This window comes from Streptomyces sp. 3N207, assembly GCF_052246355.1.
Taxonomy (GTDB): Bacteria; Actinomycetota; Actinomycetes; order Streptomycetales; family Streptomycetaceae; genus Streptomyces.
This window is the reverse complement of sequence record NZ_JBQQBV010000005.1, coordinates 115,344-171,694: the sequence shown is the minus strand read 5'-3', so window position 1 is coordinate 171,694 and position 56,351 is coordinate 115,344. Positions and strand designations below refer to the sequence as shown.

The following is a 56,351-nucleotide window of genomic DNA, read 5'->3' as shown; positions in this document are numbered from 1 at the left end:
GGCTGCGCAGCCTCTTCGTCGGGTTCGAGACGGTCAACGACGCCAATCTCGCCGAGCGCCGCAAGAACCAGAACATCGGCCGCGACTACTCCGCCGCCGTCCGCCGCCTCCACGACGCAGGAGTCATGGTCAACGCCAGCTTCGTCTTCGGGCTGGACCAGGACGGCCCAGACGTCTTCGACCGCACCGTCGAGTGGGCCGTGGAGCAGGGCATCGAGACAGCCACGTTCCACATCATGACCCCGTACCCCTCCACCGGTCTGTGGCGGCAACTGGCCGCCGAGGACCGGATACTCCACCAGGACTGGGACCTGTACGACACCCGCCATGTCGTCTTCCGGCCACGCGGCATGACGGCCCGTCAGCTGGAGGACGGCTACTGGCGTGCGTACCGCGACTTCTACCGCTGGCGGAACATCTGGCGGGGTGCCGCGGTCCAGCCCGGCGGGCACGAACGGCTGCGGCACCTGGCGTACGCGGGCGGCTGGAAGAAGTTCGAACCCGCCTGGGACGCGCTGATCCGCAGCCGCCGGGTGGTACGCGCACTCCCCTTGCTGGAGCGCACCCTCGGCGCGTTCGGCGGCCGGTCGGCGACCGGCTGACGCTGCCCGCTACACCCCGCTGGGCCAGGTGACTTGCTCGCCCTCGCCGACGGGTGCGGACGGCAGAGGGGTGAGGGCCTCGGAGTGGTCGAGGTGGAGCAGAGCGTCGTAGCGCTCCCCCAGCACGGTGGGCACGTAGTTGCCCCACCTTTCGCGCCGTGGGTCGTAGACCACGCCGACGGCCCGGTGCTCCAGGCGCCGCCACAGCCACTCGGAGCCGCCATTGATGGGCACCCCGCTGCGGTGACCGCGCGGGATGAGGAAGAGCGCCCGCCCGTCCTCCAGAGAACGCTCCGTGAGCGGGCGGTCCGCCAGAGCGAGGTGCAGAACGTGCTCGAGGCTGCCTTCGTTGGCCGGCGGTACGCGCATCACCCGCGGCGTGTCCGCCCAGCGAGGGGCCGCGACGACCGAGCCCTGGTACGAGCTGAAGCCCACCAGGGTGACGCCCTCCGCGTCGTGGCGCTCACGGACGAGCTGGCCGAGGTTGACCATGCCGACATCGGCCATGTCCGTCGCCCGTGCGTCGCCGACATGGGTGTTGTGCGCCCAGACCACCGCCTTCGCGTCGGGTCCGTGGTGCTCCATCAGCCGGTCGAGGGTGTCGGCCATGTGGTGGTCGCGGATGTTCCACGCCTCCGGGCCGCCGCCGATCACGGCGCGGTAGTACCGCTCGGCTCCGGCCAGCACCTCGGCGTTCTGCCGGGCGGCGAAGTCGGCCAGGCTCCCGTCCGCCGTCCGTGCCGCCCCGGCCCGGCCACGCAGCCGGGTCAGCAGACCGAGGACCTCCCGCTCGCAGCCGGCCGGCACCAGGCGGGTGGCCATGGCGTAGGTCTCGGGGTCCGCCGCGTACGGCTCGAAGCAGCGGTACGCCTCCAGCGCGGCCTCCACCTGGTCCGGCACGTGCTCCCGCAGATGATCGAGGACAGCTCGCAGCGACTCCCACAGCGAGTACACGTCCAGTCCGAAGAAGCCCACCGGCCGGGAGGGTGCCACCGTCGTGTTGTAGTCGCGCAGCCAGCGGCTGAACGTCGCCACCTCGGAGTTGGCCCACATCCACGTCGGCCACCGGTCGAAGTTCTCCAGGACCTCGACCGGATCCGCGGGGGCTCCCGGCGCAGCCGTGACGGCGCAGTGCAGCGCCTGGCAGTCGGGCCAGTCCCCCTCGACCGCCACGAACGAGAAGCCCTTCTCCTCGATCAGCCGGCGGGTGAGCAGCGCGCGCCACCGGTAGAAGCCCGTGGTGCCGTGGGATGCCTCGCCCACCAGCACGTAGCGGGAGTCACCGATGTGCTCCAGCAGCGGATCGAGCGAATCAGTACCCGTCAGAGGCAGCGCGTCGGCCCGGATCCGGTCGAGCGTCCTCGGAGCGTCGCCGTCAGATGTCGCTGCCATCAGGGAGCCTCCTCACGTGGAGCGGAGCGGAGGGCCGCTGCGCCGGCCGGGCGGACGGAGACTCCCAGCATGCGCCTGTGCGCGGCCCCGCGCACGGTCAGCGCCCGTCACCCCCGCGGAGCGCTCCCTCCCGCCTTGTCGCCCTCCACGTCGGCGGGCGCCCGGCATCACGTCCGTCCCTCCCGCTCCTGGACCGCTTCCAGGACCGCCGGCGCCGTCATCCAGTCGGCCCGCAACACCCGGAAACCCGCGCTCTCATACGCGGCGTTGACCTGCTCGTCATCGTCGACCACCAGCGTCACAGGGCGCTCCCGGGCCAGCTGCTGCAGCAGCTCCAGCTTGGTGACGCGCGCGGGACGGCGGTCGCCGTCCGCCCGCATCAGGAGCCGTCCGATGGGCAGGCCGTGGGTTTTCAGCCATTCCACGCTGTCGGCCCGGCAGCGTTCCGGGCGCCCGGTGACGTACCCGAGTTCGCACCGTCGGGCGGTCTCCATCGCCAGAGCGATGCCCTTCGCCAGCGGCGGGTCGTCCACCGCGGCCTGGAAGAAGGAGTCCCAGTCCCGGGGCCGCTGCTGGAGGAAGAGCAGCCGGTGCCGGACATCGGCCAGCGTCCCGTCCAGATCGAAAACCGCCCAGGGCGCCCGCACAGCCATCGCCACCTCGCTCTCCTTCCTCGCGGAGCTTGCGTATCCGGCGCCCCGAAGGGGCGCGGGGAACTACGCGCCCGGCCACGATCCACCCGCATCCCGCGTGCGTCGGGCAGGGGCATCCCCTACCGGAACACCGGAACAACAGAGGGGCGGGGCAAGATCCGCCGCCCACGGCCCCACAAAAAGGGCGGCGGTCGTTGTGCGCGGGGCCGGCGCGTCGGGCCGCCGGGCTACTCCTTGCCCTGTCGGGCCTTCTTGAGCATGCGGCGCCGCTGTCGAGCAGTCGGCTCTTTGCGCCCGGTCTGTCGAAGGTACGCTTCCTCGCGCTGCTGGTTCGTCATGGCTCGACCCTCCGGAGCGACTTACCCGCGTCCCGTTCCGCTCTGCCGTGCCTCAGTATGACCGCAGACCCGGCCTGCCGCACTCCGCGTGAGCGCCTGCTGTCCGCTTTTCGGGTGTCCCGTTCGCAGTCGGCGGAGTACCGGGGTACCGACCAATCATCCGAGTTGTCCGAACCTGCCGTCACCATGAGGGGCGGGGGGTGCCCCGTTCCCGTGGTGTGCAGCGGCCGGACCGACCGGGCGCCGGGGGCCAGGAGGGAGTGGGAGCCGTTGACGGTGGGAGCAGCCACGGCCTGGCTTCTGTCCGCCGGAGTGCCCCTGGTCCTCCTGGCGCTGAGCCTGCCGCTGTGGCACTGGCGCTGGCCCCGCGTTCCGGTGCTGCTGCGGGAGGCCGCGATCATCTCCTCGGTCTTCCTCGTCTGGCAGATCCCGGCCCGGATGGCTGCCGGGAACCTGGACGCCGCCGTCGACCGAGCAGTGTGGCTCTACCGCTGGGAGCAGCTCCTTCGGCTCCCCGACGAGGTGGACTGGCAGCAGGCCGTACTCCCCCACTCGTGGCTGGTGCAAGCCGCCAACCTCTACTACGCGGTGATGCACTTCGGTGCGATGGCGGCCTTGCTCGTCTGGCTCTTCTGGCGGCACCGCTCCGCCTACGGGCGGGTACGCACCTATGTCGTCGTGGTCACGGTCGTGTCGCTGTTGTTGCAGCTCATCCCGGTGGCGCCGCCGCGCCTTGTGACGTGGCTCGGGTTCTCCGACACGGCTGAACGCTACGGGCAGTCCGTCTACCAAACCGGCCCGGGACATGTGGTCGCCGACGAGTTGTCCGCCGTCCCCTCCGTCCATGTCGCCTGGGCGGTGATCGTCGCCGTGGTCGTGATCCGGGTGAGCCGGCGCCGAGTGCGCTGGCTGGTGACCCTGCACCCGCTGCTGACGCTGGTGGTGATCGTCGTGACGGCCAACCACTTCTGGCTGGACGCCGCCGCAGCGATCGCCGTCCTCCTGCTGTGTGCCGTCATCCAATGGTTCGGCCGGGTCTGCACCCGCAGCATCGTCCGGGCCTACCGCCGGGTCTTTGCGTCGCCCGACCGTCCCTCGGCCGCGGCGTCCGATCCACCTGCCGGACCCTCCGGTTCCGAGGGGCCGGGGACCCCCACACGTCGGCCACCGGTCTCCCGGCGTCCCCGCCCACGGCCATGACCGCACGTCCAGCGCGGAAGACCCGGATGCAGGCGGCCTACCGGTGCGCCCCTTTTGCGTACGGCTGTGCGGTCTCTAGGCTGCGCGGGCCGACAGTCCCGGTGCTGCCCAGCCTGCCGGGGCTGTCGGTCCACGGCAGGAAGCGGGCTCGCCGGCATGGCACGGGAGCATGAGCCCTGCGGACGGCGGTCCTCCCGTCAGTGCAGTTCGCTGAAGCGTTCGGTTGCCCGGGTGCGACCGGCCACGATGACGGTGTCGTCCGCTTGCACGACGGTGTCCGGAGTGGCATACGTGAAGCCTTCGCCGGGGCGTTTGATGGCGACGACCGTGATGCCGTAGCGCGAGCGGACGGCGCTGCGGGACAGCGGAAGGCCGAGGATCTCGGCGGGCGGGCCGGTCTTGACCATGGCGAAGTCGTCCTCGAACTCGATGTAGTCGAGCATCCGGCCGCGTACGAGGTGGGCGACCCGCTTGCCCATGTCGTGCTCGGGATAGACGACGTGCTGGACGCCGAGCTGGGTGAGGATGCGGCCGTGCGCCTCGCTGATGGCCTTGGCCCACACGTTCTGGATGCCGAAGGAGATCAGCAGCGAGGCGGTGAGGATGCTGGCTTCCAGGTCGGTGCCGATGGCGACGACGGCGCGGTCGAACTCATGGACCCCGAGCTGGCGCAGGGCGTCCTCCTTGGTGGAGTCGGCCCGCACGGCGTGGGTGAGGGAGCCGGAGAGGGCCTGCACGGTTTCGGGATCGCCGTCGATGCCCAGGACCTCGGTCTCCTCGTCCACGAGTTCGAGGGCCAGGGAGCGGCCGAAGCGACCGAGTCCGATGACCACCACGGCGTCCCGGCGAGAGCCGCGGCGGTTCTTGGGGGTGCGTTTCCTAACCAATGACGGGTCGCTCCTCGGGAAGGTCGTACATGCGGACACGCAGCCGCAGGGCGAGTGCGGAGGCGATGGTGACGGGACCGAGGCGGCCGATGAACATCAGCGCGGTCAGCAACAGTTGTTCCCTGCCGGGCAGCTCGGGGGTGATGCCGGTGGACAGCCCGACCGTGGCGAAAGCGGAGGTGACCTCCAACAGGGACTGGTCGAGGCTGTGCCGGGTGAAGACCACGAAGGCCAGCGTCGAGACGGCGACGGCGGCCACCGACAGCAGGACCACGGTCAGGGCCTGCCGCTGGAGGTCGCCGTGCAGTCGGCGGCTGAAGATGGTGACCGCGCTTTCGCCACGGATCTCGGCGTAGATGACGAAGAACAGCACGGCGAAGGTGGTGACCTTGATGCCGCCCGCGGTGCCGGCACTGGCGCCGCCGATGAACATCAGTACGTCCATCCCGAGCCAGGTGGCCGGGTTCAGCTGTGCGACGTCGACGCTGTTGAAGCCCGCGGTGCGCGGCATGACGCCCTGGAAGAATCCGGCCAGGAGTTTCCCGGGTACGTCCAGCGGGCCCAGGGTCGCCGGGTTGCGCCATTCGAGCGCGGTGACGTAGGCGCTGCCACCCACCAGGAAGATCGCCGACGCGCCGAGCACGATCTTGGTGTGCAGCGACCAGGTGCGCGGTCTGCGGAATCTGCGGCGCAGTTCGAACAGCACCGGGAAGCCGAGCCCTCCGGCGATGACCGCACCCGCGACGGGCAGACAGATCCAGGGGTCGGTGACGAAGCCGATCAGGCTGTCGGAGTACAGCGAGAACCCGGCGTTGTTGAACGCCGAGACCGCGTGGAAGACGCCCAGCCACACCGCTCGCGGCCAGGGCTCGTCGTAGGTGACACCCAGCCGTACGGTCAGGATCGCGGCGGTGACGACCTCCAGCAGCAGGCTGACCTTGACCACCCGCGCGACGACCAAGCGGACGTCGCCCAGGCCCAGCGTCCTGGTCTCGGTGGCGGCGGTGAGGCGGGCCTTCAGTCCCATACGACGGTGGGAGACCAGCAGCACCAGCCAGGAGGCGAAGGTCATGATCCCGAGACCGCCGACCTGGATGAGCGCCAGGATCACCGTCTGCCCGAAACCGCTCCAGTAGTCGGCGGTGTCGACCACGACCAGCCCGGTCACGCACACCGCTGAGGTGGAGGTGAACAGCGCCTCCAGGAGGGACGCCGAGTCGGTCCCGGCCTTGGCGGCGGGCAGCAACAGCAGTCCGGTCCCGAACCCGATCGCCATGGCGAAGCCGGCCACGACCATCTGCGCCGGGTGCCGCACGCGTGGCCGCCACCGGGTCACCACAGCACGTCCTCCGCCCCGCAGCCGGCTCTCCCGCTCGTTGCTCGGTAACGGGAGACGATCAGCGATACCTCTGCTGTTCGGTCCTGGTTCTGTCCTGGGCACCGGTACCCCGCCGGGTCCGTGTCGGAGCCGTCCACGGCCCCGGAACCACCCGGACGTCGCCACAGCCCGCCGAACTGCAGCCCCGGCACCCTGTGGGCGGCTACCGAGCGCTACTCCTTGCTGCACGGAGTTGCCGGACGTGTCTGCCGGTCGTGACCGTGCTGTTCGCCTGGTCAGGGGCCGGCCACGTGTCATACGGGCACACCTGGGAACCCCCGCACCAGTAGCCACTCGTCACAGCACAGCGTGGCCCGGCTCGGTCGGGTCAGCGGGACGGATCCTCTATGACCAGCGGATACATGGGTCCCGGGGACTTCGGTCGGGACCCGTTCGAGGAGTTCATCGCGCGCTTCCTCGGCGGCGCCCGGTCCGGCAGCGGCGGGCGGTACAGCGACCCCCGCTACAACGACTTCCTCCGGCTGATGAGCGAGCCGGCGCGGCAGCTCGTCTCCGATGCGGCGTCGTACGCGGCCGAGCACGGCAGCAACGATCTGGACACCGAGCATCTGCTGCGCGCGGCGCTCACCGCCGAGCCGACCCGCAGCATGGTGGCCCGGGCCGGTGCCGACCCCGACGCGCTCGCCGCCGAGATCGACCGCGAGGTGGGCGAAGGACAACCCCGCAACTCGCTGTCCGTCAGCCCCGCGGTGAAGCGGGCGCTCATGGACGCGCACGAGATCGCCCGCTCGCGCGGCGCCTCCTACATCGGTGCCGAACATGTGCTGGTCGCGCTCGCCGCAAACCGGGACTCCACGGCGGGCCAGATCCTCAACTCGGCGCACTTCGATCCCCGCTCCGCCGGTCCGCGTGGCGGACCGAGCGCCGGACAGGGCGGCGGCACGGAGGCGCCCGCGCGCGGCCAGGAGCCGCGTCCCAGCAACACCCCGAACCTCGACAAGTACGGCCGTGACCTGACCGAGCTGGCCCGCGAGGGCCGGATCGACCCGGTCATCGGCCGGGACGAGCAGATCGAGCAGACGGTCGAGGTGCTGGCCCGGCGCGGGAAGAACAACCCGGTACTGATCGGCGAGGCGGGCGTCGGCAAGACCGCCATCGTGGAGGGGCTGGCCCAGCGCATCTCCGACGGGGACGTGCCCGACAACCTGCTGGGCCGGCGCGTCGTCCAGCTCGACTTCGGCAGCGTCGTGGCCGGCACCCGCTACCGCGGCGACTTCGAGGAGCGGCTCACCGGCATCATCGACGAGATCCGCGCCCACACCGAGGAGCTGATCGTCTTCATCGACGAGCTGCACACCGTGGTCGGCGCGGGCGGCGGCGGGGAGAGCGGCTCGATGGACGCGAGCAATATGCTCAAGCCGCCGCTCTCCCGGGGTGAGCTGCATGTCATCGGGGCCACGACGCTGGAGGAGCACCGCCGGTACATCGAAAAGGACGCGGCACTGGCCCGCCGCTTCCAGCCCGTGCTCGTCCCGGAGCCCACCGTGGCAGACGCCATCGAGATCCTGCGCGGGCTGCGGGACCGCTACGAGGCCCACCACCAGGTGCGCTACACCGACGAGGCGCTGATCGCGGCGGTGGAGATGTCCGACCGCTATCTGACGGGGCGCTATCTCCCGGACAAGGCCATCGATCTGCTGGACCAGGCGGGCGCCCGGGTACGGCTGCGCACCGCGACCCGCGGCACCGACGTACGGGCGCTGGAGCGCGAGGCCGAGCAGGTGCGCCGCGACAAGGACCAGGCGGTGGCCGCCGAGGACTACGAGCGGGCCAAGCAGTTGCGCGACCGGCTCACCGAGCTGGAGGAGGCCATCGACCGGGACAGCCACAAGCAGGAGCCACGGGCCGGCCACCACCGGATCGCCGAGGTGACCGTCGAGGACATCGCCGACATCATCTCCCACCAGACCGGCATCCCCGTCAGCAACCTCACCCAGGAGGAGAAGGACCGGCTGCTGGGCCTGGAGGAGCGGTTGCAGCAGCGGGTAATCGGGCAGGACGAGGCGGTCACGGCGGTCGCCGACGCGGTGCTGCGTTCCCGCTCCGGACTCTCCAGCCCGGACCGACCCATCGGCAGCTTCCTCTTCCTGGGGCCCACCGGGGTCGGCAAGACGGAGCTGGCCCGGGCGCTGGCCGAGGCGCTGTTCGGCACCGACGAGAAGATGGTGCGGCTGGACATGAGCGAGTACCAGGAACGGCACACCGTCAGCCGGCTGGTGGGTGCCCCGCCCGGATACGTCGGCCACGAGGAGGCGGGTCAGCTCACGGAGACGGTGCGGCGCAACCCGTACTCGCTGTTGCTGCTGGACGAGGTGGAGAAGGCGCACCCCGACGTCTTCAACATGCTGCTCCAGGTCCTCGACGACGGCCGGCTCACCGACTCGCAGGGCCGTACGGTCGACTTCACCAACACCGTCATCGTCATGACCAGCAACCTCGGCTCGGAAGCCATCACCGGGCGCGGCGCCGTCCTCGGCTTCGGCGGTGGCGGGGAGGGGGACGAGGACGCCCGGCGCGAGAGGGTGCTGCGACCGCTGCGCGAACACTTCCGGCCGGAGTTCCTCAACCGTATCGACGAGATCGTGGTCTTCCGGCAGCTCGACGACGAACAGCTGCGGCGGATCACCGACATGCTGCTGGAGGAGACCCGGCGCCGGGTGCACGCCCAGGACCTGGAGATCGAGTTCTCCCCCGCAGCCGTCGACTGGCTCGCCCACCGGGGCTACCAGCCGGAGTACGGTGCCCGCCCGCTGCGCCGGACGATCCAGCGCGAGGTCGACAACCGGCTCTCCCGCATGCTGCTGAGCGGCGACCTCGAACCGCGCACCCGGCTGCTGGTCGATGTTGCGGAGGGGCACCTGGAGTTCCGCACGGAGGGGCGCACCGCCGACGCCGTCGGCAACCGCCGAGGCTGAGCGGACCGCCACCCGGTGACGCCGTGGATCACGAACTGCCTGTCGTGGCCGAGGACTCGGGCAGGCTTGTAGTGGCCGAGGACTCGGGCAGCAGCAGTGCCGAGGGCGCGTGGAAGGTGATCCGCACCGGTGCGAGGTCGGTGGCTTCGAGTGCGGGCTCCCCGGTGCCCGGGTTGCGGGCGAAGCGGGGATGGGCGCCTCCGCTGAGCTGCCACCGTATGCGGTGCCCTGCGGCGAACCGGTGGGCGGTGGAGCTCATCGCGACGGTGACCTCCGCAGGCTCCTCCCCTCCCGTGCGGATCCGGGCCAGCCCGTCGCAGACATTGGTCGAACGGCCCTGTGCGTCCACGTCGCACAGGCGGGCGAAGACGTCGGCGTGTCCGGTGTCGGTGGCGACACTCAGCCGGGCGGAGACAGGGCCGACGATGTCGACGGGTTCCGCCAGCGGCGGGCCGGTGAACGTCAGCACGTCCTCCCTGGACTCCAGGGCCGCGTTGTCGCGGGGTCCGGCCGTACGGGAGAGCAAGGGGCCGCCGAGGGACGGGGTCGGGTCGGCCGGGTCGTAGGAGAAGGAGGCCACGGGCGCGGAGTCGGTGGGGGGCTGCAAGGTGAGGTGGCGGTCCGCGGTGGGGAACCAGCACGTGGTGGCCGGGGACTGCGGCCAGGCGTCGAGGTCCTGCCAGGCGTCCTCGCCTCCCATGTGGACGCGTACCGGGGAGGGGCGCAGCCCGGAGCGGTCGTCGTACAGGTGGGCACGCAGCCAGGCAAGGCTCTCCGCGAACACTTGGGGCCAGCCCTGCTGGAGCGCGGACGTGTGCGTCCAAGGGCCCACGAGCAGGGCACTCTCGCACCCGGCCCGGCGCAGTCGGCCGTACTGTTCGAAGGTCTGGTCGACCAGGGCGTCGTGCCATCCGGTGATCAGGCTGATGGGCACCGCCGGCCGCTCGGCGGCCTCGGCCGTGGACGCACCGCGCCAGTACGGGTCGTCGGCGTCCGGGTGTGTCAGCACTTCGTCCAGCCAGGGCACGTCCTCCGCGAGGGCGGAGACGTACCCGCTGCGCAGGGGCCGCGCGGTGGCGAGGTCCCGCAGCCGGCGCTGGAGGCGCAGCGTCGCCCGGGCGAAGGCGGCCACGCCTTGGTGCTGGTACGTCATGCCGACGCCGACGAGGAGGGCGTTCTCCAGGCGGGGTACCCCGTCCGCATGGAAGAGGGCGTAGGGGTCGTGGAGTCCCACCTGGACCGCCATCGCCTTCAGTTCGGGCGGCGGGTCGAGGGCGAGCGCCCACTGGGTGTAGCCCAGATAGCTGGGTCCGACCGTGCCCAGCCTTCCGTCGAACCAGGGCTGGTCCCGCAGCCAGGCCACCGTCGCATGGCCGTCCGCCGCCTCGTTGCGCCACAGATCGAACCGGCCGCCGGAACCGCCGGTACCCCGGCAGCTCTGCAGCACCACATGGAAGCCCTGTTCGGCGAAGAGCATCCCGTACATGGGCGACCAGGGCACTCCCCTGCCGTAGGGCGAACGCACCAGGAGGGTGGGGAAGTCGCCCGGCGTGCGGGGGAAGTAGTGGTCCGTGATCAGCGGGCTGCCGTCGGCGGCCGGCACCACCAGGCCAGGCTCCCGGCCGACCTCGTGCTGCTTGGCGGGGAGGCGGCGCCAGGTCGCGCGCAGCATCCGTGCGGACAGCGGCGGCTTCCCCTTCGGCGGCGTCCAGGCCGGCCGGGATGCGGCCTCGTGCGTGGCTGACGTCATCGCTTCCTCCACTATTCTCGTACGACGTACGAGAATAGTAGATGCTTGGATGTCTTCCGCAAGTTGGATGTCTTCCGCAGGACGCATCGGCGCGGAGAAGGGAGCCCGGGGACGTGACGCGTGGTGGCGACTCCGGCGGTACGGGCGTCGACCCGCAACAGCTCTGGCTGACCCCGGACCGGCCGCGGCGGGGCCGTCGACCCGCCTTCAGCCGCGAGGCGATCACCTCGGCAGCCGTCGCTCTGGCGGATACGGAAGGGCTGGACGCGGTCACCATGCGGCGGGTCGCCGCCGAGGTCGGAGCCGGCGTGATGTCGCTCTACAGCTACGCGCCCGACAAGGACACGCTGCTGGAGCTCATGATCGACCACGTCAGCGGTGAACTCCCGGCGGAAGCCGCCCCCACCGGCGACTGGCGGGCCGACCTCAAGGCCGTCGCCCACGACCAGCGCGCCCTGATGCTCCGGCACCCCTGGCTGCCCGCCACCCTGACCACCCGCCGCACCCTGGGCCCGAACGCGCTGGCCTTCCTGGAACGCGCGCTCGCGGCCCTGCGGCCCACCGGGTTGGACGGCGCCGCGAAGCTGGAGGTCTTCGCGCAGCTCACCGCGTTCGTGGCCGGGTACGTCGGTTACGAGCTCACTCAGGCCGGGTCCGCGCGACCGCCGGAACGGGCCGCGGCCGAAGCCCGCTACCTCGCCACCGTCGCCGCGGACGGCCACCATCCGGAACTCGCCGAGGTCCTCGCGGCGCCGGGCCGCCCGCTCACCCCTGAAGCGATGTTCACCCGGTTCCTCAACCGGCTGATCGACGGTCTCGACACCGGCTGAGCACGTCTCAGCGGGACGTCCGGGGTTGCTGCGACGAGGCTGCCCAGTGTGTGCCCCTTCCGGCGCACGAGTGTTGGTGGCGCTGTGTTCGCGTTGACCGCTAGCATCGGGGTCGGCTTGGTGCAGCCGGCTGCTCGCGCCCGTCAGGGTTGGGTGAATGCACTGGTTGGGTCGTCTCTCCTCGGCTCACCGATCGCGGCGCCGGCCGACAATGCGAGCATCGGCAGGACGGGCCGCGCGGAAGGCCGACGCAATGGCACCCACAAGTACCGATCACGCCAAGAAGCTTGCCAAGCTCCTGCGCGACGATCTCGCTGCGGCAGGGTTCAGCATCCCCCACAGCCTCGCGCTCGAGGTGATCGCACACCAAATGGGCACCAAGGACTGGAACGTCCTTGCTGCCTTGGTGCGCCCGTCGGGACGCCCTGCCCCGTCGGCCATCAGCCCGGGCGTTCCGGTTCTGCGGGTGATGTCCGTTGCGGAGGCCCTGCCGTTCTACGTCGATTACCTGGGCTTCACGGTGGACTGGGAGCACCGCTTCGAGCCCGGACTGCCGCTTTACGTGCAGGTGTCCCGGTCAGCGGCCGTCTTGCACTTGTCAGAGCATCACGGCGATGGCAGCCCGCACAGTGTGGTGTGGCTCCCGGTCGCCGACGTGTCCGCGTTGCGCGAGGAACTGCTCGCCCGGCCCGACGCACGGATTCGTCCCGGCATCGACCCGGACGCACCCGGCGGACCGACGTTGGAGGTCATCGATCCGTACGGCAATGTGCTGCGCTTCGCGCAGCCGCCGACGCACTGACTGCCCGGCGGGCCGTGAGCGGATCCAGAAGCGAATGGCAGCAACAGCCACGGTGCCGTGGAAGGCGTATGCCCTCTTGTCGAAGCGGGTGACGACGGCACGGAAGCCCTGGATGCATTGACTCGCAGGGTCGCCTTCCTGGTGGAGCGAATCGAGCCGAAGTCCAGCCGCGGCAGCGACCGCAAGGCCAAGGCGCCACTCCCAGCGGCCGGAGGCGGGCCGGAGAGTGGCGCCTTGCGGTTCGCAGGTCAGCGGTTGGCGGCGAGGACGGCGTCGGCCATCGCCTTCTCACCGGTGGCGTTGGGGTGGAACGGCGCCGCCGCGTCGGTGATGAGCGGTTCGATCCAGCGGGTTCCGACCGGCTTGCAGACGTCGTGCCCCACGGACTTGGAGTAGGTGTCGACGTACACGGCGCCGTGCTCGGCCGCCTGCTTGGCGATCATGGTGTTGAGATGCTTGTGGGTGTCGCGCAGCCAGGGGGCGTCGCCCTTGGCGATGGAGACCACGGAGGGGCAGTTGCTGCCGTCGTCGGGCATGATCGCCGGGTAGCCGGTGATGAGGATCTTGGCGTGCGGGGCGCGTCCCCGGATGTCGTCGAGAGCCTTGGAGATCTTGGGCGCGGTGTTCTGGATGGTGGCGGCGAGTTCGTCGTGCCCGGTCCAGGTGTAGCTCTTCTTGCACGGCGAGCCGAGCGGATTGAGCAGTCCGAGGGAGACGCAGCGGACGATGATGTCGGCGAAGCCGATGTCGTTGCCGCCGATGGTGAGGGTGACCACATCGGTGTCGGCGCTCAGCGCGTCCAACTGCGGGGCGACGGACGGGAACTGGGCGGAGTTGAGGTCTTCGGTGGTGGCTCCTCCGCAGGTGACGTCCTTGTGCGCGCCGGGGGTGAGCGCGCTGTTGACCACGGAGGGGTAGTTCCGGTCGGAGCGCGAACAGGTCTCGTCGACCGTGTTCGGTACGCCGGCCCCGGACGCATAGGAGTCGCCCAGGGCGACGTAGCGGTGCACGGTGACGTCGTCCGCCAGCGCGGGGCTCGCACCGAGCCCGGCGCCGGTGGTCACGGCGGCTGTGGCGGTGGCGAGGGCAACGGCCGTTCTGGCGCGGCAGCTGGGCATGCGTGAGCGCATGACGGTACCTCTCGTGAGTGGGGAAAGGCGTGACACTGCCCGGCAGTTACTGGTCAGTTGCACTGAGAGGTAAATATGTGGTCGGCTTCACGGGGCGTCAAGAGGTGGGACAGCACCAGCTTCCGGTGCCGCGCACAACTCCTCACCGGCGACGACGATCGGCTCCGCCGGGCGCCGAAACGCGCGGCACTACAGTGGGCGTGCGCCCACCCCCGGCAGGGGGAACGGGCCTACGAGGCGAGGAGGAGCCGCACGGTGCCGACAGGGGTGGCCATCCGCGACGTGCGCGAGCAGCTCTTCGCCGCCGCCGAGCGCGTCCTGCTCAGAGACGGGCCGAACGCGCTGACCAGCCGGGCGGTGACCACCGAGGCAGGCTGCGCCAAGGGCGTACTGCACCGGCACTTCGCCGACTTCGATGCCTTCCTCACCGAGCTCGTGCAGGACCGCGTAGGCCGGCTCGACAGCCAGGCTGCGGCCCTGCGCGACTCCGCCGGGAGCAGCACCGTCGCCGACAACCTCACCGGCGCGCTGACGGAGCTCTTCAACTCGGTCGCGGTGGCGATCGTCAGCCTCGTCACCTCCCGGGACGAGCTGCGCGCACGGCTGCGGCGTACCAGGCCGACGGGCATCCCGTTGCTGGCGGAGGCCACGGCCATGATCGCTTCCTACCTCACCGCCGAACGCCAACTCGGCCGTATCGCAGCGGACTCCGATGTGGACACCCTCGCCCCCACCCTGATCGGGGCCGGGCACCTGCTGTTCGCCGACCGGAAAAGCGCACCACCGCAGGCCGAAGCCGTCCGCAGAACCGTGACCACGGTCCTCTCCGGTGTGGCACGCGAGTCCCGGGCCTGACGTGGCGCGCGAGTCCCGGGTCTGAACAGCGCGACACTGCGCTCCCGTCCTGCGCCGGGGGTTCCGCGCCGCATTGGCGGGGAAAGCAGCTCACGCCTGCCATCACAGAACAGGCCATCACAGAACGGACTGTCCCAGGACAGCCCGTCGCACGACAGACCGCCGCAGACCAGACCGCCGCAGCACAGGTGAGGAGCAGCCCGTTGGGTTACGTCACGTCACAGGAGTGGGACCGGCACTACGCCGACGGCCGTGGCTTCCGGCCGCTCGGCGATGCCGAACGGGCGCTGCTCACCGAGCATCTGCCGGCGCCCGATGATGGCACCGCCCTGGACGTCGGCTGCGGCACCGGTGAACTGGCCCACTTTCTGGCCGGACTCGGCTATCGGGTGGACGCCGTCGACCAGGCGGAAAGCGCGCTGACCCGCGCCCGCGCGGAGCACGCCGCGGGCGACAAGGTGCGGTGGCTACGGCTGGACGTCGAGCACGACGACTTCGCCGAGTTGCGCGAGAGCGGCTACCACCTGATCACTCTGCGGCTCGCCTACCCCTTTCTGCGGGACCGCGCTCGTGTCCTGCGCGGGCTCGGTGAACGGCTGCGGCCCGGCGGTGCGTTGGTGGTGATCACTCCGCTCGCGGAGCGCGTGTCCCCGGAGCGGCGGGACATCGCCCTGGACGAGGACGAGATCGGCCTGCTGGCGGAGGGCTGGGGGCACGTGGAGCGGTTCGACGCGGGCGGTCTCGCGATGCTGGTGCTGCGGGGTGCGCCGCACTCCTTCGCAGCGGCGGAGAAGGGCCGGCCGGTTCCGTGTGCGGTGGCCGGGGCGTGTGCGGTCGTCACCGACGGCAGCGGCCGGGTGCTGCTGGGGCGGTCCGTCGAAGGCATGTGGGAGCTGCCCGGCGGCCGTACCGAGCCCGGCGAGTCCTTCGAGGCCACAGCGGTCCGCGCGTTGGCGGAGGAGACCGGACTGCGCGCCGGCGTCGAGGATGCGCAGCTGCGGACGATCCTGCTGGACGACAACGACGGAGTGCCGCGGGTGTCCGCCGTGGTGTGCGTCAACGCCTGGTCCGGCACGCTGACGTCTCCCTGCCCCGAGCCGGACCGCTTCCGGCGGTGGGAGTGGCACGACCCGGGCGCCCTTGGCACGCTCGGGCCGGTCTTCGCACCTTCGGCCCAGGCGCTGGAGGCGGTGTGGCCCGGCGCCCTGCCCGGTCTGCCGCCGCTGCGTACGTACTCCCCCGCGTCCGACGACACGGCCGGCCTGTCGGCTGCTCCGACGGTCGGCGAGTCGGGGGACGGCTCCGCTTCCCCGTCGGCCGGACGCGACAGCGGGACAGCACGCGGTGTCTGGCCGACCATCGAGGGCCTCGCCCGTACCTTCGACGCACACAGCGATGCGCGTGGCCTGGACCGGGAGCAGCAGTGGACGTTGCAGGTGCTGAAGCTCTCGGAGGAGACGGGCGAGGCGGCCCAGGCCGTCATCGGCGTCCAGGGCACCAATCCCCGCAAGGGGTACAGCCACTCCTGGGAGGACGTGCACGCCGAGGTGGCGGACGTGGTCATCACCGGCCTGGTCGCCCTCGCCCGGATGCGGCCCGCGGATGCGGCGGACTACCTCGACCGCCAACTCACCGCGAAAGCGGCCAGGTTCCGCTAGGTCGCTCACCGTTCGGACCGGAGACGGGCGCGATGCCAGGCCGCGTCGCGCAGCAGGCGGAGCCCGTTGAGGCCGACCAGGACGGTGGAGCCCTCATGGCCGGCGACGCCGAGCGGCAGCGGGAGGGTGCCGAGCAGATCCCAGGCGGCCAGCACGGCGATGAAGGCGCCGGCGATGACGAGGTTCTGCACGACGAGGCGGCGTGCGGTGCGGGAGAGGTTGACGACGGTGGGGATGGCGGCGAGTTCGTCGCGGACCACCACGGCGTCGGCGGTTTCCAGCGCGAGGTCGGATCCGGCCTTGCCCATGGCGATGCCGGTGTGTGCGGCGGCCAGCGCGGGCGCGTCGTTGACGCCGTCGCCGACGACCAGCACCCGGCGCCCGGCCGCTTCCCACTCCCGGACGGCGGAGACCTTGTCCTGCGGCAACAAGCAGGCGCGGACATCGGTGATGCCGGTCCGCGCCGCCGGGAGCGCGGCGGCACGTTCGTTGTCGCCGGTGACCAGCACCGGCGAGGCGCCGGTGAGGGACGTCAGCGCGGACACCGCCTCTGCTGCATCGGGCCGCAGCCGGTCGGCGATGCCCAGCACCCCGACCGGGCGGCCGTCGACGAGCACCACCACAGCCGTACGCCCGGCCTCCTCCAACTCCCGCACCTTCTCGTGGGCGGCGTCCTCCGGCTGCCGCTGCGTTCCGGACCCGGCGTTGTCGGCCGGGCGGGGGTCGTGGTGCAGGAGGCGGCCGGGGGCGCCGACCTGGATGCGGTGGCCGTCGACGGTTGCGGTGACGCCGAGGCCGGGGGTGGAGGCGAAGTCGTCGGCGGTCCGGAGCGGGAGGCCGCGGGAGCGGGCGGCGTCGACGACGGCGCGGGCCAGCGGGTGCTCGCTGGCCCGCTCGGCTGCGGCTGCCCGGCTCAGCAGCGCCTCCTCGGTCAGCCCGGAGCCGGGCAGCGGGTGCAGTTCGGCCAGGTGCGGGGTGCCTTCGGTGAGGGTGCCGGTCTTGTCCAAGGCGACCGTGTCGGTCTGCCCGAGGCGTTCCATGACGACCGCGGACTTCACCAGCACACCGTGCCGACCGGCGTTGGCGATCGCGGAGAGCAGCGGCGGCATGGTGGCCAGTACCACCGCGCACGGTGAGGCGACGATCATGAACGTCATCGCGCGCAGCAGCGTCGGCTGAAGCGCTGCGCCGAGCAGGAGGGGCACCGCGAAGAGGGCGAGCGTGGCGGCCACCATGACGAGGGAGTACCGCTGCTCCACCTTCTCGATGAACAGCTGGGTGGGGGCCTTGGTCCCGGACGCCTCCTCGACCATGGCCACGATCCGGGCGAGCACCGAGTCGGACGGATCGCGCTCCACCCGGACCCGCAGCGCTCCGGTGCCGTTCACGGTGCCGGCGAACACCTCGCCCCCGGTCTGCTTGGTGACCGGCAGCGGCTCGCCGGTGATGGTGGCCTGATCCACGTCGCTCTCCCCGTCGAGGACCTGGCCGTCGGCGCCGACCCGCTCTCCGGGGCGTACGAGGATCACGTCGCCCACCGCGAGGGACCGGGCCGCAACGCTCTCCTCGCCGCCGTCGGGCAGCAGCCGGGTCGCGGTCGCCGGAGCGAGATCGAGCAGGCCGCGGACCGAGTCCGCCGTCCGCGCGGTGGCGACGGCCTCCAGGGCGCCGGAGGTGGCGAAGATGACGATCAGCAGCGCGCCGTCCAGTACCTGTCCGATCGCCGCCGCACCGAGCGCCGCGACGACCATCAGCAGATCCACGTCAAGCGTTCTGTCCTTGAGGGCCTTGAGCCCCTCCCAGCCCGGCTCCCAGCCGCCGGTGACGTAGGTGGCGGCGAACAGCGGGGCCCAGGTCCACACCGGGGCACCCAGCAGGCTCAGCGGCAGCGCGAGCAGGAACAGCACGAGCGCGGCGAGCGCCCAGCGTGCCTCGGGCAGCGCCAGCACACGAGTACGACGCCGCGGCGCGACCGGCGGGGCGACCGAAGACGCAGAGGGCTTGGTCAGGGTGGAGGTCATGGCGGACAGACGCCCTTCGCTGGGGTGAGAAGCGACCCCCTCACCATACAGGAACGCTTGAACAGCCATTCATGTGTTCACCTCCGTAGGATGGAGCCCATGGGCCATGGAGCGAACACCCCCGAAGCCGACGCCACCCCGCGCACCCGCCTCACTTCGGAAAACGCGTCGCAGGTCGCCACCACCCTGCAGGCCCTTGCCACACCGTCACGGCTGCTGATCCTGGCCCGACTGCGCGAAGGGCCGTGCGCGGCAACGGAACTGGCCACCTCCGTCGGTATGGAGCAGTCCGCCTGCTCCCATCAGCTGCGGCTGCTGCGCAATCTCGGCCTTGTCACCGGCACCCGGCAGGGCCGCTCCGTGGTCTACACGCTGCACGACAACCATGTCGCCGCCCTGCTCGACCAAGCGCTGTACCACGTCGAACATCTCCGCCTCGGCCTCACCGACACCGTGGACGAAGCCGTCGCGGCGTCAGGATGAGAGCGGCGGGATCTCGGTCAGGAGGTCGCTGCGGCGGGCGGGGCGGGTGAGGGCGAGAAGCGCCTGGTCGTCCTGGGCGGGTCCGGCGCTGTGCCGGTGTACGTCGGTGACCAGGAAGTCGAGGACGGTGTGCGGATCCGCGGGGTAGCCGGTGTTGCGCCGGTAGGCGTCCAGCATCTGGGAGACCCGGTCGGCCGGGTCGTAGAAGGTGCCGCTCCGGTCCCGTGCCTCGGTGACGCCGTCGGTGAAGCACAGCAGTGTCCCGCCCGGCGGGAGGTCGTAGGTCTCCACGGGCGAGATCCAGGAGCCGAGGGTCGTGATCCCCAGCGGCGGCGCCTCCTGGCGGGGCTCCAGCACCTGGGCATAGCCCGCCGGATCCAGGAGCAGCGGCGGCGGATGGCCACGGTTGACCAGCCGGACCTGCTCCAGGTCCGGGGCGAACTCGACGAGCAGCGCGGTGGTGAACCCCTCGGTCTGTTCCAGTCCGCCCTGCCGCTGCCCCTCCCTCGCGAGCGTCTCCTCCAGTGACTCCACCACGGTGAGCAGGTCCGCGCAGTGGTCCGCTGCGTAGCGGAAGGCACCGATGTCCGCGCTGACCACCGAGATGGCGGACAGTCCCTTGCCGCGTACGTCACCGATCATCGCGCGCACCCCGTACGGCGTCTCCTGGACCACGTACAGGTCGCCCCCGATGAGGGCCGTCTCGTCGGCGGGGACGTACCGTGCCACGACGTGCAGGCCCCCGGTGCGCTCGGGCGGAGTGGGCAGTACCGCCTGCTGGGCCACCTGGGCGGCGTGCCGGGCCTTGTCGGCGGTGGCATGGTGCGAGCGCATGGTCCGGTTCAGCCCGACCGCCAGCGCGGTGATGGCCACCAGGGTGAGTTGGATGCCGATACCGCTCTGCGGCCCGAACGTGCCGCTCGAGTAGGCCAGCCCGGCGTGCGCGGCCATGGCCGCGGCGCCGACGGCCACGATGGTCAGCGGCTCCAGCACCGGCGCGGCCACCACCGGCGCCACGGCGAGCAGAGGTGCTGTGGAAACCCAATGACGCGCGAGCAGATCCAGCCCGACGGCAAGCACGAGCACCCCGGCGGGCACCCACCGGTAGATCCGTCGCCACACCCACACCTGACTCACCCGAACATCCTGCCCCTCGATCGTGCTGCTGCGCGCTTCCCCGCACCGCCGAGGCCGCAGGTTCCGGCATGCGGCCGTCCACCTGCTCCAAGCAGGATGGTCACCGGCGATGCGTTCGGCCACCGGCCGCGCCGGTGCGGACGGTGCTGCCAGCAGGCGCTACCCGAGGAGCCATTTCCTGACCAGTTCCAATACCTCCGCACGGCTGCCGCCGCCATGCTCGGCGGCGATGAAGTGGTTGCCGATCCGCAGGGAGACGGCGAGCATGCAGCGGATCTCGACATCGTTCTCGTCGGTACAGAAGGCGCCGAAGAGGGAACGCAGGTACGCCATCCGCCGGTTGTCGACACGGCGGAGCCGCCGTGCGACGGCTTCGTCGCGCCGTGCCCAGTCGCGGACCGCGAGGTCGGCGGCGGTGCCCGTCACCGGTCCCTGGCCGGCCGAGGCGATGAGGAACAGCCGCTCCAGTCTGGCCTTGGCATCTCCCCCATCGCGCTCCACCCGCTCGATGACGTCGTCCGTGACCGTACGCTCCCACGTGTCGAGCATTTCGGTGAGCAGCGCTTCTCGGTTGCCGAAGTACCCGTAGAAGCCGCCCTTGCTGACGGCGAGCGCCTGCGCCAGCGACTCGATCCGGACCGCATCCGGGCCGCCGGCGGCGAGCGCGCGCAGCCCCTCCTCGATCCACCTGTCGCGAGGTGTCCGGGTCACGCCCATGGTGTCTCCCCTCACGTCTCCCCGAGCCTTCCATACGGAGCCGTATATGCGGGGTGACTTCCGTCTATACGTAACCGTATAGCGAGGGTGAGCCCGAGCGGCGGCTCGGCGGCGGGGCGTCACAGCGCGCTGCCGTCCCGGCGTACGGGACCCCAGCTGCCGGGCTGGCGGGTGATGACGGCGTCCGCTTCGGCGATGACGCGATCATCGATCCAGCCCAGCGGCTCGACGCCCCGGACCAGCGGCTCGTTGTCGGGGCCGCGGCCCCTCTCCTGCCCCGTCAGGACCCAAGGGCGGGTCAGTGAGTCCTTGACACGGGGCAGGTGAGAGTAGTCGTACAGACGGCGGGCCACCCACACTCGCGCGGGACGGTCCTCCCACCACGCCTCAACGTCGAGCGGGCTGGCGGACAGCCCGGGCATCGCCGCGCCCGTCAGGTCGTCCATGCTCGAAACCCTTTTCAGATCGACCGACGGGCCGCGGGACCAGCGCACATACAGACTGCTGCGCTCGGTAACCAGCTCCGTGAGGGCGTCCAGGGTGGTGAAGACAGGCATGGCAGCTGTCGGGTCCATGGTCGAGCTCCTGTCGCAGCCTTCCGTCGGCCGGCCCGGGACAGCCGAAGGGCGTCTCAGCCGGTCGGCAGGGCGTGCATCCTGCGGGCGGCATCCGGCGCGCTCTCCCCCGCACCGGTGGGCTCGGCGCTGCCGGTCATGATGTCCCGCGCTTTGGTCACGGCGGGCTCTCCCTTCCTCGACGACTCCTCGACGACCTCCGGCACCCGCCACCGGCCGGTGACCGGCGCCCTGGCTGACGTGGCCCGGGTTCCCCTCCTCCACCAGCAGTAACGGACACAGTCGTCAGACCGGGGCCGAGAAGCCGAACCGTACGTCGGTGAGCTGTTCCGACACCTCCCACAGCCGGCGGCCGGTTTCCGCGTTCTCCGCTGCGGCGGACAGCCGCACCCGGGTGGGGGCGCCACGCAGTTCGGCCGGTCCGTCGGGGCCGATGAACTGGCCACCTGCCACGCTCGGCTCGGTCGCGGCGTAGAGCTGGGGCAGGGCGCCGCGGGCCGGAGGCTGGGCGAGCAGCGGGTTGCCGATGCGGCCCAGTAGCAGTTGCCACAGGCCGGTCGGAGTACCCCACTGGAGGTTGGTCGCGGTGTAGCCGGGGTGGGCGAGGACGCTGCGCACCGGGCTGCCGGCCGCGGTCAGCCGCCGGTGGAGTTCCCGCCCGAAGACGGCATTGGCGAGCTTCGAACGGTTGTAGGAGCCCATGGGCGAGTAGCGGCGTTCACCGCCGAGGTCGTCGAAGTCGAGGCGGGCCTTGCGGTGGTTGACCGAACTCACCGTCACCACCCGGGGATCACGGCCGGCGGCCAGCGGGCCGAGCAGCAGCCCCGAGAGCGCGAAGTGGCCCAGGTGGTTGCAGGCGAACTGCAGCTCGTGCCCCTGCGCGCTCAGCGAGCGGGGCGGCGCCATCACACCGGCGTTGTTGACGAGCACGTCCAGCCGCGGGTGATCGGTGCACAGCCGGTCGGCGAAGGCGCGGACGGAGTCGAGATCGGCCAGGTCGAGGCGGCGCACCTCGAGGCGGGCGTCCGGCTGCCCGGCGGTGATCTCCGCGACCGCCTGCCGCCCCTTCTCCTCATCCCGCACCGCGAGGACGACGTGCCCGCCCCGGCGGGCGAGCGCCCTCGTGGTCGCCAGGCCGAGGCCGCTGTTGGCGCCGGTGACGACGAAGATCCGCCCGGTCTGGTCCGGTATCTGCTCGATGGTCCAACGCTGTTCCGGTGTCATGCGGCACAGATTGCACTGGCTGACACTTGGTGTCAATCATGTCAGCTGGCGCCATGAAGGGCACCCGGCTACGATGGTCCGGTGAGTACCCGCCCAGAACTGAGCCTGGCCCAGCGCAAACGTCAGCTCGTCGCAGACGAACTGACCGAGGCTGCGCTGCAACTACTGGCGCTGAAAGGGTTCGACGCGGTCACCGTCGACGAAATCGTGGCCACCGCGGGCGTTTCCAAGCGGACGTTCTTCCGGTACTTCGCGTCCAAGGAGGACGTGGTCGTCCAGTTCCTTGCCGACATGGGCACCGACGTCCGGGCGGAGTTGGCGTCCCGCCCCGTGCCCGAACCGCCGTCCGTCGCACTGCGGCACGCTGTCTGGGTTCCCCTCGCCGCCTGCGCCGACCATTCCGAGCGGGCGCTGCGAGTGGTGCAGCTGATTCTGCGTACGCCCGCCCTGCACGCACGCTTTCTGGAGCGCCAGGCGCAGTGGCGCGACGATCTGGCGGCGGAGTTGGCACGCCGCCTGGACGTCGACCCGGAGGCGGAGCTCTACCCGCGCCTGGCCGCCGGGATGGCGCTGTCCGCCTTCGACGCCGTACTGCACCGGTGGAGCGGCAGCGACGGCGCCGAGGACCCGGCCGCACTGACCGACCGGGCCTTCGCCGTGATCGCCCCGGCCCTGGACGCCGTCGAGCGGCCGGCTCCCGCCGAGGGGTGACCTGACACGGAGAGGCGGCGCCGGGGAAGTGCCGGTGTTGTGGGGCCGGTTCAGGCGTCCGGGGTGGGCAGCGACGCGAGCCAGTCGGTCAGCAGTCGGTTGATGTCCTGGGGGCGCTCCTGCTGGATCCAGTGGCCGCAGTCTTCGAGGATGTGGGAGGAGTGCAGGCCCGGGAGAGTGGTCGGGTAGGCGTCGATGGCGTCGCGCAGCCAGGTGGTGGAGGCGTCCAGGCCGCCGCCTGCGAACAGCGACGGCTGGGTGAGGGCAGCGCCGTCGAAGTCGGCGAGCTCCTCCCAGTCCCGGTCCATGTTGCGGTAGCGGTTGAGGGCCCCGGTGAACCCCGTCCGCTCGAACTCCCCGGCGAAGAAGTCGAGATCCTCGTCGCTGAGCCAGCCAGGCAGCTGTCCGGTCGGGAACCGGTCGCGCATCAGGCCGCCCTGGGCGAGGAAATGCGGGTCCGGAGCACTCTTGGCCGGCATGGTGTCGGCGGACAGCGCCGCGTAGACGCCGGCGAGCCAGCCGCGGACATCGGGCTCGATCTCGGCCTCGGCACGGCCGGGCTGCTGGAAGTAGGAGACGTAGAACTCCTCGTCTCCGCCCACCCGGGCGAACACTTCGGTGGGCCGGGGGCCGCCACGCGGGCTGTAGGGGACGCTCAGCATCCCTACCGCGCGGAAGACGTCCGGACGGACGAGGGCGGAGTTCGCGGCGATGGGCGAGCCCCAGTCGTGCCCGACGATCACCGCGGTCCGCTCACCGAGGGCGTGCACGACCGCGACGTTGTCCTCCACAAGGTCGAGCATCCGGTACGCGGCCGTCTCCACGGGCTTCGAGGAGCGGCCGTAGCCCCGTACGTCGACGGCGACGGCGCGGTATCCGGCGGCTGCCAATGCGGGCAGTTGGTGGCGCCAGGAGTACCAGGACTCGGGGAAGCCGTGGACGAGCAGCACCAGTGGACCGCTGCCCTGCTCGACCAGATGGATCCGGCCGGCCGGCGAGGGGACCAGCCGGTGTGTGAGTTCCTGCGTCAGTTCCTTGGTCTGCGACGACATTTGCCCTCCGAAGCTGCTGAACTGCCGAGCACCGTGCCCGTTGCCGGGCCCATCGGCCGGTCGGCCCGGTCCGCGGCCCGGTAACGATCATGTGGCTCACCGTGCCCGGATGCCAGCCCTGTTGCCGGTCCGGCAAAAACCTGTGCGTCCGTCCGGCTGTCAGGACGGTACGGCTCGGGGTGAACACCGCCTCGATGCCGTACTCCTGGGCGAGCGTCGCCGAGGGGGTGACCGGCGCTGCGGGGCCGCTCAGCCTCCGGCGGTGGCGAGCTTCGCCGCGAAGCCGAAGAACAGGGCACTCGCCCCGGTGGTGAGTCCCGCCGACAGCCGCTTGCGGCGGCTGAACTGCGCCGACAGACAGGTGGCCCCGAGGATCAGTACGGAGACGTAGCAGACGCTGATCGACTGGTAGACCACCGCCAGCAACGCGAAGGACAGTGCCGGGTAGGGGTAGGCAGGGTCCACGAACTGCACGAAGAACGAGATGAAGAAGAGGATCGCCTTCGGGTTCAGCAACGTGACCAGCAGGGACCGGCGGAACGGGCGCTCCACCGCGACCGCTTCCGGCTGCCCGTCGGCGGCGGGTTCCTTCCGGGTGCGCCAGGTGCGCCACGCAGCGCGGAGCATACCGACGGCGATCCAGCCGAGGTAGCCGGCTCCGGCGAACTTCACCACCCCGAAAGCCACCGGATTGGCCTGGAGAAGCGAGGCGACACCCGCCGCAGCCAGCACCATGAGGGCCGTCTCACCGACGAAGACGCCGGCCCCGGCGCGGTAGCCCGTCCGCACGCCGCGCCGCGCTGCCACCGACAGCGTGTAGAGAGAGCTTGGCCCCGGCAGCAGAATGATCAGCAGCGTCCCCAGAGCGTACGTCGGTAGGTTCGCCACTCCCAGCATGGTGTCTCTCCACTCTCCGGCTGTCGTTCCGGCCGCCGGGCACCGCTGACCGGATCACCGTGCGGCCTCCGGTGTCTGACTGATCCGGGGCAGCCGAGGGAGGGATCACAACAGATGCTCAGCGGTGCCGCAACACCATTTGCAGGCCGCCGCGTGGGCGGTGGGCGACCGTCGGCCGAGGGCGCCAGGTCGCCGTAGCGGCGATGGAGAGGGAGGGCGGTTCAGCGCTGCAGCAGTCCGCGTTCCAGTGCGACGACCACCGCGTGGGTGCGGTCGCTGACGTCGAGCTTGGCGAACACCCGCAGCAGGTGAGTCTTGACGGTGGCCTCCGCGATGTGCAGCCGGCGGCCGATGGCGGCGTTGGACAACCCGTCGGCGGCGGCCGAGAGCACCTCCACTTCGCGGGAGGTGAGCGCGACGGCGGCCGGCCGCCGCATCCGGGCCACGAGGCGTTCGGCCACCCGGGGCGCCAGCACCGTCTCGCCCCGGTGTGCGGCGTGGATCGCGTCGACGAGCTGTTCCCGGGTGGTGTCCTTGAGGAGATAGCCCATGGCACCTGCCTCGACGGCGCGTTCGATCTCCTCGTCGGTGTCGTACGTGGTGAGGATCAGCACCCGGGTGGGAACGAACCCTGCGACCACGCGCGCTGTGAGGTGCACCCCGTCGAGGACCGGCATCCGCAGGTCGACGAGGGCGACGTCCGGCCGGAGGGAGCCCACCAATTCGAGCGCCTCGCCGCCGTCGCCCGCCTCGCCGACGACGGTGATCGAGGGCTCGGGGGCAAGCAGGGCCACGACTCCGGCCCGCATCACCGTGTGGTCGTCCACCACCAGGACCCGGACAGCATCCTCGCCGGTGCGCTCCGGCCGGGTCTGCTGCCCGCCGCTCATGCTGCGGCCCCCTCGGTGACGGGCAGCGCGGCCAGGATGCGGGTGCCTTCGCCGGGCGCGCTGGTGACGGTCAGTTCGCCGCCCAGCTCCGCCAGCCGTCTGTCCATACCGTCCAGTCCGAAGCCGCGGGCACGCTCCACGACGAAGCCCTTCCCGTCGTCCGTGATCTCCAACTCGACGCGGTCGGCGTCCCCGGTGAGCAGCAGGCCGACGGTGGAGGCCGCGGCGTGCTTGCGGATGTTGGCCAGCGATTCCTGGGTGCAGCGCAGCAGCGCGATCCGTGTCGGCTGGTCGCATGCGACGTCCTGGAGGTCCGCTTCGACGCGGATCCCGGTGTCCTGCGCGAACCGGTCCAGGGTTCTGCGCAGGGTCGCCGCCACCGAGCCGGGGGCAATGCCGCTGCGCGGTGCGGAGCCGACCAGGACGCGGGCTTCGGCCAGGTTCTCGCGGGCCGTCCGCTCGATCGACTCCAGCTGCCGCAGGCTCTCGCCGGGTGCCGCCGCCAGGTTGTCCCGTGCGGCCTCGGCCAGCACCACGATGGAGGCGAACCCCTGAGCGAGGGTGTCGTGGATCTCGCGGGCGAGCCGCTCCCGCTCCTCGGCGGCGCCCTGCCGTTGGTACGCCTCCGCCAACTGCCGCTGCGCACTGGCCAGTTCGACACCCAGCCGGTGGGCGCGCTCCTCACCCTGGGCCACCAGACGCCGCACCCACAGCCCCAGCCCGACGCCGGCCACGTACCCGAACGCGGTGATCACCAGGTCGCCGGTGAAGAACTCCGGGTTCCACTGCTCCCGCGGCAGGCCGGCGACGACGGACACGAGGGCGGCGGCACCGCTCCAGAGCATCGGGGCACGCGAGCCACGTGCATGGATCCAGAACAGCGGCAGCGACACCACGAACAGGGCCGCGCCGCCGCCGAGCACCGCTGACAGCACGGCCATCCCGGCGACCAGCGCGGCCAGAAACGTCCGTGGCCGCACCGTCGGGCGCTCCGCGCGGCTGCGCAGACCGGCGTAGCAGAGCCCGAGCACGGCCAGTACCGGCCAGGCGATCAGCCGCGTCGCGAGGGCGTCGTCGACCACGCCGATGGCGGGAGGCGCCAGCCCGAACAGCACCCAGGTGACGGAGTACCAGCGGTGGAACGTGGCGGCGGAAGCCCGTTCGCCGAGCTGGAGCCAGGGACGCATGAGCTCACCCTATGCGGGCCGGCTGCGGTTCAGGACGCGTGGCCGGGGGAGCCGGTGCCCGGCGCACAGGCCACCAGGAGCGCTCGCCCAACAGCAGCATCAGCGCGGGCAGTACCAGCAGCCGGATGACGAAGGCGTCCAGCAGCACGGCGACGGCGAGGCTGAACCCGATCTGTTTCATCTCGATCAGATGCAGCGCCGCAAAGCTCGCGAAGACCGTCACCATCACGACTGCCGCGCTGGTCACCACACCGGCGGAGCTGCGTACGCCCGCCATGACGGCCTGCTGGGTGGGCAGACCGCCCTGTGCCGCCTCCCGTATCCGGCTGATCACGAACACCTGGTAGTCCATGGAGAGGCCGAAGAGGATCACGAACAGGAACAGCGGCACCCGGGAGCCGATGGAGCCGGTGGAGGTGAAGTCCAGCAGCCCCTCCGCCCAGCGGTGCTGGAAGACGGCGACCAGCACACCGAGGGACGCCGCTGCCGAGAGCAGATTGAGTACGACCCCGACCAGGCCGAGGACCACCGAGCGGAACGCCCACACCGTCATCGCGAACGTCACCAGCAGCAGCGCACCGACGACCAGCGGCAGTTGCTGCTTCTGATGGGCGGGATAGTCGGCATGGCGGGCAACGTCACCGGTCACGGCGAGCTCCGCGCCGGGCAACGCGGTCGCCGCGTGCGGTACGTACCGCTCCCGGAGCCGTTCCAGCGAGGAGCGGGCCTCGGCGGTGCTCACATGGTGCGGAACGGGCAGTTCCAGCATGCTGATCCGGCCGTCGGGCGACACCCGGATCCGCGGCGTACCACCCGGAGCCGGGTCGGACTCGGCTTCCTCCGCCAGGCTGTGCAGCGCCCTGGCCACCTGGTCGGCGCGGTCGGCGTCGGCCCGCACCACGACCCGGTGGGTGGCCTTCAGTTCGGGGAACTCGGCGTTCAGCCGGTCGTAGGTACGCATCGCGGCGACGGAGCGGGGGTGGGTTTCGCGGCCCATGTCGGTCAGGTTGATGCCGGCCACGGGTGCCGCCAGTGCGAGCAGCACTGCCACGGCGAAGCCCAGGGTGGCGGCGGGCCGGCGTTCCACGAGCCGGAGCACCGTACCGGTGAGCCTGCCCTCCCGGGCACCGTCGCCGCCCGTGTTCGCCGGGTCGGTGCGGCGGCGTATGAGCCGCCGGGTGCCGCGTTCGGCACGCCGGGCCGCACGCCGCTCGGCGCGCTCCCCCATCACGGCGAGCAGGGCGGGCAGCACGGTCAGGGAGCTGATCACGGCCACGACGGTGACGACGATGGCGCCGGTCGCCAGCGAGGAGAAGATGACGTCGTCCGCCAGATAGAGCGTCGCGCTGGAGAGCGCGACGGCCAGCCCCGACCAGACCACGGCCCGCCCCGAAGTGGCCGCCGCGAGCTCGACCACGGCACGGGAGCTGAGTCTCCCGCCGGACCGGGCCCGCTCCTCCCGCTCCCGCTTGAGGTAGAAGAGCGTGTAGTCGACGCCGACGGCCAGCCCGATGAGCAGGATCACGTTGGTACCCACGCCCGCGTCGGGGAAGACGTGCGAGGCCAGCATCGACAGCCCCACGGCCGCGACGATGGATGTCAGCGCAAGCAGCAGCGGCACCAGTGCCATCGCCACCGAGCCGAACACCAGCAGCAGAGTGATCAGGGTGACCGGCAGCGCCACCTTCTCGGTGCGGGCGAGCTCGTCCGAGCGCAGCCCATCGACTCCCTTGCTGATGGACGAGCCGCCGGTCTGCTCGATCCGCAGGCCGGGGTGGTCCGCAGCCGACTTCCGTGTCTGCGCCAGCAGCGGGTCGACGTGCTTCTTGCCGTCGAGTTCGGAGCCCTTCAGGGTCACGTCCAGCCGCAGGGCTGCGCCGTTCGAGGCGCGTACCGGCGCGCTCACGGACCGGACTTCGGGGAGCTTCCTCATCCCCGCGGCGATCTCACGGGCGGCGGTGAGCGCTGCTGTGCCCGACAGCGAACGGCTCTTGTGCCCGCTGTGGTCTCGGCTCTTGTCTCCGCTGCTGTCTCTGCTCTTGTCTCCGCCCGGTTCCCGGGTGATCAGGACGTGTTCCACGGGCCGTTGCTGGAGTCCGCCCTGTGCGGCCATGGCCTCGGCGCGGCCCGCCTCGCCGATGCGGTAGTCCTCGGTGGTGGCGGCGTGGGTCCCCGCGGAGATCCCCGCGCCGAGACACAGCGCGACGAAGAGGAACCACCCCACGATGCCCTTCCAGGGGTGCGCCGCACTCCGGCGTGCCGTGCGTACAACAAGTTCGGTCATGGGAAACATGCTGGTCGCGCGCGGGTCGGCGGCGACAGCATCGCCAGGTTGAACCTGCCGTCAACCGGTCGGTGGACCCCCACGGTTCCCTTGGGTACACCCACGGCCACGGCCGGGGGCGCCGCATGACATCGGGACGTCAGCGGGGTGTGCCGGAGCCGGTGAGCGCCGCGATCACCCGGTCGAGCTGTGCGGACGGATCCGGGGCGCCCGGCCAGCTGGTCATCAGAAGGTGGTGGGCGGTGCCGACCAGGACGAGGGCGAGGGCCTCGGGGTCCGCATCGGCGGCCAGGCGCTCCAGGCGCTGCTCGGCGGTCAGATAGGCGGCAACTGACTCCTGGACGGCGGCGAATCCCGGGGCTCCGGCGGCCATCGCGTCGCGGAAGCGGGCGGAGGCGCCGGGGCGGGTGAGGGCGATGCCTGCCATGGTCGGGCCGGCGGAGGTGAGCAGCGCTGTCGTGACGGTGGCGAGGTTCGCGGCGACCGTCTCCTGACCGGCCCGGCGCGGCAGTTCGGCGGCGAGCGCGGCGGTCCGCGCGAAACGGTCCAGGACGAGTTGGGCGACGAACTCGTCCAGCCCACCCGCGAAATGGGTGTGCAGCATCCCCTTGGCACAGCCCGCCTCATCGGTGACGGCCCTGCTCGTCAGCGCGCCGGAACCGTCACGGGCGACAACACGTTCCGCTGCGGCGAAAAGACGTTCACGGATATCGGGGACGGCCACACCACGAGGGGACATCAGGGACCTTTCGGACTAGGACAGTATGGCGGGTGGACAGTTTGGGCACGCGCCCATACATTCTTTGGGCATACGCCCATACTAGGCCGGGAAAGCCGAGGTTCGTCATGCAGCAGAGCGCCAACGCCGAGCAGGAGCAGGCATGGAATGGTTACGAGGGCGACCACTGGGCCCGTAACCAGGACCGCTGGGACGCCGTCAACGAGGGGTTCAACCAGCCACTGCTCGCGGCCGCCGACATCGCGCCCGGCGATGCCGTGCTGGACATCGGCTGCGGCGCGGGCGCCACCACCCGGCTCGCCGCCCGCCGTGCCACCGACGGACACGCCACCGGCGTCGACCTCTCCGGGCCGCAACTGGAGCGCGCCCGCGCCACCACACGCGCGGAACACCTCGACAACGTGACGTTCGAACAGGGCGACGCCCAGGTGCACCCCCTTGCCGGCCGCGACTTCGATGTGGCGATCAGCCGCTACGGCGTGATGTTCTTCGCGGACCCCGTAGCTGCCTTCACCAACATCGCCCGCGGCCTGCGCACCGAGGGCCGGCTCGCCTTCATCTGCGCGGCCGGCGCCGAGGGCAACGAATGGCTCCAGACTCTCGCCGAGTTGCGCGACCATCTGCCGGTCGGCGGCTTCGGGGCGACCGGCGGGCCGGGCATGTTCTCCCTCGCCGACCCCGCGCGGGTGCGCGAGGTCCTCACGGCGGCCGGCTTCACGGACATCGCCGTCCGCCACACCGAAGCGGACGGAAGGTGGGGGCAGGGAGCACAGGACGCGGCCGACTTCCTGTTCGACTCGGGGCCCGGCCGCCACCTGCTGACGCAGGTGGACCGGGAGACCGGCGCCCGGGCCCGGCGAGAGCTGACCGAACTGCTGCGCAGCCACGAGGACGCCGAGGGCACGGTACGACTGCGCAGCTCCGCCTGGCTGGTCACCGCCGTGCGCCGGTGACGGGTTACGACGACGGAGTGACACGTAGGAAATTTCCTACGTATAGTGCTCGCATGAACATCACGCACGCCAGGACCGTCACCGTGCCCGTCTCCGACCAGGACCGGGCGAAGGACTTCTACGTCTCCACGCTCGGCTTCGAGGTCCTCGTCGACCAGCAGATGGGCCCGGTCCGCTGGCTCCAGGTCGCCCCGCGCGGAGCCGCGACCAGCTTCACGCTCGCCTCCGCCGAGCAGGGCTTCACCCCCGGCAGCGCGAGCGGCATCATCCTCGAGACGTCCGACCTCGATGCCGACTGCGCCGGACTCGCGCAGGCCGGTGCCGCGATCGAGGGCCCGAACGAGCTGCCCTGGGGCCGCCAGGCCACCCTCGCGGATCCCGACGGCAACCGCTTCGTGCTCTCCGCACCGGCCCCGTCGGGAACCCGGGCCTGAACCGATGCCCACCACCGGGACACAGGAGGAGAAGGTCTTCGCAGCGCTGGCCAGCCCGGTGCGGCGCGAGGTGCTCGGACTGCTGCGGGACAACGGCCCGCAGCCCGTCACCGAGCTCGCCGCGCACTTCGCCATGGCGCGCCCGAGCTTCTCGGAACACCTGCGGGTGCTCCGGGAGGCCGGGCTGGTCAGCGAGACCAGATCGGGCCGACAGCGGCTCTACCGGCTGGAAGCAGCCGCCTTGTACGAGGTGCAGGAGTGGCTGAACCCGTTCGAACGGTTCTGGCGCGAGAAGCTGAGCAACCTGCGCGACCTGCTCGACACCCTTGAGGACGATGAGGCGTGACCGATGACGAGTCAGCCCGTAACGGCATGAGCAGCCCCGACGACACGGCCGACGAGGAAATGGCCGACGACGATGCGACCGCCGTCCGGGTCGACCAGTTCCTGGCGCATCCACCGGCCAAGGTGTGGCGCGCGCTGACCGAACCGGACCTGATCGCGCAGTGGCTCATGCCCTGCGACTTCCGTCTCGAGGTCGGCCACCGGTACACCATGCAGGCCCGGGCCATGCCCGCCACCGGGTTCTCCGGCACCGTCCAGGCCGAGGTACTCGCTTTCGAGCCCGAGAGCATGCTGCGGATCGGCTGGCGCGATGCCGACCCCGCCAGCCGGAGCGGCGCGGACTGGACCATCACCTGGACCTTGCAGCCGGAAGGCCGCGGAACCCGGCTCTTCCTCGTCCACGACGGCTTCGACCCCGACAATCCGCTCCAGCAGCGCGCCCGCGATGTGATGGGCGGCGGTTGGGTCTCGGTGGTCGGGCGCCGCCTGGACGAAGTCCTCCGCCGCATGCCACCGCGCTGACCAGCGCATACGCGGCCCCGTGGAGAACCGCCCACGTAGCTCCCCCACGTACCGAACAACTGGAGCCCTCATGTCCGATACCGCAGACCGCTACGCACAGCTCGCCGACGCTTTCCTGGCCCGCGTCCGGGCAGTCCCCGCGGACCGCTGGGATGCGAAGAGCCCGTGCCAGGGCTGGACCGCCCGCGATGTGGTCGCACACGTCATCAACGGGCACCGCGGCATCCTCGCCGCGGTGCACGGCACTTCCCCGTCCCCGGCGCACGGTGTCGCCGTCTCCCCGATGGCGGAGGCGCCCGCCGTGGAGCCGGGCGCCGATCTGGCAGCCGCGTTCCTCGACTGCCGTACCGACATGCTCGCGATGCTCCGTGACCCCGCGTCGGCGGCCCGGCCGCTGCCCGGCGGTCCGCTCGGACCGGTCCCCGTGGAGCAGGCCGTCGATGTGATCGGCTCCCTCGAACTGCTGGGCCACACCTGGGACCTGGCCCGCGCCACCGGAGGCGACGAGATACTCGACCAGGACGCCGTCACCCGCACCCACCAGGCGCTGCTCCCCCACCATGCGGAACTCCTGGCGACCGGCGCCTTCGACGAGAGCGTCCCGGCACCCGCGGATACCGATGTACAGACCGCGTTCCTGTGCTTCATCGGCCGCCGACCCTGACCGGGCCGTGCACGACGCACTGGTCGAGACGATCGGGATACCGTCCGACGACCGGTTCCAGGTCCTCGTCGGCCACGACGGCACCAACAGCACGCTGCGCTACGGCGATTACCTCGGTGTGCACCGCGACGACGGCATCGTCTTCGTCGCGATCACCATGCGATCGGGGCGGACGCCCGCGCAGAAGCAGGCGCGGCGGTCAAGCTCCCGCGGAGCGGGTTCCGACGGCGGGCAGGAGGCGCAGCTTCTCGTCGCTCTCCGAACCAGGCGTGGCCGTGTAGACGAGGAGTGTCTGCGCCTGGTCCGGGTCCAGAAGAACCTGGCAGTGCACCTCGATCTCGCCCAGCTCCGGGTGGCGGAACCGCTTCGGCTCCACCCGTGGCACACCGACCTCGTGGGCACTCCACCATTCGGCGAACTCCTCACTGGCCTCCAACAGCCGTTCCACGAGCGCTTCGGCCCGACTGCCCTTGCCCTGCCGGGAGTAGGCGGCACGCAGCTCCGCGGTGAAGAACCTGCTGTGCCGCGGGTGGTCCTCCTCCGGATAGATCAGCCGGGTGGCGGGGTCGGTGAACCAACGGTGGTACAAACTGCGGTCCACTCCCGTGAAGCGGGACTCGTCGCCGACCAGAGCGGTGGCCGGCGGTGTCTGCCACAGCGTCTCGGCCAGATCGTTGACGACCTGCGCCGGGGTGTCGTCGAGACGGCCCAGGATCCGCATCAGTCCGGGCGCGATGTGGTCCGAACCCAGCCGCGGGGGTGCGTTGTGCCCGGCGATGCGGAACAGGTGGTCGCGTTCGGCGAGCGACAGGTGGAGACCGCGGGCGATGGCCGCCAGCATCGGTGCGGACGGCTGCGGGCCGCGCTGCTGCTCCAGCCGGCTGTAGTAGTCGGTCGACATGCCGCTCAGTGCCGCCGCCTCCTCGCGCCGCAGCCCCCTGGTCCGTCGGCGCGGCCCGCGGGGCAGGCCCACGTCCTCCGGCTGGAGAGCCTCCCGGCGAGTGCGCAGGAAGTCCGCGAGTTGCGCTCTGTCCACGGTCCGATGCTCCCTGTTCCTTCGCTCCCGTTCCGGTTGTTCCCGGCCGGGTCGCCGCCTTCCGGTTGCTGTGCTCAGCCGCTTCTACAGCAGCATGCCGCCCGACGCCTCGACGCGCTGCCCGGTGATCCAGGCACTGCCCTCGGCGAGCAGCGCCGCGGCGGCGGCACCGATGTCGTCCGGCTCCCCGACCCTGCCCATCGCGGTGACCGAGCCGATGGAGGTCCTGAACTCCGCGCTGTCTCGGACGTGCCCGCCACCGAAGTCGGTCGCGGTGGCACCCGGCGCGAGGACGTTGACGGAGATACCGCGCGGCCCCAGCTCCTTGGCGAGATAGCGGGTGAGGACCTCGACGGCGCCCTTGGCAGCAGCGTATGCCGAGGTCTGAGCGGCGATGAAACGGGTCAGGCCGGTGGAGACGTTGAGGATCCGGCCGCCGTCCCTGAGCAGCGGCAGCAGCGCCTGGGTGAGGAAGAAGACGCCCTTGACGTGGACGTTCATCAGCCCGTCGAAGTCCTCTTCGGTGGTGTCCACGAACGGCTTCTGGTTGCCGTGACCGGCGTTGTTGACGAGGAGGTCGAAGTTCTCGCGGTCCCAGTGCTCCTTGAGCAGACTACGCACGGTGTCGGCGAACGCCGGAAAGGCGGCGGTGTCCGCGGCGTCAAGCGGCAGTGCGACCGCCGTCCGGCCCATAGCGCGGATCTGCGCCACGACGGCCTCGGCCTCCTCTCCGTGCGAGCGGTATGTGAGCAGCAGATCGGTGCCCGCCTCCGCGAGGTGCAGCGCCGTGCTGCGCCCGAGTCCGCGGTTGGCACCGGTGATGAGGGCGATGCGGGTCATGCCGGGTGCTCCGTCCAGTGGTGATGCGGTGCTGAATACCTACAGCTCAACCGTGCCGTCGCCGCGGAACGGGAGGAAGGCAGCAGCTGTCCAGGGATCGCCGGTCCCCCTTTTGCGGCGCACGGCCGAGGACAGCAGCGCCGCCGCACGGAGCGCACCACCGGGGGTGGGAGAGGGAGAGGGAGAACGACATGACCGGCGCGCGCGGTTGGAGAAGGGCCACAACCAGGCAGCCGGTACCGAGCCGCCGAGAGCGACGGCTGGAGTCGGCCGTGCGTGAGCACTGAGGGCCTGCCAGGGCGGAGCACTCGGCCCGGCAGGCCCCCGGACGAACCGACCGGTCAGTCGGTGGCAGGCGCCGGGCGCAGCACCACCGGCAGGGTCTGGTGACCGTTGCTGATCAGCGAGGGCACGGGACGCAACTCCTCTGCGGGAACCCCCAGTTGCGCGTCGGGGAAGCGTGCGAAGAACTTCTCGAGCGCCGTGGTGCCTTCCAGCCGCGCGAGCGGCGCGCCGAGGCAGAAGTGGACGCCGTGCCCGAAGGCGAGGTGTTCCGGACCGGGCGCGGAGCGCGTCAGGTCGAACGTGTCGGCAGTCTCACCGTGCCAGTCGGGGTGCCGGTTGGCCGCCGCGTACGAGGCGAGGATCGGCTCCCCCTTGGCGATGACCTGTCCGTCCGGCAGAGCGATGTCGCGCACCGCGAAGCGCAGGGGCAGGTGCTTGACGGCCGGTTCGAACCGCAGCGTCTCCTCGACCACGTCGGCCCAGCCGGCCTTCCCCTCCCGCACCAGCGCAAGCTGCTCGGGGTGGGTCAGCAGCACCGTGATGGCCTGGTCGAGAAGGTTGACAGTGGTCTCGTAGCCCGCACTGATCATCAGCAGCAGCGTGTCCCGCAGTTCGGCCTCCGAGAGCGTGGAGCCGTCTCCCTCCTCGTCCCGGGTGTCGATGAGAAGTGAGGTCATGTCCTCGCCAGGCCGTTCCCGCTTCTCGGCTATGAGGGCGTCGAGCGTCGCGTACAGGCTGGCGGTGTTGGCGGCGGCCTCTTCCGGAGTGAGGGTCGTGGCGAAGACGTTGTCGACCAGCTCGCGGAAGCCCTCACGGCGCTCCTCCGGCACCCCCATGAGGTGGCAGATGACCTGGATCGGCAGCGGATAGGCGAACAGCTCACGGATGTCCGCCGCCTCCCCGTCCGGCGTGCGCTCCAGCACGTCCAGCAGGTCGTCGACGATGAGTTCGACGCGCTCCCCCAGCGCGGCGACGCGCCGGGCGCTGAAGGACGGGGCCACCATGCGGCGGAGCCTGCGGTGGTCGCTGCCGTAAGAGGTGAACATGTTCTCCACGGCGACCCACAGCGCCAACGGCCAGCTGGCGACCGTCTCGGCGAACTGAGGCCAGTGCTGCCGTGCGTCCTTGGAGACGTCCGGGCCGGTCAGCAGCTTCTTGAGGAGAACGGGGTCGCTGACCGACCAGGCAGTGACACCGAGGATGTCCACCTTGGTCGCCGGACCCCGCTCGCGCAGTGCCTTGTGTTCACCGTGCGGGTCGCTGCCGGTGGGGTCGAGAATCAAAGGCTCGGAAACAGACACGGTGAGTCGCAATCTCCGTTCGGGGCGGGGAGTTGACGCGGTGACGACTGCCACAGTACGAGCCGATCAAGCGTCCGTGTAGAGGGCAGAAGCGTCAAGATCATCTCACGTCGAGCGAAGCCTCTCCGCGGGCGCCGCCGTACGAACCGCTCGAGGCAGGCCGCAACCGGCCCCGGAACGCCCCAGCCGGCTCTACGTTGGACGAACGCCTCCAGGGCCTGCGGTACACCGCTCCGGCGCCCGCGCACTGCCGCGCCGTCCAGACATGCGGACGGCGCGGCAGTCGGTGCGACGATCGGACGGACGGATGCCGGTACCTGGCCGGGTCGGTGTCGGTGTCGGTGTCGGTCGGCGGGATCTGCTGTCAGCTGCCGCCGAGGTTGACGACGCCGCCCAGCACGGTGCCCAGGATCTTCTCCGTGGCCTTGAGGGCCATGTGTTCGCGCGGGGTCAGATCGTGGGGCTCGGGGGCGGAGGCGGCAGCAGCGGGGGCTGCGGCGAAGACAGTTGCCGCGAGCAGTGCTGCCAGTGCCAGTGCGGATCGACGGAACATGCGCGCTCCTTGGAGTGGTTGTCACGGACAGTGCGCGATACAGCGTCCGAGATGTGCCACCAGATGAGTGCACGGCTGGTCCGGTGCTGCTGCGAACGGACCAACCGGTGCCACTCCTGCGGATGCCGCCACTCCGTTCACTGTTCGACGCCGCCGAGGAGGCGCTCCGCGCGCTCCTCCACCAGCCGTACGGCACCGGGCTGGCGACCGGGCACCCGACGGCGGAGGAGGACCAGTTCCGGCGCCAGCTCGCGGGCCATGGCCTCGTCGTCGAGAGACTGCCACTGGTGGTGGGCCCGGTCGACGGCGCCTTCGACCTCAAGTGCGTTCTCCGCCTCGCCGAGTTCGAGGCGGCCTCGGGCCACACTCAGCCACAGTTCGCAGCTGCGGGCCGGGTCACCTGCGAGTCGGGCGAGGTCGGCGCGGACCTCCACCCAGTGCAGCGCACCTTCCGAGCCGTGGCCTTCGGTGCGCTCGGCGGCGTCCTGCCAGGCTGCCGCGAGGGACTCGGCCTCCTGGTGACGGCCTGCCCGCGCGGCGGCCATGATCGTCTCGTGCGGGTCCTCCGCGGGCTGCGCGCGCGGGGGTTGGGCGGCGGGGGGCGGGGCTTGGGCCGCCGAAGGCTGTGCTGCGGCTTGGGACTGGAGGGCAGCACCGTTCTCGACCGCGGTCGGCGGCGGGGCGGGCGACTGCTGGCCCGGCGTCGGGGCGGGCAGCGCGTGACCGGTCTCGCGCTGCCACTCCGCCGGCAGGTCCGGCCGGGGCTGGTGCTCCCAGCCGTTCTGCGCGACTGGCACCTCCACGGGCTGATAGCCGTTCGGCATGCCGGCTGCCGGCGCGGGAGCCTGGTCTCCCACCGGAGACTGGTTCCCCGCCGGAGCCGGGTTGGCCGGAGCCGGGTTGGCCGCCGGAGCCGGGAACGCGGCTGCGGTGGCCGAGGCCACGAACAGCGCTTGCTCGTTCTCCGTCGTACCGGAGACCGCCGCGGCTCGCTCGTGCAGTTCCGCGAAGGGCAGACGACCGCCCGCGCGCCACAGCCGAACGCACTCCTGGAGATACGCGGGTTCCATCGGCGCCTTGCCGGCCCGCCGCCGTCGCCACTTCGACTCGCGGCCCTGTCGCACGACCCGGCCGTAGACCCCTACGCCGGGGGCTTCCGGCAGGCCGCCCGCCTGGATCGCCTCCCAGGTGCCCGCCTCCGCCGCCACGTCGAGCAGCACCGTCGTCGTCCCGGGATGCCTTATGGCCAACTCCCCTATCAGCCACTGCCAGGGCAGACCGCTGTACCGCACCACTGCCGAGTGCTGGCCGGGCGCCCCCAGTCCGACGTGCAGCCCGCCCTTGCGCGGGTCCTTGCGCAGCTCCCCGACGATGACGACCAGCAGCTGCCCGGACACCCCGGCGACCAGGCGCACTCGCGCCAGCACCATCTGTGGGTCGACCGGGCCCACCAGTTCGACGACTCCCACCCCGCCTCTGCTGCCGACGGGTTCACCGCCCGCGCCGGCCAGTACTCCGCTCCAGGACACTCCGCCCAGACCCGCCACGACGACGCCGACATCCATCAGCCCCCCGCCGACGCCCGCCACCACCAGCACACCGTCGCCCGCGCCCTCGGAGCCCACACCCGGAACCGACACCAAAACCCCCCACACACCAAACCGATCAGAACACGGAACAGTTTTCAGCCCATGGCCCCGGCGGGCCGTCGCCACCGCCCGGGTCGGAGTCGGCCGGTGCCGGACCACATGGGGCCCGACGGTGGCGCACATGGCGGGCCTGGCAGCAGAGCCCTTGCTGGCAGCGACCTCCAACCCATCGACGGCGGACTCCAATTCAACACGACCGCGTCTCCGTCGGCGATCCGGCTGCCGCTGCTCGGGGAGCCGGAAGGGGACATCCGGGCGGATTCGGACGCGATGCCGGTTCGCCACCCTGACGGGTGAAATTCACGCGCCGCACCTCGACGGTTGCCACCATCGCCATCGCGGACGTGATTGCGGCGAGTGGCCAGATGCCGCATCGAAAGCGGTCCCGGCATCGCTCAAGACGGTCACCTTCGATCACAGGGGAAAGAAAATACGGCTCTTCCTCGCCTGGCAGTTCGACGTGCCGATGTCCTCCGTTCATGGCAGCTGCTCATGCAATTGCCGATGAATTTGCACGCGACAGGCACTCGTGGCGTGCGGCCCATCCGGAGCTGTAGCTTCCGGCAGGAGGGGGTCCGTAACGGAGGGAATGGGAGGGGAAGAGAACGTTGAGCGTTCGTATGCCCTTGCCGTGCGAACACCACTGCACTGCGAATTCGGCGCAGCCGGACACCGGACGGAAGCACAACAGCCCGGAACCCGAACGAGATGTACCAGTGGAGTTCGCTGCATTCTGTGCTCTTTACCAACACCGGTATCGGGAGTACGCACACAGCCGCCTGTCCGATGCACGACAGGCGGACACTGCCGTACGGCTGGCCTTCGCCGAACTGGCCGACCAATGGGACCAGGCGCTGCGGAGCCCGCACACCAACGCCTATGCCTGGCGGCTCCTCAACCGTCACATCCGCACCCACGCGGGCGCCGCGGAGGAGGAACGGGACGGGCAGGAGGACGTCGAGAGCCGGACAGGGCACCAGGACCGCTCGTTCCTGCCCGACCATGCGGACGAGGCCCGTATCCTCCACCAGGACTTGGGCATGCCGTTGCCGGAAGCCTCCGAAATGATGGGCCACACCAGTCCCCGCCCCCGCTGAGCAGCAGCGAACAGCCCCTGCTGCGACGCGCCCTCGTTGCTCCCGTGCGCTCCCGTATGCGGTACGGGGCGGGGCAGCCTCTCCGCGAGCCAGGAGGTGAGCGGATGCACGGCCCTGCCACGATCGGGTGGCTGCTGGTGGCGCTCTGTGCGGCGACGGGCGCCTCGTGCGTACTGCGGGCGCGGCACGCGGAACGCGGACAGCGGGCAGAGGCGCAGAGCGAGGCGGCGATGGGTTTCGGGATGGCGGCCATGGCCGTGCCGGCGCTGGGGGGCGGGGCACCAGTGCTGCACACGACAGCGGCATGGGCCTTCACCGCGGCCTTCGGTCTGCTGCTGGCGCGTGAGCTGTGGCTGGTGACGGGCGGAAGGCACCGGGTCGCCTGCCGGGCGTGGCATCTGCACCATGTACTGGGCAGCGCGGCGATGGTGTACGTGGCACTTTGTATGGCTCTCGGCGCCTCCTCCGGTACTGGCGCGCACCACCCCGGAGCCGGCGGCGTACCCATGGTGACGGGCGTGCTGTTGATGTACTTCGCGGTGTACGTGCTGTGGACGGGCACGCGCCTGATGCCCGTAGCAGCAGGGGCGGGCAGCATGGCCACGGCGGGCGCCGACGGCGGCCGGCGGCCCATGGCGCTGCCCGTGGTGCGGCAGGCCGGGGTCGCGGCCGGATGCCGAGTGGCCATGGGAGCGGGGATGTTCGCGATGCTGCTGACGGTGTGAGCAGGCTGTCGGAACGCGGCTGTGCAGTGAGCCGCATCACTTCTCCACTGTCGGGCATATCACTGTCTCGTAACAGCCTCTTAGGCTGAGCGTTATGACGGTCCCGCTCGCGCTGATGGTGCTCGCCCTGTTCGCCGCGGGTCTCGCACCGCGCGCACTGACCCGCTGCACGTGGCCCGACCGGGAGCCGGTGCTCGCCCTGTGGGTGTGGCAGTGCGTTGTCGGGGCTGTACTGCTGTGCTGTGTACTGGCTATGGCCCTCTCGGGTGCCGCCGCCTTCACCGTGGTGCGCAGTCACGTCTTTGCGGGGGCCCCGCATGGAGTGGCGGAGGCGTACACCTCCGGCGCGTACACCCCGTGGTCGGGGGCCCTGTGCGTGCTGCTGGCATGCGGGGGTGCCTGGACGGGCGCGATGTTGCTGCGGGAGATCAGGGACGCGCGGGCCACGCGCCGCAGGCGACGCGCGGAGCTGCGGGAGCGGGCACCCCAACTGCCGGGCGAGGACACCTCGTCGAGCGAACGGCTGCTCGTCCTGGAGGACGAGAAACCGGATGCCTGGTGGCTTCCGGGTGCCACCCCGCAGTTGGTCATCACCACGGGTGCGCTGCGGCGGCTCAAGGGACGGCAGCTGGACGCGGTGGTGGAGCATGAGCAAGGGCACGCGCGGGCGCGGCACGACTGGCTGCTGAACTGCTCCGCCGCACTGGCCACCGGCTTCTCCCGGGTACCGGTCTTCGCAGGCTTCCGCGATCAGGTGCACAGGCTGGTGGAGCTGGCCGCGGACGATGCCGCCTCCCGCCGTTACGGCAGGCTGACGATCGCGCTGGCGCTGGTGGAACTCAACGAGGGCCGGGGAATCTTCGGCCCCTGTCCGGCTCCGTTGGCGATGGTGCCGCAGCGGGTGCACCGGCTGCTCTCGCCCGCTCCGCGACTGCCGGTCAGCCGCAGACTGCGGATGACGGCGATGGCGTCTCTGGTGCCGGTGATCCCACTGCTCGTGGCAGTCGCTCCGGGTCTGTCCGCACTGCGCTGACGCGCTGCGCAGGCGGCCGGTGCGGGGCCGGCCGCGGAGGAACGTATCCATGAGCTGCCGGAAGGGCGTGCCCGTGAATTGTGCTGTCACGGACGGCAAAGGCGATGATCGGCACATGAGTAGTGCGACCCGTCCGAGTGCGCCCGGCGTGTGGCTGGCCGGAGTGGCCGCCGCACTGGGTGCCGCCGGCGTCCTGCTGACCGTTCTGGCACTGCTGCCGTGGCAGCCATTGGCCGCGCTCGACCGGGGCACCGCATCCGGGCTGCACACAGTCGCGCTGGAGCACCCCGCACTGACCCGGACCATGCGGATCCTCACCGACTGGGTGTGGGACCCGTGGACGTTCCGGCTGCTGCTGGCGGTGGTGTTCGTGCGGCTGATGTGGTGCCGGGAACGTCTGCCGGCGTACTGGGTCGCGGGGACGGCGCTGGTCGGCTCGGGGGTGCAGCAGGGCATGAAAGCTGCGCTCGGGAGGGAACGCCCGCGGTGGCGGCAGCCGGTGGACTCCGCGGAGTACGCCGCGATGCCGTCGGGGCACGCGATGACTGCCGCATTGGTGTGTGTGGTGCTGCTGTGGCTGTGGCGCGAACGGGGAGCGCCGCTGAGCGACGCGTGGTGGCGGCCGGCGGTCGCCGTCGCGGTGGTGTCCGTGATTGGCGTGGCATTCACCAGGGTGTGGCTCGGCGTGCACTGGCTGACGGACACGGTGGTCGGCGTGTTGCTGGGAACGGCGGTGGCTTTGGCGTCCGCCGCGGCGTGGGAGGCTCTGCGGCCCGGTGAGCGGCTGCCGGACCCCGCGGGCCGAAGAGGCTAGCGCAGGCCCCTCAGCGGGGCTTCAGGGCCCGTCTCGGAGGGCTCGGAGCCTACGGGCCCCGCCCCGCACGTTGTCGACCCCGGCCGGCGCCGGGCTTGTGGAAGTCGAGGATCCTGGCCGCCCCTCATGGTTCTGCCCCGGCCTCGGTACGTCCTCGATGCCCGCCGCCACATCCGCAGCAACGCACCCATGGGCCGGTGTTCGGACGTCGGCCGGAGAAAGTGAGGGCTGCGGGAGGGGTGTTGGGGAGGCGTGCGTCCTCTAGAGTCGGGCCTGCGGCTGCCGCTGTCGGGACGCTCGGCAACTCTCGTCGGAACCTGACCGGTCCACCTCGCCGAGCCACCTGGTCGACGCCGATACCGGGGCGATCCCCCGCGTCGCCCCGATATCGGCCGCTGTACCGGGCGTCGTGCTCCACGCTCGCAAGGGGACGCGAACACCCGAAGTCGTGCTGAGTATATTGGCTGCCAGCCAGTCAACGCAGGAGTCCAGCATGTCCCCCCGGAGCGCATCGGTCAATGAAGAGTTGCGCCGACGCTCGCGCGAGCGCCTCCTTCAGGCGACCGTCGAGCTGGTCGCCGAGCGCGGCTACGAGTCGACGACGCTGGGGGCGATCGCCGACCGGGCGGGGTCGGCACGCGGCCTGATCTCGTACTACTTCCCGGGAAAGCGGCAGCTGTTCCAGTCGGCGGTGCACCGGCTGATGCATCTCACGCTCGCCGAGGCGCTGGACCGCGGCCCACTGCCCGAAGGGCCGGACGGTGGGCAGGAGATGCTGGCGCGGGCCATCGACGCCGTACTGGGACTGGCGTGTGATCAGCCGGTGCTGATGCGCGCCCATATGGCGGGCATCCTGCAACAGGAGGGGTTCGTCCAGTGCGACGAGCAGCAGCGCCTTGCTTCCTTGCTGCGGGCCGCTGTGGTCCGGTACGGCTCCCCCGACCCGGACACCGACTACCCACTGCTGCGCGCCAATCTGATGGGCTCTGTCGTCGCGGTTCTGCTGCCCGGCGCGCCGATGCCACTGGAGCGGCTACGGGGCGAGCTGTTCGCCCGGTACGGCCTCAGGTGGGAGCAGGGAATACCGCCCGACCAGGCGGAGAAAGGCATGAGCCAGGCGTCGCCCGCGGCATGCGTCCGGCGCTTGCAGCGGCTGCGGCCGTGCGGCTGGGAGGTGAGCCCCGGACAGCGGGCGGCAAAGGATCAGCGGGAATGAGCTCTGTGATCAGCGGCGCGCGTGGCGCGGGCTCAGCAGGCCCGCATCACGGGCACTCGCGATGACGCGCAACGACTTGCGCCGGCTGTGCCCGGTGATGCGCATGACGGCCAGCACGGGATCCTGACCCCGTTCCCGGGCCGCGCTGTACGCCTCGGCTGCCGCACGCAGCGCCTCCCGGCCCCGTGGCGCACGCGGTCGCCTCCGGCCCCTGGCCCGCGCGGGGGACGACCCCATATGCGCTGCGGGAGCCGGCTGCGGTGGCGGGGCCGATGGCAGGGGCGGCGACTGGTACGGCGTCGGGGGCGAGGCCGGAGAGGGAGGCGGCGTTCCCGGAGCCGGCGCAGACGGCGGCGTTCCCGGAGCCGGCGGGGACGATGGGGTTCCCGGAGCCGGCGGGGGCGGGGGCGGGGGCGGCTCCGAAAGGGCCGGTGCCGCGTGTGGTGACGACACAGGCAGCTGCGCCGCAGGCAGTGCGCAGGCCCCCGTCGTTCGGGACGTGGGGTCGGTCTGCGGCGGCCGGATGGCCGATGGGCACGCCTTCGTCAGCGGCTCCCGGAGACACGGCGCGAGCCTGGCGAACTCCTGGAGGGGCAGGGGCGGATCGGCCCGCACCTCCTCCAGGCGGACCCGGCCGTCCACCACGGCGGCCACCACCTCCACCTGGGTACCGTCCGCGCGGCTGACACCGACGGCGAACCAGGGCGGCTGGGTCCCGGCGGCGTGCGGGCCGGGGCCTGCGCCGGTGCCGTACCCCCGTAGCTTCCACGCCGGGCATGGCGGCACCAGCGGGTCGCCGTCCGGCGGGCAGCCACCCCGTTCGTACGAGTGATCCGACGAGTAGCAAGAGCAAGAGGATCTCTCCGACACGTCGGCACCGTAGACCCGGCCGCCCGGCACCGGGCGGCGCGGCACGCTCGGCCGGACGGAGGGCAACCCTGACGACGGAGGCCACGGCAGCCCGAACGGCGCACCGGCTGCCGCCGTACGGGCGGCGGGGCACCCGCCCCGGCCGAGCATCCTGGCGGGCCCCTCAGAACATCCGCGCAGGCCAGGGGCGAGTGTCAGTGGCCGGGTGCAGACTGTTCCGTACCTCAGACAACGACGTCTCGAAGGCGGTGCCGCAATGGCGGATGTACTGCTCGCGGTAGGTACGAGAAAGGGCCTGTTCCTCGCCCGGCAGAAGGCCGGCCGACGGGGTTCGGGCGACTGGGAATTCACCGGCCCGCATTTCAATGCGCAGGCCGTCTACTCCTTCACCGTCGACCGGCGCGGCTCCGGGCCGCCCAGACTGCTGGCCGGGGGCGACAGCGCGCACTGGGGCCCGTCGGTCTTCCACTCCGACGACCTGGGCAAGACCTGGAAGGAGCCCGAACAGCCTCCGGTCAAGTATCCGAAGGACACCGGAACCTCCCTGGAGCGGGTGTGGCAGTTGCAGCCGGGAGGAGAGAGCGAGCCAGGGGTGGTGTACGCCGGGACGGAACCCGGGGGGCTGTTCCGCTCGACGGACGGCGGCGAGTCCTTCGAGCTCGTCCGCTCGCTGTGGGAGCATCCCACGCGCCAGGAGTGGGAGCCCGGCGGTGGCGGGCTGGGGCTCCACACGATCCTGATCGACCCACGGGACGCGCGGCGTATGACGGTCGCCGTCTCGACGGGCGGCGCCTACCGCACGGCGGACGGCGGTGAGAGCTGGGAGCCGTGCAACCGGGGCGTCTCCGCGGTCTTCCTGCCCGAGAGCATGCGCTACCCCGAGTACGGACAGTGTGTGCACAAGATCGCCCGGGACGCGGAGAACCCCGACCGGTTCTTTCTGCAGAACCACTGGGGAGTCTTCCGCAGCGACGACAACGCCACGAGCTGGCAGTCGATCGGCGACTCCCTCCCCTCGGACTTCGGTTTTCCCGTCGCCACCCACCCACGGCGCGGCGGCGTGGCCTACCTCTTCCCGCTCAACGCGGACGCGGACCGGGTCCCGGCGGAGCATCGCTGCCGCGTCTACCGCACCCAGGACGCCGGTGAGAGCTGGGAGGCGCTGGGCACGGGCCTGCCCGAGGCGGCGCATTACGGACCGGTGCTGCGGGACGCGCTGTGCACCGACGACGCCGACCCGGCAGGGGTCTACTTCGGCAACCGCAACGGAGAAGTCTTTGCCAGCGCGGACGAGGGCGAGAGCTGGCGGCAGTTGGCTTCACACCTGCCAGACGTGCTGTGCGTGCGGGCGGCGGTGATCGACTGAGCCGGTGACCGACCGACGCGGCGGAGGACGACGGTTTCCGGCGAGCGGGCCGGGCCGGGTCGCTGAGCCAGTAGAGTGACGGCTCGTGGCTGCACGACCGTTGAACGAAATTGTCGAACCAGGCTGGGCGAAGGCGCTGGAGCCGGTTGCCGAACGGATCGCCGCGATGGGCGACTTCCTCCGTGCGGAGGTCGCGGCGGGGAGAACCTACCTACCGTCGGGGGCGAATGTCCTACGGGCGTTTCAGCAGCCCTTCGACGAGGTGCGTGTCCTCATCGTCGGCCAGGACCCGTATCCGACGCCGGGGCACGCGGTGGGGCTGTCCTTCTCGGTGGCGCCGGAGGTCCGGCGTCTGCCGGGCAGTCTGGAGAACATCTTCCGGGAGATGAACAGCGATCTCGGGCTTCCCCGGCCCTCGTCCGGCGACCTGACGCCCTGGACGAAGCAGGGAGTACTGCTGCTCAACAGGGCGCTGACGACGGCGCCGCGCCAGCCCGCGGCACACCGCGGAAAGGGCTGGGAGGAGATCACCGAGCAGGCGATCCGTGCGCTGGTGGGTCGGGGGCGCCCGATGGTGTCGGTGCTGTGGGGCAGGGACGCCAGGAATCTACGCCCGCTGCTGGGAGAGCTGCCGGCGGTCGAGTCCGCACACCCCTCACCGATGTCGGCGGACCGGGGCTTCTTCGGCTCCCGTCCGTTCAGCCGGGTCAACGATCTGCTGACCCGGCAGGGAACCGACCCCGTGGACTGGCGCCTGCCGTGAGCCCGGCTGCGGGGGGAGCCGTCGACGGCACGGGCAGCTCCCCGTACGTCGCGGGCGGGTGGCTGCTCGGCGTCGACTCGGGCGGATCCGGGCTGCGGGTCGCCCTGGCGCGGCAACGCACGAGCGCGGGCGCGGGCGCTGAGCGTACGGGGGGCGCGGGGGCGTCCGGGGGCCCGAGCGGGGCTCCGGAGGTCGTCGGTGCCCTCACCTGCCCGGAGCCGGTGCGTACCGGTGCTGCGGGCATCGACGCGGCGCACATGGCGGAGCAGTTGGTGCCCGCGGTGCGCTCGCTGCTGGCGGACGCCGGGGCCGGTTCGGACGACAGCGGGGCTGCGCACATCGCCGCTGCCTGTGTGGGCGCCGCCGGAATGGCGACCCTCGGTGCGGAGCTGCGGGCCGAGCTGCCGGGCATGCTGGCGGAGGCGTTCGGGGTGCGACGGCTGGCACTGGCGGCGGATGCGGTGACGGCGTACGCAGGTGCACTCGGCGAACGGCCCGGCGCCGTGGTGGCTGCCGGAACTGGCGTGATCGCCATGGGCACAGACCTGCGGTCCTGGCGGCGCGCCGACGGCTGGGGACATCTGCTGGGCGACTGCGGCAGCGGCGCCTGGATCGGCCGCGCAGGGCTGGAGGCCGCGCTGCGCGCCTTCGACGGCCGTACGGGCGGCTCGGACGCGTTGCGGGCCCAGGCTGAGGCACTGTTCGGTGCGCCGCTCAGCACGTTGCCGGGGCAGCTGTATCCGCGTACGGACCGGGCCGCCGTCCTGGCCTCGTTCGCCCCGGAGGTGGCACGGTCCGCGGCGGAGGACCCGGTCGCGGCGGGGATCATGCGGGAGGCAGCGCGGGAGATCGCCGCGAGCGCTGTCGCGGTGTGCCCGCGCGGAGCTGTTCCCGTGCGCCCGGGCGAAGGTGACGCGTCCCGTGCCGGGGAGGGCTCGGCAGGTTCCGCGGAAGCAGCCGAGGGAGCCGATGGGGAGGCAAGGGTCGCCTTCACCGGAGGGCTGGTCAAGCTCGGTGAGGCGCTGCTCGGACCGCTGCGCGCGGAGTTGGCGGAGCAGCGTCCTGGAACCCGGGTCGTCGAAGCGGCCGGCGGGCCCTTGGACGGCGCGCTGCTGATCGCCGCGCGGCTGGCGGTCGGGGGGCTCGCACTGCCTTCGGACCCGGCGCTGCTGTCGGTCGCGTAGGAGACCGGTAGCGTGCCCTTCCCGGGCGCGCACGGCACCGCTGCGCCGGGCGACCGGAGCCCGCCACTACTCCTCCTGGATGAATCGGGACATAAGCCCATCGGTCTCCCCCGGCCGAACAGTCAAGCCGATGAAGGCATTAGCATGCGGGCGCATGAGCTCCCCCACAGGACCGGACAATGGCCTGCCCGTACGAATGCCACGTCCCCGCCAGCCCGGACGGCACCGCCGACCGGAGCCCGTCGTCGCCCCCGAGGGCGCGCCGGCACTGGTTCTGGCTGTCCCCGGCACACCCTCCAGCGCCACGCGCAGCCTCGCTGAGGAAACGCTGAGTATCGCGCGTTCGGAGCTGCCCGGTCTCGACGCGCGCGTCGGATTCACCGAGGGCGACGGCGAGGAGTTCCCGACCATCCGCTCCGCTCTCAGTCAGGCGGTGACCGACCGCGCGACCCGCCGCCGGTACGCGCGCGAGGCGGCCGCCATGGCGGAGGCGGAGGAGGCCGCGGCGCAGGAGGGCGAGACCGCAGTGGCCGCGCCCGCGCGTGAGGAGGCCGACGACGGCCTGCCCGCCGTGGTGGTACCGCTGCTGGCGGGCCCGGACGCCGCGCAGCTGCGGCGGATCCGCCAGGAGGTCCTCAACAGCGGTTCCGGTGCCGAGCTGACCGACGTGCTGGGGCCGCACCCGCTGCTCGCCGAGGCCGTACATGTGCGGCTCTCCGAGGCGGGCCTGGCGCGTGCCGACCGGGCGCGGCTGTTCACGGTGGCGACGGCAGCCGACGGGATCATCCTGGCGACCGTGGGCGGCGAGGAGGCCGTGCAGGCGGCCGGGATCACCGGCATGCTGCTGGCGGCCCGGCTGGCGGTACCGGTTCTCGCCACGGCGCTCGACGACGAGGGCGCCGTCCAGCACACTGCCGAGCAGCTGCGCAACTCCGGCTCGCAGCAGCTGGCCATCGCCCCGTGCCTGATCGGCCCGGAGATCGCCGAGGGGCTGCTGGAGGCGGCGGCCGAGGAAGCGAGCTGCTCGACGGCCGAGCCGCTGGGTGCCTACCCCGCGCTGGGCAAGCTGGTGGCCTCCACATACGCAGCCAAGGCCGGCATCGCCCAGCCGCAGGCCCGGCAGGGCGCACCGGTGCGCTGAGCGCCCACACCACGCGGGTCGTTGTCGGCGTGCAGAAGCCGATACGGGCCGGGGAGTGCGCTCTCCGGCCCGTATCGGCGATGCTCATGCCGTCACCACCGTGGCGACTCGGCGCGGCTCTCTCCCCCCGCTCGTCCGCTCTCCTGCTTCACTGCTCACCCTGCTCCCCGCTCACCGACTGCCTGCCCGAAGACGACGCATGAGGCGGCCGGAGCGGTGAGGGATCCGGCCAGGAGCGGGGTTCCGGTGACAGGGTCGACCTCGAACCAGGTGACGTCGCCCGAGCGCTCGTTGGCGGCGTAGAGCAGGCGACCCGTCGGGTGTACGGCCAGGTCGCGAGGCCAGTGGCCGCCGCAGGGCACGGTGGCTACGTATTCCGGAAGAGCTGCCGAGGTCAGGTCGAGGACGGTCACACTGTCGTCGCCCCGGTTGGCGGCCCAGGAGAAGCGGCCGTCGGGCGAGAGGGCGAGCGCGGAGGGGTAGTTGGGGGCTGCTGCGCGCTCGGGTGGCAGGAGACGCGTCTCGCCGAGTGGTTCCAGCTCGCCCTTGTCGGCGTTCCAACGGCAGGTCGTCACGGTGGAGTCGAGCTCGTTGACGACGTACGCACGCCGGAGCGTGGCCTGCTGCCCGGGTAGTCCCGGCGCGAACGCCAGGTGGCGGGGGCCGGTTCCGGCGCGCAGCGGGATCTCGCGGTGGAGCCGCAGACCGGCTTCCTTTCCCCGCAGGTCGTAGATCCACACCGAATCGGTTCCCAGATCGGTGGAGAGCAGCCACTGTCCGGACGGGTCCGGGACGACGGAGTGCGCGTGCGGCTCCTGCTGCCGCTCCGCCACCGGTCCCCGGCCGCGATGCTGGTGGGTGAGTGCACGAGTGCCCGGACTGCCGTCGGCGCGCAGCGGGAGTGCGGTGACGCTGCCCGAGGTGTAGTTCGCGGTGTAGAGGGCGCGCCCGGTCACGGCGAGGTGCGTGGGTCCGGCACCGGCCACGGGCACGGTGCCGCCGAGCAGGCCGGGGCCGTGGACAGTGTCGTCGAAGGACGCTCCCGGCTCGTCGACAGGTGCGGTGCCGGGCGGAGAGCCGTCGAGGGAGAAGGCCGCCGCTCCGCCCTGGTCGGTCTCGCTGACGGCGTAGAGGACGTCCCCTCCGGGCGCCAGGGCCAGGAACGAGGGGTCGGTGACGGCGCCTTCCGTATGGTGCAGCGCGGTGAGCGCGCCGGTGCGGTGGTCGAGGGCTGCCGTGGTGATCCCGCGGCCTCCCGCCGAGGTGAACGACCCGATGTACGCCCGTAGTCGGCTCTCCGCACCGTCAGCCATCGTGCCGCCCCCTTCGCTGCCGTGTCCGGGTGCATGACGGTAACAGGCAACGGTCCTTTGGTCTGGACCATAGCCCTACGGCCTGGTGACCGCCCCAGCCTGCTAGGCAGTCGTCCTCGGAGGTGTGTGCAGCGGCGCGGCGAGCTGGTGGAGGGCGTTTTCCAGCGCATGCAGGTGCGCCAGGGCACGGTCACCCGGCGTCGGCGGCTCGACGGCGGCAGCGGCAGCCGGAGCGAGGGCACTCGGCGCTGTGCCGTCCGGGGCCGGCGCGGGGGCCGCCAGGCGGCGTACGGCGTCCTCCACACGCTCACAGGCTGCCGTGAGCCGCGCGTCGTGCGAGGCGGCCGGATCTGCGGCGGCCTCCGCCAGGCCGCGGACCTGGCGGGCGCAGTCGTCCAGGAGGGCCAGCACCTGCCGGGCCCTCGCCTTGCGGGCACGCATGGGGCTGAGCGGGTGCACGAGCGGCGCGACCGACAGGCGTACGCGCCCCAGCAGCAGCTCCAGCTCGGCGATGCGGGCCTCTGGTCCGTCGCCGCTCTCCCCCGCCAGACGGCGCGCCGCGTCGAGGGCGCACTCGTGGACGCAGTGCACCGCCCGCCGTATCCACACCTCTGTCGCGGCGTGCGTGGTGACGGGCAGCACCACAGCGACGGCGAGCACCGCGCCCACAGCGCCCACGGCGGTCTCTTCGAGACGCAGCCCGAGCAGGCCCGGGTGGAGCACACCCAGCAGGCCGTAGAGCATGCCGACCATGAGGGTCACGAAGAACATCATCCACGAGTACGACAGCGGCGCCGTGTAGAAGATCCCGAAAACGCAGCAGGCCACGACGGCGAGGGTGGGAGCCACAGCACCGTCCGCAGGCACGGCGACGAGCAGCCCGGCGGCGAGCCCGGTGACGGTGCCGAGGACCCGGCGGAAGCCGCGGACGAGCGTCTCACCGCGGGAGGCGGTGTTCACGAAGATCCACCAGGCGGCGCCGACCGCCCAGTACCAGCGGTCCAGGGAGAGCGCCTGCCCGGCGGCCAGCGCGAACCCGCAGGCGAACAGCGCCTGGAACGCCTGCCGCGTGGTGGGACGGCTCAGCCCTCGGCCGCCCACCGGCACGATCGCGGGCTGCGGGCCGGTGCCACGTTCGACGGGCCACAGGACGAAACGGGTGAGCGCGGCGGCGACGAGGGCGAGCAGGCCCGCGGCCAGGGTCTCCGGAAGCCGCTCGGGGCCGGTGTGCAGGAACTGCGCAGCGAAGAACTCCATGAATGCGAAGATCCCGAGCGCGTTGCCGCGCGACCCCCAGCGCCGGGCATAGACCCCGGCGAAGACCACAGCGAGGAACGTGGCATCCCTGGCGAGCGGCAGCTCGTGCAGGAGCGCGGCCAGTGCGAGGACGGGGAAACCGGCGACCGGCAGCAGTGCCGTGGTGACGGCCTGCCCGCGCACGGTGGTGTCCGCGACGGTGAACAGCGCGAGGAGCGCTACCAGGCCGCCTGCGACGACGGCCTGCAGCGGGAGTCCGCTGAGCGCGCAGCCGGCGACTGCCAGTCCGATGCCGACGACGGCGCGCGACGAAACACGCACCCTGAGGGAGCGCTCTGGACCGAGTGTCGCGACGGTGCGACGGAGGAGATGTGCTGGGGTTCGTCCCCCGGGCTTCCGAAGCGACTTCTCCAAAACCCCTCCAATCCGGGCTTACCTGGCCGACCACGTGTCCACATGCTGGTACGAAGAGGAAAGCACCCCTTCCCACCTGCGGCCAAATCGCACGCGTTTGGCATGCTGGGGCGCATGATCGGTTCTCCTGCCGGCCCCGCGGTCGTCTTCGACCTGGACGGCACCCTCGTCGACAGCGAGCCGCACTACTACGAGGCGGGCAGGCGCCTGCTCGCCGCGCACGGCGTCCCCGGCTTCACCTGGGAAGACCACTCGCGGTTCGTCGGGATCGGCACCCGGGGGACCCTTGAGACGCTCCGCCGCGAACACGGGCTCACGGCGTCCGTGGACCAGCTGCTGGCGGAGAAGAACCGTCTGTATCTGGAGCTAGCGCGCTCGGGGACCGAGGTATTCCCCGAGATGCGGAAGCTCGTGGAGCGCCTCCACGCGGCCGGACATCCCCTCGCCGTCGCCTCCGGGTCGTCGCGCGCCGCCATCGACGCCGTACTGGGAGCCACCAGCCTGGATGCACTGCTGCCGCTCCGGGTGTCGGCGGAGGAGGTGGCACGCGGCAAGCCCGAGCCAGACGTCTTCCTGGAGTCGGCCCGCAGGCTCGACGTCTCCCCCGCCGACTGCGTCGTCATCGAGGACGCCCCGCCCGGCGCGGAGGCGGCCCACCGCGCCGGGATGTGGTGCGTGGCCGTTCCGTACGTGCCCGCCCATGCGACGGATCCGGCCGTCGCCGCCGCCGATCTGCTGTTCCCGGGCGGCCAGCGCGAGTTCGACGCGCAGAAGGTCCACGACTGGATCGCCGGCCGGCCGACAGGTCGCTGATCCGCCGTTGATGCGTCGGTGATCGACCGCTGATCGTTCGCTGATCGACTGCTGAGCTGTCCTGACCGACCGGTCTCCGACGACGATCTCCGACGATGCAGGAACCGTCCGGTGTCCGACGGCGGGAGCGCTCGAAAGACTCCCGCCGCACAGCGTGGTGCACCCTCCGGCGTGGTCCGGAGGGTGCTGATGGATCAGCTGTCCGTGGACCGGACAGTGCTCATGATCTTCTTGATCTCGGCGGCCTTCAGCGCCTTCGGAACTCCTTGGTCCGCGTAGATCACCCAGCCGTGCATGGTGCCGTCGGGGAGCTTCTGCGCGATGCTGTGCACCACTGCCTTCGCCGGGACGCATGAGCTGGGCCGGTGGGTGACCGTGACCTGGGCGGTCGCGGTGTAGCCGTTGATACCGCCCTGCTTCCACGGCTGGGCCTTGCTGACCTTGATCTTGGGCTTGTGGTCCTCGCCGCCGTACGCGGCGAAGCCCCAGTTGCCCGCCCAGTTACGAGCGTTCTCCTGGAGGGTGCCGTCCTTGCCGCCGCCTGTGGTGCCGACGGTGGCGAGCTGTCCCTTGCCCGCCTCGCCGAATGCCTTGGGGTTGGGGCTCGACGCGCAGCCGCCTTCACGGTAGTTGCCCGTTCCGGTCATGACGACGATCGGCTTGCCCTCCTTGTCCGTGTAGGAGAGCGCCGTGCTCTCGGTGAGGAGCTTCCACTTCTTCGCCTTGGCGGGCACGTCATAGCGGAAGTGGTGCTTCTGCGAGGTCTGTGTCTGCCATCCCGCGACCAACGGCTTCTTGCCCGAGGGGCTCTTCGGGGCGGAGGGCGGCGACGACTTCGCCGAGGGCGTCTTCTTCTCCGAGGGCGTCTTCTTCTCCGAGGGCGTCTTCGACCCCGCGGCGTCGGAGCCCTTCTTCTTGGACTTGCCGACGTCTTCGTTGCACCCGCTCAGGGCAACGGCGAGGCCGATACCGGCGGCCACTATCAGGGTCTTCTTCGTTCGGCGGGACGGCATCGGGGCGGACTGCCGGTGCTGGGCTGTGTGCTGGAGTGCCTTTGACTGAGACATGATCGGTACCCTAAGTGAACTGCACTTCCGCACATTCACCAGGTGGGTGTCCTCTACGAGACGTATACCGGCTCGTGACACATCACTCAGAGCTGTTACGCGCGGCAGGCGATACCGGCCCATCGCCGGAGCGGACGCGAAGCACCATCGGGCCCCCTTTCTCCCGGTCAGTGCTCCAGCCCGGCCCCCAGCAGACGGCCCACAGGCCGGCGCACGAGGAACAGGACCAGGCCGATTGCGACGCCGCATACAGCAGTGAGGGTGAAGTAGGAAGCGTTGTCGATCGCGGCGAACAGCTGGCCGAGCAGGCCCGCCAGGGACGAGCCCAGGGCAAGCGTGAGGAAGTTCAGGCCGACCATCTGCGAACGGAATTTCTCGGGGCCGATCTTCGTGGCCAGGGACAGCCCGATCGGGCCGACGAAGACCTCGGAGGAACCGGCCGCCATCATGAACAGAAGAATGAGGATCAGCGGGATATCGGCGTCTCCGGTCGCCTCGGAGATGATGAGCAGGAACAGATAGGCGCAGCCGATCTGGGTCAGTCCGATGGCGACCTTGGCCACCGTTCCGGGCTGTCGCTCCCCCAGGGTTTTCCACATTCTCGCGACGAGCGGGGTGATGAGAACGGCCGCCAGCGGGCTGACGGTTGTGATCCAGGCGACCGGGAATGTCCAGCCGCCGATCTTCAGATCGATGCGTTCGGTGATGAGGATCGAGATCGCGGTGAACTTCTGGAACAGGAAGCCGAAATACACCCCGGAGGCCAGGAAGAGAGGAAGGTAGCCGAGGATGCGTCGGCGCTCGTCCCGGCCGACTGCCGACGACGTGGTCATGGTGAGGAAATAGGCGGCTGCGGCCACCAGCGAGGCGACGGTCACCACGGTGGACAGGTTCTGCGCACGGAGCAGGCCGGTCGCGACGGCGGCACCGACGGCGGCGAGGAAGACGAGGGCCGCCAGCACGGCGAGCGGACGACGGTTGGCGGGCAGGGGGTTGTTCACGATCCGGGCGCGCTCGGGGAGCCTCTTCATGGAGGCGATGTACTGGACGAGCGCCGCTGCCATGCCGATCGCGGCGAGCCCGAACCCGTAGTGGAAGCCGAGTTCGTTCTGAGCGAGACCGGTGGTGAGCGGGCCGACCACCGCACCGATGTTGATCGCCATGTAGAAGTAGGAGAAGCCCGCGTCCCGGTAGCGTTCGTTCTGGTCCAGGATGAAGCCGACGATCGAGGTGATGTTCGTCTTCAGCGCGCCGGTGCCCAGGACGATGCAGACGAGCCCGACGCCCAGCCCGGCAAAGCCGGGGACGAAGGCGAGAACCACGTGTCCGGCGGTGATGACGACAGCGCCGTACAGCACCATTTTCTGCGGGCTGACGAGCCGATCACCCAGCCATGCGCCAAGGATCTGGGACAGATAGACAGCGCCGCCGTAGGCGCCGACAATGCCTGACGCGAAGGCCGGGTCCAGGTGGAGACCGCCGTCCGCAAGTGCGTAGAGCAGGTAGAACGAGAGAATTCCCTGCAGACCGTAGAAGGAATAGCGCTCCCACAGTTCGGTGAAGGCCATGCTCAGCAGGCCGCGCCGGAAGGGCTGACCGGATGCCTCGGCCGGTGTCTCGCGGGTCTCGGGGTCGACTGCCGTGGTGGTCTGGTGCGGTGTGTTTCTCATTCGCTGAGTCCTGCCAGTCGTGAACCGAAACGGGCGATGAGCGAGGTGTTCTGGGAGTGCCGGCTCTCCTCCCACCGGTCGGCGACGCCGAAGAGCCGGTACATGGCGTGGACTCCGAGCCAGCGCAGCGGTTCGGGTTCCCAGCGTCCGGAGTCGTGGTCGTTCCACGGCAGCCGGGTCAGCGCGGTGTCGCGTCCGGCTGCCCTGTCGAGGAGGGTCCGCGCGGCCAGGTGGGTCGCGGTCACGCCGTGTCCGGCGAAACCGCGCGCGACGCCGATCCCGGTGGCGGGGTCGAAGGTGATTCCGGCGCACCAGTCGCGGGTCACGCCGATGGCACCTCGCCAGGCGTGTTCGACGGTGAACTGCAGGCCGGGGAAGAACAGTCGGATCCGTTCGCTCAGGGTGCGCACGGTGCGGGCGTCCACCCGGCCCTGGCCGGGGGTTCGGGAGTTGAAGGCGTAGGGCGTGCCGCGGCCGCCGATGGCGATGCGGTCGTCGGCGGTGCGCTGTGCGTAGACGAAGGTGTGCGCGGCATCGCCGAGGCATTCCCGGCCCTGCCAGCCGATCCGTTCCCAGATCTGTTCGGGCAGCTGATTGGTGACGATCATCGAGGAGTTCACGGGGATGATCTCGCGCTTGCCGAGACCGCGCGCTTCGCTGTCGACCGCTCCGGAGTACGCCTCCAGGCAGGTCAGGAC

52 protein-coding genes and 2 pseudogenes (2 of these 54 cut by a window edge) are annotated in these 56,351 nt (G+C 71.2%); 25 read left to right on the top strand and 29 right to left on the bottom strand.

Features of this window, described 5'->3' with window-relative positions; genetic code table 11:
• A protein-coding gene (locus ACTWP9_RS10340; RefSeq protein ID WP_443245741.1) for a B12-binding domain-containing radical SAM protein crosses the window boundary here: on the top strand, positions 1-602 show its end. Its footprint begins 772 nt before the window's first position; the window shows 602 of its 1,374 coding nt (coding positions 773-1,374); its start codon lies off the left edge, out of view; it ends in the stop codon at positions 600-602.
• Between the two features lie 9 nt (positions 603-611).
• Here ACTWP9_RS10340 and ACTWP9_RS10335 read toward each other — a convergent pair whose 3' ends face one another.
• Positions 612-1,994 carry an erythromycin esterase family protein gene (locus ACTWP9_RS10335; protein ID WP_443245740.1) on the bottom strand — a complete coding sequence of 461 codons (1,383 nt, stop codon included), beginning with the start codon at positions 1,992-1,994 and terminating at the stop codon, positions 612-614.
• 167 nt (positions 1,995-2,161) lie between these two features.
• Complete coding sequence (locus ACTWP9_RS10330) at positions 2,162-2,647, bottom strand: phosphatase domain-containing protein (RefSeq protein WP_443245950.1); 486 nt, start codon at positions 2,645-2,647, stop codon at positions 2,162-2,164.
• A gap of 614 nt (positions 2,648-3,261) precedes the next feature.
• Here ACTWP9_RS10330 and ACTWP9_RS10325 point away from each other — a divergent pair.
• The gene (locus ACTWP9_RS10325) at positions 3,262-4,185 is read left to right on the top strand and encodes a phosphatase PAP2 family protein (protein WP_443245949.1); all 924 of its coding nucleotides are present in this window, start codon (positions 3,262-3,264) and stop codon (positions 4,183-4,185) included.
• Positions 4,186-4,382: 197 nt separating this feature from the next.
• Here ACTWP9_RS10325 and ACTWP9_RS10320 read toward each other — a convergent pair whose 3' ends face one another.
• Together ACTWP9_RS10320 and ACTWP9_RS10315 are read right to left on the bottom strand one after the other, a co-directional pair.
• A complete protein-coding gene (locus ACTWP9_RS10320) occupies positions 4,383-5,072 on the bottom strand; it encodes a potassium channel family protein (RefSeq protein WP_443245739.1) in 690 nt (229 codons plus the stop codon).
• A complete protein-coding gene (locus tag ACTWP9_RS10315) occupies positions 5,065-6,411 on the bottom strand; it encodes a TrkH family potassium uptake protein (RefSeq protein ID WP_443245738.1) in 1,347 nt (448 codons plus the stop codon). Before ACTWP9_RS10315 ends, ACTWP9_RS10320 begins: the two co-directional genes overlap by 8 nt.
• A gap of 386 nt (positions 6,412-6,797) precedes the next feature.
• Between ACTWP9_RS10315 and ACTWP9_RS10310 the strand changes: the two genes are divergently transcribed.
• Complete coding sequence (locus tag ACTWP9_RS10310; RefSeq protein WP_443245737.1) at positions 6,798-9,386, top strand: ATP-dependent Clp protease ATP-binding subunit; 2,589 nt, start codon at positions 6,798-6,800, stop codon at positions 9,384-9,386.
• A 28-nt stretch (positions 9,387-9,414) separates the two neighbouring features.
• Here ACTWP9_RS10310 and ACTWP9_RS10305 read toward each other — a convergent pair whose 3' ends face one another.
• Positions 9,415-11,136 (bottom strand): CocE/NonD family hydrolase, encoded by a 1,722-nt coding sequence (locus ACTWP9_RS10305; protein WP_443245736.1) that lies wholly within the window; start codon positions 11,134-11,136, stop codon positions 9,415-9,417.
• 113 nt (positions 11,137-11,249) lie between these two features.
• Between ACTWP9_RS10305 and ACTWP9_RS10300 the strand changes: the two genes are divergently transcribed.
• A complete protein-coding gene (locus ACTWP9_RS10300) occupies positions 11,250-11,966 on the top strand; it encodes a TetR/AcrR family transcriptional regulator (RefSeq protein WP_443245735.1) in 717 nt (238 codons plus the stop codon).
• Between the two features lie 157 nt (positions 11,967-12,123).
• The gene (locus ACTWP9_RS10295) at positions 12,124-12,768 is read left to right on the top strand and encodes a glyoxalase superfamily protein (protein ID WP_443245734.1); all 645 of its coding nucleotides are present in this window, start codon (positions 12,124-12,126) and stop codon (positions 12,766-12,768) included.
• A 15-nt stretch (positions 12,769-12,783) separates the two neighbouring features.
• Here the strand turns inward: ACTWP9_RS10295 and ACTWP9_RS10290 are convergent.
• Positions 12,784-12,876, bottom strand: a pseudogene (locus tag ACTWP9_RS10290) (IS5/IS1182 family transposase); the annotation flags it as partial.
• Between the two features lie 140 nt (positions 12,877-13,016).
• Positions 13,017-13,898 carry an SGNH/GDSL hydrolase family protein gene (locus ACTWP9_RS10285; RefSeq protein WP_443245733.1) on the bottom strand — a complete coding sequence of 294 codons (882 nt, stop codon included), beginning with the start codon at positions 13,896-13,898 and terminating at the stop codon, positions 13,017-13,019.
• Positions 13,899-14,153: 255 nt separating this feature from the next.
• Between ACTWP9_RS10285 and ACTWP9_RS10280 the strand changes: the two genes are divergently transcribed.
• A complete protein-coding gene (locus tag ACTWP9_RS10280; RefSeq protein WP_443245732.1) occupies positions 14,154-14,753 on the top strand; it encodes a TetR/AcrR family transcriptional regulator in 600 nt (199 codons plus the stop codon).
• Positions 14,754-14,956: 203 nt separating this feature from the next.
• Complete coding sequence (locus ACTWP9_RS10275) at positions 14,957-16,411, top strand: NUDIX domain-containing protein (protein ID WP_443245731.1); 1,455 nt, start codon at positions 14,957-14,959, stop codon at positions 16,409-16,411.
• A 5-nt stretch (positions 16,412-16,416) separates the two neighbouring features.
• Here the strand turns inward: ACTWP9_RS10275 and ACTWP9_RS10270 are convergent, their stop codons facing one another.
• Positions 16,417-18,432 carry a heavy metal translocating P-type ATPase gene (locus ACTWP9_RS10270; protein WP_443245730.1) on the bottom strand — a complete coding sequence of 672 codons (2,016 nt, stop codon included), beginning with the start codon at positions 18,430-18,432 and terminating at the stop codon, positions 16,417-16,419.
• Between the two features lie 99 nt (positions 18,433-18,531).
• Between ACTWP9_RS10270 and ACTWP9_RS10265 the strand changes: the two genes are divergently transcribed.
• Positions 18,532-18,915, top strand: coding sequence for an ArsR/SmtB family transcription factor (locus ACTWP9_RS10265; protein WP_443245729.1), 384 nt, complete (start codon positions 18,532-18,534; stop codon positions 18,913-18,915).
• Here the strand turns inward: ACTWP9_RS10265 and ACTWP9_RS10260 are convergent.
• From ACTWP9_RS10260 to ACTWP9_RS10245, 4 genes are all read right to left on the bottom strand, one after another.
• Entirely contained in the window at positions 18,907-20,052 is a 1,146-nt protein-coding gene (locus tag ACTWP9_RS10260) for a PP2C family protein-serine/threonine phosphatase (protein WP_443245728.1), read from the bottom strand. The two genes, ACTWP9_RS10265 and ACTWP9_RS10260, sit on opposite strands and share 9 nt — an antisense overlap.
• A gap of 159 nt (positions 20,053-20,211) precedes the next feature.
• Positions 20,212-20,769, bottom strand: a complete 558-nt coding sequence (locus ACTWP9_RS10255; RefSeq protein ID WP_443245727.1) for a TetR/AcrR family transcriptional regulator — start codon at positions 20,767-20,769, stop codon at positions 20,212-20,214.
• Between the two features lie 119 nt (positions 20,770-20,888).
• The gene (locus ACTWP9_RS10250; RefSeq protein ID WP_443245726.1) at positions 20,889-21,344 is read right to left on the bottom strand and encodes a DUF6098 family protein; all 456 of its coding nucleotides are present in this window, start codon (positions 21,342-21,344) and stop codon (positions 20,889-20,891) included.
• A gap of 285 nt (positions 21,345-21,629) precedes the next feature.
• Positions 21,630-22,568 (bottom strand): oxidoreductase, encoded by a 939-nt coding sequence (locus ACTWP9_RS10245; protein ID WP_443245725.1) that lies wholly within the window; start codon positions 22,566-22,568, stop codon positions 21,630-21,632.
• A gap of 81 nt (positions 22,569-22,649) precedes the next feature.
• Between ACTWP9_RS10245 and ACTWP9_RS10240 the strand changes: the two genes are divergently transcribed.
• On the top strand, positions 22,650-23,279 hold the full coding sequence (locus tag ACTWP9_RS10240) for a TetR family transcriptional regulator (RefSeq protein ID WP_443245724.1): 630 nt from the start codon (positions 22,650-22,652) through the stop codon (positions 23,277-23,279).
• A 50-nt stretch (positions 23,280-23,329) separates the two neighbouring features.
• Here ACTWP9_RS10240 and ACTWP9_RS10235 read toward each other — a convergent pair whose 3' ends face one another.
• The 6 genes from ACTWP9_RS10235 to ACTWP9_RS10210 form a co-directional block, all read right to left on the bottom strand.
• Positions 23,330-24,331 carry an alpha/beta fold hydrolase gene (locus ACTWP9_RS10235; protein ID WP_443245723.1) on the bottom strand — a complete coding sequence of 334 codons (1,002 nt, stop codon included), beginning with the start codon at positions 24,329-24,331 and terminating at the stop codon, positions 23,330-23,332.
• A 249-nt stretch (positions 24,332-24,580) separates the two neighbouring features.
• Entirely contained in the window at positions 24,581-25,228 is a 648-nt protein-coding gene (leuE, locus tag ACTWP9_RS10230; RefSeq protein ID WP_443245722.1) for a leucine efflux protein LeuE, read from the bottom strand.
• A 221-nt stretch (positions 25,229-25,449) separates the two neighbouring features.
• A complete protein-coding gene (locus ACTWP9_RS10225) occupies positions 25,450-26,118 on the bottom strand; it encodes a response regulator (protein ID WP_443245721.1) in 669 nt (222 codons plus the stop codon).
• Positions 26,115-27,305, bottom strand: a complete 1,191-nt coding sequence (locus ACTWP9_RS10220; protein WP_443245720.1) for a histidine kinase — start codon at positions 27,303-27,305, stop codon at positions 26,115-26,117. Before ACTWP9_RS10220 ends, ACTWP9_RS10225 begins: the two co-directional genes overlap by 4 nt.
• Before the next feature lie 4 nt (positions 27,306-27,309).
• Positions 27,310-29,589 carry an MMPL family transporter gene (locus ACTWP9_RS10215; protein WP_443245719.1) on the bottom strand — a complete coding sequence of 760 codons (2,280 nt, stop codon included), beginning with the start codon at positions 29,587-29,589 and terminating at the stop codon, positions 27,310-27,312.
• Positions 29,590-29,728: 139 nt separating this feature from the next.
• Positions 29,729-30,328: a TetR/AcrR family transcriptional regulator gene (locus ACTWP9_RS10210; protein WP_443245718.1), complete on the bottom strand. Its 600-nt coding sequence runs from the start codon at positions 30,326-30,328 to the stop codon at positions 29,729-29,731.
• Positions 30,329-30,435: 107 nt separating this feature from the next.
• On the opposite strand from ACTWP9_RS10210, the gene ACTWP9_RS10205 reads away from it, so the two are divergent.
• From ACTWP9_RS10205 to ACTWP9_RS10180, 6 genes and pseudogenes are all read left to right on the top strand, one after another.
• A complete protein-coding gene (locus tag ACTWP9_RS10205) occupies positions 30,436-31,281 on the top strand; it encodes a class I SAM-dependent methyltransferase (RefSeq protein ID WP_443245717.1) in 846 nt (281 codons plus the stop codon).
• 53 nt (positions 31,282-31,334) lie between these two features.
• Positions 31,335-31,715, top strand: a complete 381-nt coding sequence (locus ACTWP9_RS10200) for a VOC family protein (RefSeq protein ID WP_443245716.1) — start codon at positions 31,335-31,337, stop codon at positions 31,713-31,715.
• Between the two features lie 4 nt (positions 31,716-31,719).
• A complete protein-coding gene (locus ACTWP9_RS10195) occupies positions 31,720-32,061 on the top strand; it encodes an ArsR/SmtB family transcription factor (protein WP_443245715.1) in 342 nt (113 codons plus the stop codon).
• 26 nt (positions 32,062-32,087) lie between these two features.
• Positions 32,088-32,582, top strand: coding sequence for an SRPBCC family protein (locus ACTWP9_RS10190; RefSeq protein ID WP_443245948.1), 495 nt, complete (start codon positions 32,088-32,090; stop codon positions 32,580-32,582).
• Between the two features lie 70 nt (positions 32,583-32,652).
• Entirely contained in the window at positions 32,653-33,246 is a 594-nt protein-coding gene (locus ACTWP9_RS10185) for a TIGR03086 family metal-binding protein (RefSeq protein ID WP_443245714.1), read from the top strand.
• Positions 33,203-33,439: pseudogene (locus ACTWP9_RS10180) on the top strand (tautomerase family protein); the annotation flags it as partial. The gene ACTWP9_RS10185 and the pseudogene ACTWP9_RS10180, both read left to right, overlap by 44 nt.
• Before the next feature lie 6 nt (positions 33,440-33,445).
• On the opposite strand, the gene ACTWP9_RS10175 reads toward ACTWP9_RS10180, so the two are convergent.
• From ACTWP9_RS10175 to ACTWP9_RS10155, 5 genes are all read right to left on the bottom strand, one after another.
• Positions 33,446-34,282, bottom strand: coding sequence for a helix-turn-helix transcriptional regulator (locus ACTWP9_RS10175; protein ID WP_443245713.1), 837 nt, complete (start codon positions 34,280-34,282; stop codon positions 33,446-33,448).
• Between the two features lie 84 nt (positions 34,283-34,366).
• On the bottom strand, positions 34,367-35,122 hold the full coding sequence (locus ACTWP9_RS10170; RefSeq protein WP_443245712.1) for an SDR family NAD(P)-dependent oxidoreductase: 756 nt from the start codon (positions 35,120-35,122) through the stop codon (positions 34,367-34,369).
• A gap of 341 nt (positions 35,123-35,463) precedes the next feature.
• On the bottom strand, positions 35,464-36,708 hold the full coding sequence (locus tag ACTWP9_RS10165; RefSeq protein WP_443245711.1) for a cytochrome P450 family protein: 1,245 nt from the start codon (positions 36,706-36,708) through the stop codon (positions 35,464-35,466).
• A gap of 364 nt (positions 36,709-37,072) precedes the next feature.
• The gene (locus ACTWP9_RS10160; RefSeq protein ID WP_443245710.1) at positions 37,073-37,261 is read right to left on the bottom strand and encodes a hypothetical protein; all 189 of its coding nucleotides are present in this window, start codon (positions 37,259-37,261) and stop codon (positions 37,073-37,075) included.
• A 137-nt stretch (positions 37,262-37,398) separates the two neighbouring features.
• On the bottom strand, positions 37,399-38,901 hold the full coding sequence (locus tag ACTWP9_RS10155; protein WP_443245709.1) for a hypothetical protein: 1,503 nt from the start codon (positions 38,899-38,901) through the stop codon (positions 37,399-37,401).
• A gap of 725 nt (positions 38,902-39,626) precedes the next feature.
• Between ACTWP9_RS10155 and ACTWP9_RS10150 the strand changes: the two genes are divergently transcribed.
• From ACTWP9_RS10150 to ACTWP9_RS10130, 5 genes are all read left to right on the top strand, one after another.
• Positions 39,627-40,007: a hypothetical protein gene (locus ACTWP9_RS10150; RefSeq protein ID WP_443245708.1), complete on the top strand. Its 381-nt coding sequence runs from the start codon at positions 39,627-39,629 to the stop codon at positions 40,005-40,007.
• Between the two features lie 104 nt (positions 40,008-40,111).
• Positions 40,112-40,732, top strand: a complete 621-nt coding sequence (locus tag ACTWP9_RS10145) for a DUF5134 domain-containing protein (RefSeq protein ID WP_443245707.1) — start codon at positions 40,112-40,114, stop codon at positions 40,730-40,732.
• Positions 40,733-40,826: 94 nt separating this feature from the next.
• Positions 40,827-41,765 (top strand): M56 family metallopeptidase, encoded by a 939-nt coding sequence (locus ACTWP9_RS10140; protein ID WP_443245706.1) that lies wholly within the window; start codon positions 40,827-40,829, stop codon positions 41,763-41,765.
• 115 nt (positions 41,766-41,880) lie between these two features.
• On the top strand, positions 41,881-42,579 hold the full coding sequence (locus tag ACTWP9_RS10135; protein ID WP_443245705.1) for a phosphatase PAP2 family protein: 699 nt from the start codon (positions 41,881-41,883) through the stop codon (positions 42,577-42,579).
• A 493-nt stretch (positions 42,580-43,072) separates the two neighbouring features.
• The gene (locus ACTWP9_RS10130) at positions 43,073-43,795 is read left to right on the top strand and encodes a TetR/AcrR family transcriptional regulator (RefSeq protein ID WP_443245704.1); all 723 of its coding nucleotides are present in this window, start codon (positions 43,073-43,075) and stop codon (positions 43,793-43,795) included.
• Between the two features lie 9 nt (positions 43,796-43,804).
• On the opposite strand, the gene ACTWP9_RS10125 is transcribed toward ACTWP9_RS10130, so the two are convergent.
• Positions 43,805-44,815, bottom strand: a complete 1,011-nt coding sequence (locus ACTWP9_RS10125; protein ID WP_443245703.1) for a DUF6214 family protein — start codon at positions 44,813-44,815, stop codon at positions 43,805-43,807.
• A 106-nt stretch (positions 44,816-44,921) separates the two neighbouring features.
• Between ACTWP9_RS10125 and ACTWP9_RS10120 the strand changes: the two genes are divergently transcribed.
• The 4 genes from ACTWP9_RS10120 to ACTWP9_RS10105 all read left to right on the top strand — a co-directional run bounded on the left by ACTWP9_RS10120 (position 44,922) and on the right by ACTWP9_RS10105 (position 49,119).
• The gene (locus ACTWP9_RS10120; protein WP_443245702.1) at positions 44,922-46,031 is read left to right on the top strand and encodes a WD40/YVTN/BNR-like repeat-containing protein; all 1,110 of its coding nucleotides are present in this window, start codon (positions 44,922-44,924) and stop codon (positions 46,029-46,031) included.
• Positions 46,032-46,116: 85 nt separating this feature from the next.
• Entirely contained in the window at positions 46,117-46,794 is a 678-nt protein-coding gene (locus ACTWP9_RS10115; protein ID WP_443245701.1) for a uracil-DNA glycosylase, read from the top strand.
• Positions 46,791-47,978, top strand: coding sequence for an N-acetylglucosamine kinase (locus ACTWP9_RS10110; RefSeq protein WP_443245700.1), 1,188 nt, complete (start codon positions 46,791-46,793; stop codon positions 47,976-47,978). Before ACTWP9_RS10115 ends, ACTWP9_RS10110 begins: the two co-directional genes overlap by 4 nt.
• Positions 47,979-48,132: 154 nt before the next feature.
• Entirely contained in the window at positions 48,133-49,119 is a 987-nt protein-coding gene (locus tag ACTWP9_RS10105) for a hypothetical protein (protein ID WP_443245699.1), read from the top strand.
• Positions 49,120-49,274: 155 nt separating this feature from the next.
• Here the strand turns inward: ACTWP9_RS10105 and ACTWP9_RS10100 are convergent, their stop codons facing one another.
• Both ACTWP9_RS10100 and ACTWP9_RS10095 read right to left on the bottom strand, forming a co-directional pair.
• Positions 49,275-50,432, bottom strand: coding sequence for a lactonase family protein (locus tag ACTWP9_RS10100; RefSeq protein ID WP_443245698.1), 1,158 nt, complete (start codon positions 50,430-50,432; stop codon positions 49,275-49,277).
• 102 nt (positions 50,433-50,534) lie between these two features.
• On the bottom strand, positions 50,535-52,103 hold the full coding sequence (locus ACTWP9_RS10095) for an FUSC family protein (protein ID WP_443245697.1): 1,569 nt from the start codon (positions 52,101-52,103) through the stop codon (positions 50,535-50,537).
• A gap of 114 nt (positions 52,104-52,217) precedes the next feature.
• Between ACTWP9_RS10095 and ACTWP9_RS10090 the strand changes: the two genes are divergently transcribed.
• The gene (locus ACTWP9_RS10090; protein ID WP_443245696.1) at positions 52,218-52,916 is read left to right on the top strand and encodes an HAD family hydrolase; all 699 of its coding nucleotides are present in this window, start codon (positions 52,218-52,220) and stop codon (positions 52,914-52,916) included.
• Positions 52,917-53,110: 194 nt separating this feature from the next.
• Here ACTWP9_RS10090 and ACTWP9_RS10085 read toward each other — a convergent pair whose 3' ends face one another.
• The 3 genes from ACTWP9_RS10085 to ACTWP9_RS10075 all read right to left on the bottom strand — a co-directional run.
• The gene (locus ACTWP9_RS10085) at positions 53,111-53,983 is read right to left on the bottom strand and encodes a hypothetical protein (RefSeq protein WP_443245695.1); all 873 of its coding nucleotides are present in this window, start codon (positions 53,981-53,983) and stop codon (positions 53,111-53,113) included.
• A 167-nt stretch (positions 53,984-54,150) separates the two neighbouring features.
• Positions 54,151-55,653, bottom strand: coding sequence for a peptide MFS transporter (locus tag ACTWP9_RS10080; protein WP_443245694.1), 1,503 nt, complete (start codon positions 55,651-55,653; stop codon positions 54,151-54,153).
• Positions 55,650-56,351, bottom strand: partial view of an NAD(P)/FAD-dependent oxidoreductase gene (locus tag ACTWP9_RS10075; protein ID WP_443245693.1) — the 3' portion only. Its footprint extends 741 nt past the window's final position; 702 of the gene's 1,443 nt are visible here — the last part of the coding sequence; its start codon lies beyond the right edge, outside the window — the gene reads right to left on this strand; it ends in the stop codon at positions 55,650-55,652. The genes ACTWP9_RS10080 and ACTWP9_RS10075 overlap by 4 nt, the downstream gene beginning before the upstream one ends.

Coding starts and splice junctions, on each gene's coding strand:
- ACTWP9_RS10295 (WP_443245734.1), top strand. CDS start 12,124: ATGCACTGGTTGGGTCGTCTCTCCTCGGCTCACCGATCGCGGCGCCGG.
- ACTWP9_RS10185 (WP_443245714.1), top strand. CDS start 32,653: ATGTCCGATACCGCAGACCGCTACGCACAGCTCGCCGACGCTTTCCTG.
- ACTWP9_RS10265 (WP_443245729.1), top strand. CDS start 18,532: ATGGGCCATGGAGCGAACACCCCCGAAGCCGACGCCACCCCGCGCACC.
- ACTWP9_RS10335 (WP_443245740.1), bottom strand. CDS start 1,994: ATGGCAGCGACATCTGACGGCGACGCTCCGAGGACGCTCGACCGGATC.
- ACTWP9_RS10210 (WP_443245718.1), bottom strand. CDS start 30,328: ATGTCCCCTCGTGGTGTGGCCGTCCCCGATATCCGTGAACGTCTTTTC.
- ACTWP9_RS10105 (WP_443245699.1), top strand. CDS start 48,133: ATGAGCTCCCCCACAGGACCGGACAATGGCCTGCCCGTACGAATGCCA.
- leuE (WP_443245722.1), bottom strand. CDS start 25,228: ATGCTGGGAGTGGCGAACCTACCGACGTACGCTCTGGGGACGCTGCTG.
- ACTWP9_RS10250 (WP_443245726.1), bottom strand. CDS start 21,344: ATGGACCCGACAGCTGCCATGCCTGTCTTCACCACCCTGGACGCCCTC.
- ACTWP9_RS10100 (WP_443245698.1), bottom strand. CDS start 50,432: ATGGCTGACGGTGCGGAGAGCCGACTACGGGCGTACATCGGGTCGTTC.
- ACTWP9_RS10285 (WP_443245733.1), bottom strand. CDS start 13,898: ATGCGCTCACGCATGCCCAGCTGCCGCGCCAGAACGGCCGTTGCCCTC.
- ACTWP9_RS10245 (WP_443245725.1), bottom strand. CDS start 22,568: ATGACACCGGAACAGCGTTGGACCATCGAGCAGATACCGGACCAGACC.
- ACTWP9_RS10215 (WP_443245719.1), bottom strand. CDS start 29,589: ATGACCGAACTTGTTGTACGCACGGCACGCCGGAGTGCGGCGCACCCC.
- ACTWP9_RS10190 (WP_443245948.1), top strand. CDS start 32,088: ATGAGCAGCCCCGACGACACGGCCGACGAGGAAATGGCCGACGACGAT.
- ACTWP9_RS10080 (WP_443245694.1), bottom strand. CDS start 55,653: ATGAGAAACACACCGCACCAGACCACCACGGCAGTCGACCCCGAGACC.
- ACTWP9_RS10220 (WP_443245720.1), bottom strand. CDS start 27,305: ATGCGTCCCTGGCTCCAGCTCGGCGAACGGGCTTCCGCCGCCACGTTC.
- ACTWP9_RS10235 (WP_443245723.1), bottom strand. CDS start 24,331: ATGTCGTCGCAGACCAAGGAACTGACGCAGGAACTCACACACCGGCTG.
- ACTWP9_RS10130 (WP_443245704.1), top strand. CDS start 43,073: ATGTCCCCCCGGAGCGCATCGGTCAATGAAGAGTTGCGCCGACGCTCG.
- ACTWP9_RS10205 (WP_443245717.1), top strand. CDS start 30,436: ATGCAGCAGAGCGCCAACGCCGAGCAGGAGCAGGCATGGAATGGTTAC.
- ACTWP9_RS10200 (WP_443245716.1), top strand. CDS start 31,335: ATGAACATCACGCACGCCAGGACCGTCACCGTGCCCGTCTCCGACCAG.
- ACTWP9_RS10170 (WP_443245712.1), bottom strand. CDS start 35,122: ATGACCCGCATCGCCCTCATCACCGGTGCCAACCGCGGACTCGGGCGC.
- ACTWP9_RS10255 (WP_443245727.1), bottom strand. CDS start 20,769: ATGGGCGTGACCCGGACACCTCGCGACAGGTGGATCGAGGAGGGGCTG.
- ACTWP9_RS10160 (WP_443245710.1), bottom strand. CDS start 37,261: ATGTTCCGTCGATCCGCACTGGCACTGGCAGCACTGCTCGCGGCAACT.
- ACTWP9_RS10310 (WP_443245737.1), top strand. CDS start 6,798: ATGACCAGCGGATACATGGGTCCCGGGGACTTCGGTCGGGACCCGTTC.
- ACTWP9_RS10145 (WP_443245707.1), top strand. CDS start 40,112: ATGCACGGCCCTGCCACGATCGGGTGGCTGCTGGTGGCGCTCTGTGCG.
- ACTWP9_RS10120 (WP_443245702.1), top strand. CDS start 44,922: ATGGCGGATGTACTGCTCGCGGTAGGTACGAGAAAGGGCCTGTTCCTC.
- ACTWP9_RS10225 (WP_443245721.1), bottom strand. CDS start 26,118: ATGAGCGGCGGGCAGCAGACCCGGCCGGAGCGCACCGGCGAGGATGCT.
- ACTWP9_RS10085 (WP_443245695.1), bottom strand. CDS start 53,983: ATGTCTCAGTCAAAGGCACTCCAGCACACAGCCCAGCACCGGCAGTCC.
- ACTWP9_RS10270 (WP_443245730.1), bottom strand. CDS start 18,432: ATGACCTCCACCCTGACCAAGCCCTCTGCGTCTTCGGTCGCCCCGCCG.
- ACTWP9_RS10090 (WP_443245696.1), top strand. CDS start 52,218: ATGATCGGTTCTCCTGCCGGCCCCGCGGTCGTCTTCGACCTGGACGGC.
- ACTWP9_RS10305 (WP_443245736.1), bottom strand. CDS start 11,136: ATGACGTCAGCCACGCACGAGGCCGCATCCCGGCCGGCCTGGACGCCG.
- ACTWP9_RS10330 (WP_443245950.1), bottom strand. CDS start 2,647: ATGGCTGTGCGGGCGCCCTGGGCGGTTTTCGATCTGGACGGGACGCTG.
- ACTWP9_RS10125 (WP_443245703.1), bottom strand. CDS start 44,815: ATGCTCGGCCGGGGCGGGTGCCCCGCCGCCCGTACGGCGGCAGCCGGT.
- ACTWP9_RS10135 (WP_443245705.1), top strand. CDS start 41,881: ATGAGTAGTGCGACCCGTCCGAGTGCGCCCGGCGTGTGGCTGGCCGGA.
- ACTWP9_RS10140 (WP_443245706.1), top strand. CDS start 40,827: ATGACGGTCCCGCTCGCGCTGATGGTGCTCGCCCTGTTCGCCGCGGGT.
- ACTWP9_RS10195 (WP_443245715.1), top strand. CDS start 31,720: ATGCCCACCACCGGGACACAGGAGGAGAAGGTCTTCGCAGCGCTGGCC.